The organism is Shigella dysenteriae (genome assembly GCF_022354085.1).
Classification (GTDB): Bacteria; Pseudomonadota; Gammaproteobacteria; order Enterobacterales; family Enterobacteriaceae; genus Escherichia; species Escherichia coli.
This window is the reverse complement of sequence record NZ_CP055055.1, coordinates 2,817,866-2,875,096: the sequence shown is the minus strand read 5'-3', so window position 1 is coordinate 2,875,096 and position 57,231 is coordinate 2,817,866. Positions and strand designations below refer to the sequence as shown.

Genomic DNA, 57,231 nt, shown 5'->3' with positions numbered 1-57,231 from the left:
TGCTTATGACGCGACGCTTAGTTTGTTCATCATGAATGAACTCCGTAATGGTGCCAGCAAGTACAAAACCCCACTCGGGCTGGCCTCGGATATGCAGTTGTTTGAGGCATCATTAAAGCGTACGAATACCATGGCATCTCAGGGGCAGCTCTGGCTGCAATTGTCCGGTGCAGCCATCGCGTTTCTTGAGATGTTTGCGTACATGGTTGCCCCATTTGCATTGCTCATGCTTTTGGCTCTCGGGGGAAATGGTGTGGCCGCTGCTGCAAAATATCTCCAGCTTATTCTTTTCGTAAATATGTGGCCTATTACTGCGGTTATGGTGAATGCCTACGTGAAGAAAGTGGCGACCGCAGATCTTGATACATGGAGCACATTGAATAGTCAGAGTAACGCGGTGACATGGATGGGTTTGCCAGGGCTTGCCGAAACATACAGCTCTTATTTATCAGTAGCATCAGCACTCTATGCTCTTATCCCTGTATTGACGCTGTTCCTGATGACGCAATCCATTCATCCAATGATGAACGCGATGAAAGGAGTCACACCACCAGCGCCAGTGGACTCCAGCCACCTCACGCCGAAAGTGTGGGATGCGCCAAACAGCGGAAAATCATCGTTTGGGGATGTGAATCGTACCGCGCTGACAAGCACCGGCCAAGGATTCAGTGGTGGCGGGGCCATGGACTCCAGTAATTTCCGACTCGGTACGTGGAATGCCGGTTTATGGCTGATGAGCAGCAACATGAAAAATTCGCTGGAAGATGAAAGCGCGGGAGTTGCTGGTGTTGTTTAAGGATTAAGCAGAGGACCCACAGGTTCGAGATATGAAACATAAAAGTCCGCATATGCACAAAATGGCACCCTGATGAGTCTGATAGACTGCTTTGCATTATAACCAGTAGGGAGGCGAGGTTAGGTATGTTTTTAGCATCATTGTTGAGACGTATTGCATTTAGTTACTACGATTATAAAGCTTATAATTTCAATATTGAAAAAACAGATTTTGTTGTCATCCATATTCCCGATCAGATTGGCGATGCTATGGCCATCTTTCCTGTTATTCGGGCGCTTGAATTGCATAAAATTAAGCATCTACTAATTGTTACGTCGACAATTAATTTAGAAGTCTTTAATGCGCTCAAACTTGAACAGACTAAATTAACATTAGTCACAATGACTATGCAGGATCACGCAACATTAAAAGAAATAAAAGATTTAGCGAAGAACATAACACAGCAATACGGTACGCCGGATCTTTGTATAGAGGCGATGCGTAAAAAGAACCTGAAAACGATGTTATTTATCAGTCAGTTGAAAGCAAAAACGAATTTTCAGGTTGTTGGTTTAACCATGAAGTGCTATTCCCCTGTGTGTAAGAACGCGTCCCGGATGGATCAGAATCTCCGGGCTCCCGTACCCATGACATGGGCATTTATGATGCGTGAGGCGGGTTTTCCAGCAGTCAGGCCAATATATGAATTGCCACTAAGTGAGGATGTACTCGATGAGGTGCGCGAGGAAATGCGATCGTTAGGAGCTTACATTGCGCTCAATTTAGAAGGTAGCTCGCAGGAACGTACATTTTCACTATCGATTGCAGAAAATCTAATAGAAAAAATTCAAAGTGAAACAGATATACCAATAGTGATCGTTCATGGACCAAAAGGGGAAGGTAAAGCCAGGGTATTAGTGGATTGTTATAATAATGTCTACCGTTTATCCTTATCACCCTCGATTAAACGTTCAGCAGCAATCATAAAAGATGCTTATATCGCAATAACTCCTGACACCTCAATATTACATATGGCAAGTGCCTATAATACCCCCGTTGTTGCAATTTATGCTGATTACAAAACGCGATGGCCCGCAATGGCCGATGTTTCGGAGTCAGTCGTCGTTGGGCAAAAAATTGACAATATAAGTCTGGATGAATTCGCAAAGGCATTAAAAAGTGTTTTGGCGAGAATATGAGGCAGTACTTATGAATAGTAATGCCGATCTGTTATGAACGGTGGTGTCATCAATACTCTGAGGCTGGTCAATCATCACAGAAAACCAGCCTTTAGATCAAAGCAGTACTCACCGAAAATGATCATAGTCACATCGAACGCGAATCAGGTGGAACTAAAACATTGTAATGTATTTCACCATCATAAATAAGACAACCTGAACTTAAATCCCCGTTAACAGGCATACATTATTATGAGTGGTACTGATGTAATTTGTAATATTGAAATATGAACGGATATTGTTTGTACGTCCTGACATATCTTCCTCCTTGATGTACTTAGCTAAACATTAACGTAATTTGACTACATAGCAACAATGATCGTTATCAAAATAGATCATATACTTTGTTTCCCGCTGGCGTGGAACAGGTGGTTATACCATGTGTGAAAGCGTTTATTAAAAACGAAAGGAGGCTCGACTATCTTCAGACTAACAGGGAGGTATGGGAAAATGCAGGAATATTAATGGAGCGTTTGACAGCAAACGAATGTAAAAGCAGAGCGCCCCGAATGGAGCACTCTGTAAGAAAATATAGCGAAAAATTAGCTCTTTTTATAACATGCCACATGAAAATATTCAGATGTTTGAACAGAGCCATGCGCCCCGTTTTCCAGGGAAACAATGTATTGTCGGCCTCCACCTGCGGTATTAGAAGACCAATATATTTCTGAATAAAAATCAGCGTCCATATAATGCCCCATATCTCCCCACTCACCGAACAGTGACCCTATTTCGCGTCGGTTTTCTCCACTGCTTAAAAGATTCACGCCAGGAATCGCGTAACCGTTGCCGATCTCGTTATTACAATAATTTTCAGCACGACTTAATGGTAAGATAATATTATTGTTATCTTTCCACCAGCCCTTCACCCGTACTTGCGTTTGGTAAATAGCGCCACCTGATCTTGGGGTAGCTGTGATTTCTACAGTATTGTTATCACCGTCATTTTTGAATGTCACTTTACCAGTAGCATCAACGCCTACCCAGGAGGCAGTGCTTGAAAACGCATAATCAGCCGCCGTTTTTCCTGGTGCAAAGTTGTCATTATTCAACTGATAATACGCCCCGGTAAATCCCTGCGAAGGGAATGAAGCTGTCGGTAGGTTTGCACCATTCACTGACACTGTACCGGTCATTGGTCTGGTTTCCGCGCTAATGAATTCTATCGTGGTATTCAGACCAGCCTGGTGAACACCATTCAACACGGGGATCAGCGTTGCGATACCCTCTCCGCCGCCTGTAACAGTGGCTTTATACTCACCGTATAAATTTTGAGTGTAATCAATTGTGCTGATTTGCACATAGGGCACGTTGGTACCTGATTGCACAAATTCCAGCCCTTCAGAAACATTGATCGGATGACCTGATAGATCGTGTAAAACAAGAGATAGTTCAGCACTTTCGGTAAAGTCCCCTTTCAGTGATGACCGGTTGTTTTTAAGGACGGACTGCGAGGCGTCTGCCGGGCCTGCCACCAGCGTTATATCTACTGTTTGCGCCCCACCATAGCTCGTTTCTGCGCTTACCGTGACGCTCCCCGTTATCGCTCCTCTTACGCTCGTTGTCGCGACTCCGTTTTGATCGGTCACCGCTGTTAATGACGTTAATGTGGCAAAGGCAAAGCCTCTTTTTAATGCGAAGTTCACATTGACACCTTCGACCAGGTTCCCACTGCTATCTTCAACAGTAGCCTTTAACGTGCTGATATCACTGTTGTTGGCCGTGAGAGTCGACGGATCAGCGATAAAACTAGCAACATGTGCTGTGCTTGGGTTGCCAGTAACCTTCACGGTTGTCTGTGTCTGAATAATTACGCCGCTATGGATCGATGCTGTCACCACATATGTACCGACTTTATTGCTGGTCAGAACGACTTGTGCCTCACCTGAAGTGTTGGTTGTCGCCGTTTGGCTACTTAACGTTGCACCTTCGGGCGTTACGCTAAAGGTAACGAGTTCATGGCTCAATGGAGCCCCGTTTGCATGAGTTAACCTTACAGTCAGAGTTGCTCCCGATGGGTCATTGACGCCGATAAGCGGACTTGATGACGTGAGTGTTAGTCTTAGATCGATTACCACCAGGTCCTTCTCATAAAAGGAGCCATTCGCCAGGGATGCTTTCACAGTATACGAACCGTATCTTTCGGGCGTCATGGTGACCTCAGCTATACCCTGGCTATTCGTAGAAACCGTATTCTGACTAATGACCATGTTAAAGCTTGACGGCTCTGCACTGAATGTCACAAGTTGGTCAGCAACTGGATTGCCAAACTGGTCGTCGACGTGTGCTTTAACCGCTATGGGTTCTCTGATTATTACCTGACCTTCAGGCATTTCCAGACTGGTGATCGTCGCAGAATCAACATCTGCGTTGACAGTTAACATTCGAATGGCGGCTTCGGTAGGTGCGATTGCCAAATTAGCTGTAACTACTTTCGTTCCAGCAATGGTGCTTGTCACAAGGATTTCTGCCTTACCCTGAGCATCCGTTTCGACACTGGTGTTACTCAGCGTGGTGGCGGGGCCGCGGAAATTGACCTTGATACCTTCTAGCGGGTTGCCGTAAGCGTCAGTGACGCTTGCCGTCAGGGTCGCGCCCTCGGTTGTGCTCGCGGTGAATGAGCTTGATGATGCGGTAAAACCAGCCATTTTAGCGGTACCAGCATCGGCAATCAACGTCACCTGTTTCGTATCACTGACACCGTAACTGTTCACGCTAACTGTCACGGGATAGGTGCCGGATTTTGTACCGCTCAGTGTAACTTCAGCCTTGCCGTTGATATCAGTAATGGCGGAACCGCCTTGTCCGAGAGTGAAGCTTGCGCTCACATCTGCCGGTAGTGTGAATGTTACCGCCTCATTGGCTAACGGGTTGCCGTTTCCATCAGTCACTGTTGCCTGCAGCCTGGTCATCCCGACGTTATTAGCGATAAAATTGTCCTCGGTAACGTTAAGATTAACCTGCGCAGTGAGCGTATCCGCAGTAAAGTTCACCACCAACTGCTCACTCTTACCGCCAGTTATCGATGCTGTAACAGTATGAGCGCCTGCTTTTGTACCTTTCAGCGTGACTTTCGCTTTGCCTTCAGCATCAGTAATCGCTTTACCGCCATCGCTCAGCGTGAAGTTCGCCTTCACATCTTCCGGCAGAGTAAATGTTACTTCAGTGTTGGCTATCGCATTGCCCTCTGTATCAGCGACTGTTGCTGTTAGTGTCGTGAGATCGTTATTGTCGGCAATTACCGGATCCTTCGAGGCTGCCAGCGTGATTTCAGCATTCGCGACGTTCGGCACATAGGTCACTGTTTGTTGCATCGAATCGCCATTGTCGAGGGTTGCCGTCACTTGATAAACCCCGGCTTTTGTAGCGGTAAAGCTTGCGTAAAAATAGCCGTAGTAGTTGGTAGTATATATAGCGTTATTACTGGGGGTCACGCCTTCACTTGGCGAAACACTGAGGGTCACCTGATGCTGAGGGACACCGTTGCCGTAATTATCCTTCACCTCAATATACAGACTGGTTGTCTCGCCTGCGGAGACTGTATCAAAAAGTGCATGTAGCAAGGTGAGATGTGCCGTAGACGCATCAGCGTTGACATTAATTGATGTGCTAAGCGTGGAGCTACCATTTTCCAGACTGGCCTCAACGGTATCCGGTCTCGCTCCTGATTCTATCGAGGAGCGGGTATTGGTATAAGTGACGGTAGCCTTACCCTGTTCGTTCGTCACGGCTTGACCGCCGTTCGTCATTTCGGCTGTCGCTGCGTTGCTGGTGAAGTTCACAGTCACACCTTTCACCGGAAAGCCATTATTATCAACGACTGTGGCGGTGATGACGCTGCCGGAGCTGTTCTGCGGGGTACCGGCGATTATGCTGTCTGGGACAGGCGTCAACTCGATAATTTTTGCCGCCGCTGTGTCGCCAATAAAATGCACAGTTTTGTTGTCGCTGGCACCATTATTAGCCAGTGATGCAGTGACCGTCTGCTCACCAAAGGCAACGCCTGCGAGAGTGGCCTGCGCGATGCCAGACTCATTGGTATTACTTACTCCCGGGGTCAGGGTGAGTCCTGAAGAGGCTGAGCTGAATGTTACCGGAAGATTATTCACCTCATTGTCGAACTGATCTTTAACCGTTGCAGTTAGCGTTGCGTTATCGACGCCATTACCTGTGATCTCATCTTTTGACATCTGCAGGACAACCTGAGCCGAGGTTTTGTCCGCCACAAATGTTACCGGCTGCGAATCACTGGTATTGTTATTACCCAGCGTTGCGGTAACCGTATGCGTGCCCGCTTTTTTACCTTTCAGCGTGACATGCGCTTCCCCATTGGCCTGAGTGATGGCAATGCCGTTATTTTCGAGGGTAAAGTTTGCCGCCACGTCCTGTGGCATGGTGAAGTTCACCGTTATTCCCGCTACCGGATGATTCGATGGGTCTTTCACCGTTGCCGTCAGCTGCACGCTGTCGCTGTTATTCGTCACCACCTGTTGAGCAGGGATGTTCAGGGTGACCTGCGCGTTGCTGGCATCGGGCGCAATATTGACGATTTTCGTATCTCTGTTGCCGTTAAGCAGTATGGCTTCGGCTGTATGAACACCCAAAACCGTGCCCTTAAGGGTAACTTCAGCAACACCACTGTCGTTAGTATTGCTTGTGCTCTGACTAAGTTGAGTATCTGCCGGATTGGTACTGAAGGTGACTTGTAGATCTTTTACTGCATTATCAAAAGGATCTTTCACTGTTGCTGTCAGAGTCGTCTCATCCACGCCATTCCCAATGATTTCCGCTTTCGATGTTTGCAGAACGACAACTGCGCTGTCCTTATCTGCCACGAAGGTGACCGGTTGCGCATCGCTGGCATTATTGTTACCCAGCGTTGCGGTAACCGTATGCGTACCCGCTTTTTTACCTTTGAGAGTGACATGCGCTTCGCCATTGGCCTGAGTGATGGCAATACCGTTATTTTCAAGGGTAAAGTTTGCCGCCACGTCCTGAGGCATGGTGAAGTTCACCGTTATTCCCGCCACCGGATGATTCGACGGATCTTTCACCGTCGCCGTCAGCTGCACGCTGTCGCTGTTATTCGTCACCACCTGTTGAGCAGGGATGTTCAGGGTGACCTGCGCGTTGCTGGCATCGGGCGCAATATTGACGATTTTGGTATCTCTGTTGCCGTTAAGCAGTAAGGCTTCGGCTGTATGAACACCCAAAACCGTGCCCTTAAGGGTAACTTCAGCAATACCGTTCTCATTAGTATTACGCGCGTTCAGACTCAGTTGCGTGTCTGCGGGGGAGGTGCGGAAGACTACTGACAGATTTTTAACCACGTTATCAAAAGGATCTTTAACTGTTGCTGTCAGAGTCGTCTCATCCACGCCATTCCCAATGATTTCCGCTTTCGATGTTTGCAGAACGACAACCGCTCTGTCTTTATCCGCCACAAACGTCATTGGCTGAGCATCGCTGACATTGCTGTTAGCCAGACGAGCCGTGATCATATGCGTTCCCGCTAACGTGCCGGTCAGGGAGGCGATTGCAGTCCCGTTGCTATCCGTCATGCCTTTTCCGCTGTTGCTAATCGAGAACCGACTTGCGACGTCGTTTGGCACAGAGAAGGTGATTTCTTTATCTTTTAGTGGGTTGCCATTTTTATCCTGCAAGGTTGCAGTCATATGTAGCGGAGCTGTGTTGGTGACGGTGATATCACCTGAAGGCACACTGAGGGTCAGGGCTGCAGTACTTTGATCACCGATAAAAATCACCTGTTGATTAGCCTGAGAACCAGAGCTCACAGAGGCCGTAACCGTATAATCACCATTTTTCAAACTGGTCAGCGTAGCTGTGGCGATCCCGTCGTGGCTATTCACTTCGGTTTGGCTCAGTTTCGCTGCTGCTGAATTAACATTGAAGGTGACCTTGACGTCATTGAGCAGGTTGCCTTTTGCATCCCGGACTGTCGCGGTCATTGTGGCGCTGTCATTGCCGTCAGCGACCACTTCATTTTTCGACTTCTGCAGATCAACCTGCGCGGTACTCGAGTCGCCGACAAAACTGACGATTAACGTTTGTTTCACGCCATTTTCAAGGGTGACTTCAACCGTGTTGTCTTCCTGCTTACTACTTTTCAGATCAAAAGTCGCCAGACCATTAACATCCGTTTTTGCGGTGTTTTGATTGTTAAAGGAAGTTGCCGATCCGCTTAATACCGCAAACGTGACGGTATGATCATTGATTGGGTTGCTTCCTTCATCAGCGACATTGACCGAGACGGTGTTTGCTGCATTCTCATCGGCGAGCACACCATTATTGCTGGCAGATAATGTCGCAATTTTCGCTGACTGCGGGTTGGCGTCGATGATAAATCCAGCGGTATGCAAATCTTCATTCCAGTTTTGCATTAACAGCTTCGCAGTAAGCCCACTGCCTTTGGTATAGGCGGTATAGGTTGCCTTATAGACGCCATCTGCGGTTTCTTTCCAGTCTGTAGTGACACCAGGTTTCACGTTGTCGATGCTGACTGCGGTATTCAGTTGCTGTTTTTGCTCCTTAACAGGTTTGTCATTTTCATCTCTCAGTTCTACCGTCACCTCGATAGGATTCCCGGAGAGATAACGGTCCTTATCAATCTTAATTGACGAGTGAGTCCGGGATGACGAAACAGAAATGATATTCACCACGGCGGGGGCTTTAGCCGCATCCACACCGTTCAGCTGTGGCATCAGCGTCAGCGTGCCAGACATCGCTCCTGTGGTCAGGATCTGGGTATAGCTTCCGTCACCATTATCTTTCCAGTCAGAAAGGGTGATGTCCTGAACACCTTCGTGACGCGTCGAGAGCACCAGCCCGATAACAGGATTACCTGCTGCATCATGCGCAATAAAAGTCAGTGTGGCGGTTGAATGGGAATCCGCGCTCAACGTCTGGGTACTTAACGATACCGAGGAATCTTTCTGGCTTAGCGTAGGTGCCTGAACGACTACCATGCTCTGTTCACGATTCGAAAAATTGCCTTTGACATCTTCAGCGGTGACTTCAATCGGCCAGGTGTTATCGGTTTCTGGCGTACTGGTGAACCGGTACGCCGGCAGGGTAACCAGAATATCTTTACCCGTTGTAACCACTTTACCACCGGCAGCTTCCAGAGCGGTGGCTTCGACGTTATAGCCTTTCAGGGCATATTTGGTTTGTAGCGACGAAACCAGTGATTTCACTTCTCCTGACTTCCCTGTCACGGGGTCTGTCAGGGTCAGGCGGACCAGTTCTTTTTTGCGATATTCCAGAACGATGTTGTTGTTGCGATCCACCAGATCATAACGGCTGCCTGCAAGGCTACGCCGTGCAGCGACTTCATTCGGGTCAAGCTGTTTCTGCATTGCGCTGCCAGGTTGCCAGGTAAAATCGACGGCAAAACGGGTGTCATTTTCGCCCTGTTTACCCTGACGTTGCTCCGCGCTAAAGGTCATCAGCGGGAAGGGGGTATAGTTAAGTCCAGCGGTTATGGCATGAGGATTACTTTGCCGATCGTCTTTATCGAACAGGGCCACTTCATCGCCATAATACTGTTCATAGACCAGTTTACCGCCAAGGTGCGGCCAGGCGGGTAACCAGCCTTCTGCGCGTACATCCCAGCCATTGGCCGGGCGTGCTTCATAATCGTTGTCCAGTTCAGGTGCGCTGCGCCAGTTTGTCAGTCGCAAATAGCCGTTACTGCTTAATTTTAGATAGTCGCGCCAGTACTCCGCGCCAATGCCGGCGCGGGAGTGGTAACGGCTAAGATCGTGGTCGAAAAAGAAGTTGATGCCCGACATCCATGTGGGAGTGAAATGACGCCAACCCAAGCCGTTGTTAATCTGCGTACGCTCGTCAGTACGATGGAGAGTATGCTGACTGAAAAAGAGATTATCAGGCGTTTCATACCACGGATGGAGAAAATCGAACTGGGAGTTCTTCAGGCTAAAATCTTCATCCACGCCCAGCGTGATTCTTGCGGTACCGAAGCGGCTTAACCAGTCTGTCATTGCGCCTGAAGCCTGAGAAGAGGCCCATCCACGCGCCATATTTTCCGCTTGCTCGCTGTTCATATCTTCGGCGAGCAGAGACCCGATTTGCTGTGAAGTACTGGCTATCTGTTGCTCGAGGTTGTCACTGCTATTACCCGGCGGCGGGGTTAATTTTTTTTCACTAACTTGTGCCGGGACATCCAGTTCATCACCCTGGCGGACATTATCAAAACCTCGAGCAAACGTACGAAACTGGTTGAGTTTGCGTAACTCAGCCACCGAAATACCGAAACGTTCGGCAACGCTTTGGGCCGATTCCAGCGCTCCAAGGGTGTAGGGCACCGTATTGGCATTTGCAATGGCAATTTGTGCAGGAACGGGTTGTTGGGTTGCAGCGTTTACCACACCTTGTGCTGCCGCAGCCATAGGGAACGCAAGTTGAGTTACCAGGCAGATACCCGCAGTTAAGCGGCGTAGTTTAATTCCCATCCCGCATAAGATTTGTCGGTCATTTATTTCTTCTCCACTTCTCTTCTTCGTAGCCATGCTTACCTTCCCTGAACGAGCTAACATAAATGCGCCCTTTCTAGCACAGCGAAAAAATGTAAATCCTGATAGCAATATGATTGAAAATTAATAACTTTTCGTTAGGCAGTTTTGGGTGTGAGTTGCAAGAGGGGAGACTACTGAATAACTCAAGTTTTATAATCGAGGGGAAAATGGTGATGGCATTCATAGCAAAACGCCCTCAACCATAAAGGTCGAGGGCGCATAAGATGTTAAAAACCCGCTATCCGTTAAAAAACAATGTTCAACTAAGGTCAGTGACATTGCGCTAAAAAAGCGAATTTTTAGAATTTGGCTCCTCTGACTGGACTCGAACCAGTGACATACGGATTAACAGTCCGCCGTTCTACCGACTGAACTACAGAGGAATCGTGTGAACGGGGCGCATATTACTTAGCGGTACCTTGTCTGTCAACACTAAATTTCATAAGTCATTTCAATTGGTTAATTAATCTGCAAAGTTGTTAATTAATGAACATTCGTCGCCGAAAACGAGTCTGTATCATTAGCGTGATGCAGTCTCTGCAAAGGATCTTGTTGATAAAATTGGCAGAAACGTTGCCACAATGAAGGGAAACGAGGAGCAAAAAGTTCTGGGGCGCTAAAGAAATATTCAGAAAGTACGGCAAAACATTCAGCAGGATCACTGGCAGCATAAGCATCAATGCTCGCCGCATTCTCGCCAACCAATTCGATTTCTTCCTGAATGTTGTTCATTGCAGCATGAAGATCGTGTTCCCAGCCAGCAACCTCACGCAACGGAATAAAGGGAACTCCGCTGGCACGATCGCCGTTACGGGTGTCCAGCTTATGAGCGACTTCATGAATAATCAGGTTAAAACCAGAAGCATCAAAAGAATCTTGTATATCCAACCAGTTCAAAACGATAGGCCCTTGCTGCCAGCTCTGACCTGACTGAACAATACGTTGGTTATGCACCAGACCGATATCGTCTTCCCATTCATCATCGACCACAAATGGCGCAGGATAAATTAAGACTTCATGAAAACCATCCAGCCATTCCAGTCCTAACTCCAGAACGGGTAGGCAAAATAGAAGTGCTATCCGGCAGCTTCTTAATGAATCCAGTTCAAAGCCCTGTAAAGGAACAAGCCGCTTTTGCTGTAAAAAACGTTCGGCAAGAGTGACTAATTTGCTTTGTTCCTGTTCCGTCAGACACGTTAAAAGGGGGATCGATAGTGCTTCCTGCCAGGGAAGGGCAGTTTGATGTGCTGATTCTTGTACTTTCCAGGGCCACTTAATCATCGTTTTGCTCGCAAACTCGTCACTTGAACAAAATTGCACGGACAGGGACTGTTAAAATGCCAAATTTCCTGGCATCATGGCAACCATCTGAACGGAGAGATGCCGGAGCGGCTGAACGGACCGGTCTCGAAAACCGGAGTAGGGGCAACTCTACCGGGGGTTCAAATCCCCCTCTCTCCGCCACTTTATCAATGACTTATCTCCCGACTTCCCGCCTTGCTTTTCCTAAACAGAACAATCGTAGAATATTCTTGAAGGGTTAGATCGTCACTGTTTTCTGTTCGATACTGTGACATTCAGCACTTGATTCGCTATGGATCTGACAGGAAGCTTTCGAGCGAAAATGTGCAGTTATTCAGTCGTTTTCTTATCGCTCACCATTATTCTTTTAGACATTCATCCTATGAAACTGCCGCAAAGTTGGTGGTGGGAACCGAAGTTGCGTAGAGAAGGGGTCAATAATTGAGTCAAAAAAGGAACGCGGCCGTCAGATTAAAGCCGCGGGACAAAGTCCATAATTTCCAAGAGTTGTTGAATTTCCCAGCTTTTTTGAAAGCCTTTGTATCATACTAACAAGTAAAAAAGGTTTAAATACCAAAATTAACCTGTATTTTTGATAAGTCTTACCATTGTACGATTTACACAGTTTCTGCTCCTCCTTGTTGATAGTGGAAAGGGTGCATTGTGCACTTGCGTAAACATTTATGACGCGTTGATGTCCATGGTTCACATTTCCTTGTCAGGGGATCGACTTATTTGCGGCGAGGCATCATTCGTAACAGAGTATTATCTTTCTGAATGTAGTGATGAAAGAGTGCTGCGCCAGCGTGAGCTGCGATTAAAAAGTAGCCTATATTTGCCCAGGTTTCGTGAATATTTTTTATCAGTGCTTTAATTTCGCTGTTTGGGGTAACAAAGGGAGACACATTGAAACCAAGGAAACTCCACGATTTTCCACTGTAAGCCATCAAAGCAATCCCCAGCAGAGGAAGTGCAAGGAAGGTTATATAAAGCATGATGTGCATTAGCGAAGCCGCTTTCATTTGCCAGGCAGGTGGCGGTGGCACAATAGAAGGATCACTATAACGGTGTTTTATAATCAGGCGTGAAAACATTAACACCCAAACGAATATACCCGCATTGTAATGTGTTTCTCGCATCAGCAGATAAGTACTACTACCTTTAGGAAACCAGCCACGGAGTTCCATCGCGGCATAGGTTATTGCAACGAAAAGCAGCGTTATCCAATGTAAATAAATTTGAGTTTTTGAGAATCGGTTCATTTTTGTAGCTCCTGTAATTTTCACAGTCAAGCTATCCCACGAACCTTAAAAATTCCTTATACAGATGTGGTTTTAAGAATTTGTTATTTAAAAAATTGATAGTGCACATTGTAACCAGCCAATATAAGCAATGGCGTGAGCACAGGTATCTTTCTCTGTTGGCCGTATTGTGTATGGAATCCGTTATTGATTAACTCAATGCGGGTTAGCTTATTAATATACAGACACGACATAGTGATGAGCGTGTCTGTAGCTAGCTTGCGTTCAGTGGCGTTTGTGGATGGACCAGTGGCAGTTATGATGACTTACTAAAGCGGCATCGAGGCGTTATCATGAGAATACTCAATGAGACATCATTTCCTCGACCACTTCTTCGCTACTCAACTGATATGGATAATACGTTGGCCAGTTTTCCATTTCATTTAATAAAGATTGCTGTGAATCATTACCCATAAAAATGTGAAAATGAGATGATTTTCGTGGTGCAATTATATGATCGCTAAATTGTATATATTTAGGGGCTTTGCTTTCAGGATCTTTACATTCGAATAAGTAACGAACGCCTTTCTTGCCTGATTTATAGGTGAGTATTTTGTATCCATCGTAATCATATTTACAGGATGTTGTTTCATTATTTCTATGGAATTCAACAATGCCGTCCTCAATGCCAATCATCTCGATATCTGTTGCATAACCTTTGTGATAATAATCTTTAATTTCAGCAAATGTTTTAGTTTTATCTGCATCCGCTTTCTTCTGAAAGACGGGGTCAAGTTTGCCACTTTGCAGTAAAGGATAAACGGATTGCCAGACTCCATCCCAGTCACTGAGCGTTCGGTTTTGTACATTGGCATCATCAAAAACACCATTAGCAGCTTTTTGTTCGACCTCTGTTAAGGGTTTGCCGTGTGAGTGATGACCATGCGAAAAGGCAGGAGCGCTAACAATAAAGACACCTAAAGCAACAGCCAGTTTGTAAAGACGAATCGCCAAAACAGTTTCCTCCAGAGTTAATGTATATGATGTGTAATGTTATATTGTAACATATAGCAAAATGCAACAACTCTTAGGAAACGAGAGCATGGCTTTCTCAGTTCTACTTATCTATCTTATTGAAATAAAGTAAATTATTTTGGTGATTTGAGGTTGATGACAAACGAAACATAACCTGATGCGATCTGTGTATGCCGGATAGGGCGCTCGCGCCACATCCGGCAGGGATAACGCGTACTTTGTCGGCAATATGAAGTTATACAGATAATTTGTTGTGAACCTGCTTGCGTAACCGGTTAAAAAGGGAACGCAACTTCTTATACCGTAAGGCTAAAAGCAGTACAGCCAGCCCAGCGTAGATGAGCGGCTGCGGTGAAATAATCTTCACTGACCACAGATAATGTATTGGGGCCAGGATCGCGACAAGATAGACGAAATTATGCAACTGTTGCCAGTGCTTGCCGAGTTTTCGCTGCATCGCCAGGGTTGAAGTAAACGCTAAAGCAAGCAAAATAACCCAGCTGATAATTCCTAACGTTAAATAAGGCCGGGTAATTAACTCCTTGCCTAATAACGCCAGATTATTCACGCCCAGCTCCAGCAATGCGTAACTGGTTAAATGCAGTGTCGCCCAGGCAAAGCACCATAAGCCTAACAGGCGGCGAGTGCGTATCAATAACGGCTGTTTTGCGTAGCGTGCTAGAGGTGTGATTAACAAGGTCGCCAGCAAAAATTTCAGTGCAGTGCGACCGGTAAAATGCTGAATATCTTTCACCGGATCGGCACCCAGTCCACCGTGATTGATCGCCCAGACCAGCCAGAGAAACGGCAACAATCCGGCAAGATGCAGGCAAACTTTCAGCCATGTCACCTGTTTTGCTGTCAGACGCATTCAGAAATTCTCCCGCAAATCCAGGCCACGATACAGCGATGCCACCTGGTCGGCGTAACCATTAAACAGTAGCGTTGGCTGGCGCTGTACATCGAGGATGCCGCCTGAACCAATAAATCGTTCGGTAGCCTGTGACCAGCGCGGGTGATCAACATGCGGATTAACGTTGGCGTAAAAACCGTATTCGTCAGGCGCTGCCAGATTCCAGGTGGTTGGCGGACGCTCGCGGGTCAGCTTAATACTGACTATCGATTTAATCCCTTTAAAGCCATATTTCCACGGCACAATCAGTCGCACTGGCGCGCCATTTTGTGGCGGTAACGCCTTGCCATAAACACCTACGGTCATCAGTGTGAGCGGATGCATTGCTTCGTCGAGACGCAATCCTTCGACATAAGGATATTTCAGCCCACCGCCGATAAAGCGGTCCTGCTGGCCTGGCATCTGTTCCGGTGCATAAATTGTTTCGAAAGCGACATACTTCGCATTGCTGGTGGGTTCGGCAAGCGCCAGCAATTTGTGCAGCGGAAAACCAATCCACGGCACCACCATCGACCACGCTTCCACGCAGCGCATACGATAAATACGCTCTTCCAGCGGGAAGCGACCGGTTAAGTCATCATGATCGAGGGTCAATGGTTTTGCCACTTCGCCGCTGATTTTCAGTGTCCATGGATCGGTTTTCAGGCTACCAGCATTAGCGGCGGGATCGGCTTTATCCAGCCCGAATTCATAGAAGTTGTTATAACCGGAAACTTTATCTGCTGGCGTCAGTGGCAGGTTATTTTGCCAGGCGGCAGGCTTGCTGAACTCCAGCGCTTTTCCGGCGGGGGCGGGCGGGCGATCGTTCCCTTTAAACCAGCTAAGCAGATCGGCATGCGCAGCGTGAGGCAAAGAAAGTGCAGCTGCACTGATGCCCAGTGCTTTTAACACCTGCCGACGCTTCATAAAGAATACCGACTCGGCCGTAACATCTGATTCTTTTAAAAATTGATTCTTTTTCATAAGCCATCACACTTTTTTGTCGTTAGCCAGCAAGAGCCGTTTACTGTTAATCTGTCAGGGAGTGTCCTCCCTAACAGTAGCAGAGATCTGCTTTTACATATTTATGCATTAACTGCCACGATAGGTTGAATACCCATATTGGCTAAGTAATAAAGGCACATGATAATGCTCGTTCACTTTATTAATATGAAATTCAACGGGGATCTCAGGGAAGAAACTTTCAAGATTTTGTTTCTTGAAATAGTCCCCGGTTTTAAATACGACACGGTAATCGCCCGTAGTTGCAGTTTGCTCGGGCCACAGTGCCTTAATTCGTCCATCCTTATCTGTTTTGGCGGTATTAAGTTGTAACCAGCCGTTGTCCGCTTTCTTTTCAAGAGTGACTGTCACGTCGGCAGCGGGTTTTCCTGTTTGCTGGTTCAAAATGTGCACGCTAAGAATGTTTTGTTGTGCAGCATAGACCAAAGAAGGTAATGAAAATGCAGCCGTTACTACGGAGAGTACTAAATAACGCTTTAACATGTTTATATCCTTGTCATGTGAATGAGTTTTGAGGATAGCGAAAAAGCGTCCAGGGTAACCTTACAGCAGCATTACAATTTTGTAATGAACCAGGCTGTTTCTATAACATATGATTTATGGCATATTATTTTCATGAAGATTTTACTTATTGAAGATAATCAAAGGACCCAGGAGTGGGTAACGCAGGGGCTTTCCGAAGCGGGTTATGTCATTGATGCCGTTTCTGATGGCAGAGATGGGCTTTATCTTGCGCTGAAGGATGATTATGCATTGATCATTCTGGATATTATGCTTCCGGGTATGGATGGCTGGCAGATCTTACAAACGTTAAGAACAGCAAAGCAAACCCCTGTTATTTGCCTTACTGCAAGGGATTCTGTCGATGACAGAGTCAGAGGGCTGGACAGTGGGGCAAATGATTATCTGGTAAAACCTTTTTCATTTTCTGAGTTGCTGGCAAGGGTTCGGGCACAATTAAGGCAACATCACGCTTTGAATTCAACATTAGAAATCAGCGGCTTAAGAATGGACTCTGTTAGTCAAAGTGTGAGCAGGGACGATATCAGTATTACACTGACGCGCAAGGAGTTTCAGTTACTTTGGCTACTGGCCTCCAGAGCTGGCGAAATTATACCCAGAACGGTTATTGCGAGTGAAATTTGGGGAATCAACTTTGATAGTGATACCAATACGGTGGACGTCGCCATTCGCAGGCTCCGCGCAAAAGTTGATGATCCTTTTCCTGAAAAGCTAATCGCCACAATCCGGGGGATGGGCTATTCATTCGTAGCGGTAAAAAAATAATGAAAAGATTATCTATAACCGTCCGTTTAACCTTGCTTTTTATATTGCTGCTGTCTGTTGCTGGCGCTGGAATTGTCTGGACTCTCTATAATGGCCTGGCAAGTGAGTTGAAATGGCGCGATGATACAACACTCATTAACCGGACAGCACAGATCAAGCAGTTGTTAATTGATGGGGTAAATCCAGATACGTTACCTGTATACTTTAACCGGATGATGGATGTTAGTCAGGATATCTTGATCATTCATGGTGATGGCATCAATAAAATTGTTAACCGGACAAATGTCAGTGATGGCATGTTAAATAACATACCTGCTAGTGAGACAATCAGCGCAGCTGGCATTTACAGAAGCATTATTAATGACACAGAGATAGATGCTTTACGAATTAATATTGATGAAGTTTCGCCATCATTAACGGTTACTGTGGCTAAATTGGCTTCAGCCAGACATAACATGCTTGAACAGTATAAAATCAATAGCATTATAATTTGCATTGTCGCCATTATACTGTGCTCAGTATTAAGTCCGCTGTTAATCCGAACGGGGTTACGAGAGATCAAAAAGTTGAGTGGTGTAACGGAAGCGCTGAATTATAACGATAGCCGAGAGCCTGTTGAGGTTAGCGCATTACCGAGAGAACTAAAACCTCTTGGGCAGGCGTTGAATAAAATGCATCATGCTTTAGTCAAAGATTTTGAGCGTCTAAGTCAGTTTGCTGACGATCTCGCTCATGAACTTAGAACGCCAATTAATGCATTACTGGGTCAGAATCAGGTTACGCTCAGTCAAACCAGAAGTATCGCTGAATATCAAAAAACAATTGCCGGAAACATTGAAGAGCTGGAAAATATTTCGCGGTTAACAGAGAACATACTGTTTCTTGCCAGGGCAGATAAAAACAATGTTTTGGTGAAGCTGGACTCGCTTTCTCTCAATAAGGAAGTCGAAAATTTGTTGGACTATCTTGAATATCTTTCAGACGAGAAAGAGATTTGCTTTAAGGTCGAGTGCAATCAGCAAATCTTTGCGGATAAAATTTTACTGCAACGAATGTTATCGAATCTTATTGTTAACGCTATTCGATATTCGCCAGAAAAATCGCGTATTCATATAACCAGTTTTCTTGATACCAACGGATCTCTTAATATTGATATCGCCAGCCCTGGAACGAAAATTAATGAGCCTGAAAAACTCTTCCGTAGATTTTGGCGGGGAGATAATTCGCGTCATTCCGTAGGTCAGGGACTTGGTCTTTCTTTAGTCAAAGCGATTGCCGAATTACATGGGGGAAGTGCTACGTATCACTATCTCAATAAGCATAATGTGTTCCGGATTACGTTGCCGCAAAGAAATTAACATAGGGCTTCAGTACGCCATAAATTAACCGTGAAAAAACGCAGCCACGTCGTGAGTACTAACGCGGCCGCGATTGATTATGCGCTTACATTCAAACGTAACAGGGATTAACCCGCGTAAGCTGCCAGCATTTCCTGCGCCGCCAGTTTACCCAACGCATTCGCTGCAAAAGGACTGTCGCCGGTGAGAAGTTTACGGTCCTTATGTACTCGCCCGGTGATGTCGTCATTAATGATATTCATGCCCATTTTCTTCAGTTCTTCGCCGAAGTACCAGGTGAGATGACCCGGCATATAGCCAATCTCTGGCGTTTGTTTGTCTGCGGCGTCTGGGAATGCGCAAATGGAATAACCATTCAGTGGGTTATCGCCGTGGCGAAGCGCCAGAAAAGCCGCCGGGCCGTGGCAAAGGGAGATAACAAAACGGTCATTTTTGATTGCCCACTGTAAAGCGGCAGCCACGTCCTGGCTTTCAGGTAAACCAATAAGTGCGCCATGACCACCAGGAACAAAGATTGCTGCATATTCGCTATCAGCGTTGAGGCTGGCGACGACATCCGCGAGTTTCTTCGGATTGCGGAACAACGATTTATGCTGCTCAAAGAATGGCATTACTTTTTCATCTTTGTGCGGCATAGCCCAGTATTCAAACTTGGTCATCAGACCGGAAATGGTCGCCACTTCGAATTCGAAACCTGCAGCATGGAGATGATACAACGGCAGCAACGTTTCAATCGGATGGTTACCGGTCGAGAACAGCTTTCCGTTATCGGTCGGCAAATAACGTTCGTCCGCGGCGATCACCAGAATTTTATGTTTACCGCGATACGGTTTTGGATAGTCCACGCCATCAAGATCAGAGACAGGACTGGTATATTGGCTAAGCGAATATTCTGAAGGGAAGAATGCATTATCTTCAGCAATATCGACCTGCGGATTTTTACTTGTTTGAACAGTCATAGTGTATTCCTTATTGTTGCTTAGTTAGGGTAGTCACTATATTTGCGACTGAGCTGGTCGCTATTTTTAACCAGGCTGGAAAATTGAGTCAATATATCGAAAGCGGTAGTCGGCGGGTGTAAGTATGTAATGATGATGCTGCACTGGTGTTGAATATTATTCACGCCAAATTTTCCTTATTGAGTAACGTCGTCGCAAGTGGCATCAATGATTTTAGACCATTATCAGAGGTACGGGGCGGCGGAGAGAGATTTAGTGCTGTGGAATATTGTGGTGCTGATGAATATTTATATCGCGGATTGGTAGAGAAAAAGCTTATTTCATGCACTATTTTTGCAAATATTTCTATATGGGAAGCGTGTTTGGGTAATGACTCCAACTTATTGATAGTGTTTTATGTTCAGATAATGCCCGATGACTTTGTCATGCAGCTCCACCGATTTTGAGAACGACAGCGACTTCCGTCCCAGCCGTGCCAGGTGCTGCCTCAGATTCAGGTTATGCCGCTCAATTCGCTGCGTATATCGCTTGCTGATTACGTGCAGCTTTCCCTTCAGGCGGGATTCATACAGCGGCCAGCCATCCGTCATCCATATCACCACGTCAAAGGGTGACAGCAGGCTCATAAGACGCCCCAGCGTCGCCATAGTGCGTTCACCGAATACGTGCGCAACAACCGTCTTCCGGAGCCTGTCATACGCGTAAAACAGCCAGCGCTGGCGCGATTTAGCCCCGACGTATCCCCACTGTTCGTCCATTTCCGCGCAGACGATGACGTCACTGCCCGGCTGTATGCGCGAGGTTACCGACTGCGGCCTGAGTTTTTTAAATGGCGGAAAATCGTGTTGAGGCCAACGCCCATAATGCGGGCGGTTGCCCGGCATCCAACGCCATTCATGGCCATATCAATGATTTTCTGGTGCGTACCGGGTTGAGAAGCGGTGTAAGTGAACTGCAGTTGCCATGTTTTACGGCAGTGAGAGCAGAGATAGCGCTGATGTCCGGCGGTGCTTTTGCCGTTACGCACCACCCCGTCAGTAGCTGAACAGGAGGGACAGCTGATAGAAACAGAAGCCACTGGAGCACCTCAAAAACACCATCATACACTAAATCAGTAAGTTGGCAGCATCACCGCGTGTTTGTTACGGATTAATTCATAAAGAAATGCATTTGGGTGTTAGCTTGAAGAGTAGCTGGTTGATGTTATTGTGCCAGGAGGGGCAGGCTAAGGTGCTGTATCGATATGCTTCGGCAATTGCGTGTGCCGCAGATGGAGATGAAATGCCAATAAAAAAGCCTGAGTTCGATGAGGGACGAACTCAGGCTAGTGTTCAGTTTTACAGTAACACGCCGCGGCGCGTTGGCTGATTAGAACTGGTAGACTAAGCCCACAGCCACGATATCATCGGTAGCGATGCCGTTTTCTTTGTAGAAGTCGTCGTCGTTGTCCAGCAGGTTGATTTTGTAATCAACATAAGTGGACATGTTTTTGTTGAAGTAGTAGGTCATACCAATATCAACATATTTAACCAGATCTTTGTTGGTGTAATGATGATTACCCTGGCTGTCGAAGTTATCACTATTTACACCGCCTAAATCCTTACCTTTAGATTGCAGGTAAGCGATGGACGGGCGCAGACCGAAGTCGAACTGATACTGAGCAACAACTTCAAAGTTTTGGGTTTTGTTAGCGATGGCATCAGCATCACCGTAACCAGTCATGTTACGGGTTTCAGCATACATAGCTGCTAAGTAAACGTTATTAGCGTCGTATTTAGCACCAACGGTCCATGCTTCTGCTGTTTCACCGCCAGCAGTTGCATCGAAGCGATCTCCATAACGAGTGTTATGAGTACCTTTGTGAACCTGATTGTCGGTACGGTCAGAGTTAGAGTAAGCAGCGCCCAGACTTAAACCAAAGTCAAAGTCATAGGAAGTGGACATACCGTAACCGTCGCCGTTCTCTTTAGCAAGTTTACGTCCATTACCGTTACCTGAACCTTCTTGATCAAATAATCCGCTTTTCTCGTTGTTACCCTGATACTGGAGTGCAAAGTTCAGACCATCAACTTGACCAAAGAAACCATTGTTACGATAGGTTGCTACGCTGTTAGCACGACCGTTCATGAAGTTGTCAGCGCCAGCATAGGTATCTCCACCAAATTCTGGCAGCATATCGGTCCATGCTTCTACGTCATATACGACACCGTAGTTACGACCATAGTCGAAAGTACCATTCTGACCAAAGCCGAAACCTGCAAATGCCAGACGCGTTGCGGTATTACCCTTGTCGCTTTCAGGACCGTTTGCGCCAATGTTAAATTCCCACTGACCATAACCAGTGAACTGGTCAGCGATCTGGGTTTCACCTTTGAAACCGATACGGGCATATGACATGTCGCCATCACTGCCAGAGTCATCAGAGAAGTAGTGCAGACCCGCTACTTTTCCGTACAAATCCAGTTTATTGCCATCTTTATTATAGACTTCAGCCGCATTTGCTGCGCCAGCAACTAATAACGCCGGGACCAGCATTGCCAGAACTTTTCTTTTCATTATGTATTCCCTTGTGATTATAATCTTCATGAATATATCAATAAGTGCCGTTATCCAAAAAAAAGCACATTTGGATACTATTCTATGAAGTTCATTTTATTTTAAAGATTACATGTAACAAATATATTTAAAAGATTTCAAAATGTTTCTAATCTATTTAATATAATTCAGAATTATGAATTCCAAATATAAATATTCATGAAGATTATAAATGCATATCAATAAGTTATGAGTTGAACGGAAAGATAGGGAGTATCAATGATTGTTGCGCTAAACGGCTGGTGTGATCACGAGCACATTAATGAAGGCATAAAAAAAAGCCGGCATCATGCCGGCCCAAAAAATATAAACAAGACGATAAAAGGCTAATAACGGAGGCATCATGACACAGAAAAATAAAAAGGTATAATTGTATTCAGTGCTAATATATTGATTAAATGAATTAATAAAGCCGATATCAAAGATAAATAAAATCGCTCAAAACGATTTTTCCTGTATTCACTGCCGTTGCGCATAATTTATCTATTTGTTCAAAAAATGATTGAGTCTTGACTGGCTCATTCAATGTGGAAAAATGTGACTTTTATCACATAATAGTACTAAGTCTGAATTTTCCGGGTTATCTCAAAATGGAATACGGTTCGACAAAGATGGAAGAGAGACTCTCTCGCAGCCCTGGCGGCAAACTGGCTTTGTGGGCTTTCTATACATGGTGTGGCTATTTCGTCTGGGCAATGGCGCGTTACATCTGGGTGATTAGCCGGATCCCCGATGCCCCCGTGTCGGGATTTGAAAGCGATTTAGGCTCTACCGCGGGAAAGTGGTTAGGGGCACTGGTCGGATTTTTATTTATGGCTCTGGTCGGGGCATTGTTAGGCAGCATTGCCTGGTACACCCGACCTCGTCCCGCACGTAGCAGACGCTATGAATAAAAACTGCTAAGGTGGCGACTCTTTGGCAACGGAGCGCGTATGGACTTACAACACTGGCAGGCACAGTTCGAAAACTGGTTGAAAAACCATCATCAGCACCAGGACGCGGCCCATGACGTGTGTCATTTTCGCCGCGTCTGGGCTACGGCACAGAAGCTGGCGGCAGATGACGATGTCGATATGCTGGTGATTTTAACAGCCTGTTATTTCCACGATATTGTGAGCCTGGCGAAAAATCATCCGCAACGGCAGCGTTCTTCAATCCTGGCGGCAGAAGAGACGCGTCGCCTGCTCCGTGAAGAGTTCGTGCAATTTCCGGCGGAGAAAATTGAGGCCGTTTGTCATGCCATTGCCGCTCACAGTTTCAGCGCGCAAATCGCCCCCTTAACCACGGAAGCTAAAATTGTCCAGGATGCGGATCGGCTGGAAGCCCTGGGGGCGATTGGCCTGGCACGTGTGTTTGCCGTTTCAGGGGCATTGGGCGTGGCGCTGTTTGATGCCGAAGATCCGCTCGCACAGCATCGCCCGCTTGATGATAAACGTTACGCGCTGGATCATTTCCAGACTAAGTTGCTGAAGCTACCGCAAACCATGCAAACCGTAAGAGGCAAGCAGCTGGCGCAGCACAACGCGCATTTTTTAGTCGAGTTTATGGCGAAGCTCAGTGCCGAACTGGCGGGGGAGAATGAAGGTGTCGATCACAAGGTGATAGATGCGTTTTCACCCGCGGGCTGAGCGCGTGGCCCTAAATGGCTGTAATTATGTTAACCTGTCGGCCATCTCAGATGGCCGGTTAAATCTATGCAGGAAAATATATCAGTAACCGATTCATACAGCACCGGGAATGCCGCACAGGCAATGCTGGAGAAACTGCTGCAAATTTATGATGTTAAAACGCTGGTGGCGCAGCTTAATGGTGTGGGTGAGAATCACTGGAGCGCGGCAATTTTAAAACGTGCGCTGGCGAATGACTCGGCATGGCACCGTTTAAGTGAGAAAGAGTTCGCCCATCTGCAAACGTTGTTACCCAAACCACCGGCACATCATCCGCATTATGCGTTTCGCTTTATCGATCTATTTGCCGGAATTGGCGGTATCCGTCGCGGTTTTGAATCGATTGGCGGACAGTGCGTGTTTACCAGCGAATGGAACAAACATGCGGTACGCACTTATAAAGCCAACCATTATTGCGACCCGGCGACGCATCATTTTAATGAAGATATCCGCGACATCACCCTCAGCCATAAAGAAGGCGTGAGTGATGAGGCGGCGGCGGAACATATTCGTCAACACATTCCTGAACACGATGTTTTACTGGCCGGTTTCCCATGTCAGCCATTTTCGCTGGCTGGCGTATCGAAAAAGAACTCGCTCGGGCGGGCGCACGGTTTTGCCTGCGATACTCAGGGCACGCTGTTCTTTGATGTGGTGCGCATTATCGACGCGCGTCGTCCGGCGATGTTTGTGCTCGAAAACGTCAAAAACCTGAAAAGCCACGACCAGGGTAAAACGTTCCGCATCATCATGCAGACGCTGGACGAACTGGGCTATGACGTGGCTGATGCAGAAGATAACGGGCCGGACGATCCGAAAATCATCGATGGTAAACATTTTCTGCCGCAGCACCGTGAACGCATCGTGCTGGTGGGTTTTCGTCGCGATCTTAATCTGAAAGCCGATTTTACTCTGCGTGATATCAGCGGATGTTTCCCTGCGCAGCGAGTGACGCTGGCGCAGCTGCTGGACCCGATGGTCGAGGCGAAATATATCCTGACGCCGGTACTGTGGAAGTACCTCTATCGATATGCGAAAAAACATCAGGCGCGCGGTAACGGCTTCGGTTATGGAATGGTTTATCCGAACAATCCGCAAAGCGTCACCCGTACGCTGTCTGCGCGTTATTACAAAGATGGCGCGGAAATTTTAATCGATCGCGGATGGGATATGGCCACGGGTGAGAAAGACTTTGACGATCCGCTGAATCAGCAACATCGTCCACGTCGGTTAACGCCTCGGGAATGCGCGCGCTTAATGGGTTTTGAAGCGCCGGGAGAAGCGAAATTCCGCATTCCGGTTTCGGACACTCAGGCCTATCGCCAGTTCGGTAACTCGGTGGTCGTGCCGGTCTTTGCCGCGGTGGCAAAACTGCTTGAGCCAAAAATCAAACAGGCGGTGGCGTTGCGTCAGCAAGAGGCACAACATGGCCGACGTTCACGATAAGGCCACTCGCAGCAAAAATATGCGCGCGATTGCCACGCGTGATACGGCGATTGAGAAGCGCCTCGCCAGTCTGTTAACCGGGCAGGGCCTGGCGTTTCACGTTCAGGACGCCAGTCTGCCCGGACGCCCGGATTTTGTCGTTGATGAATATCGCTGCGTGATATTTACCCATGGCTGCTTCTGGCATCATCATCACTGCTATCTGTTTAAAGTGCCTGCGACTCGAACCGAGTTCTGGCTGGAGAAGATAGGTAAAAATGTTGAGCGCGATCGCCGCGATATCAGTCGCTTGCAGGAACTCGGCTGGCGCGTATTGATTGTCTGGGAGTGCGCGTTACGTGGGCGCGAGAAGCTGACGGATGAAGCGCTTAGCGAGCGTCTGGAAGAGTGGATCTGCGGCGAAGGTGCCAGCGCGCAGATCGACACGCAGGGGATTCATTTACTCGCTTGATGCGTCCTGAATAACTGGCGCAACTACGGGTTTTGCCGGGAAGAGATATTTTCCCAACGTGACCAGTACCACCGCGAAGACAATTACGCCGAGCGCCAGCCATTCAATCTTCGACAGCGTCTCTCCACCCAGTCCCGTACCCAGCAAGACCGCGACCACCGGGTTAACGTAAGCGTAGCTGGTGGCGAGAGCCGGACTGACGTTGCGGATTAAATACATATAAGCGTTGATGGCGATAATCGAACCAAACAGCGCCAGATAGCCGACCGCAAGGAAGCCTGAAAGGGAAGGGAGCGCCGTCAGTTTTTCACCTGCAATCATCGACGCGATCATTAACACCACGCCAGCCGCCAGCATCTCAATCGCACCCGCCATCATCCCTACAGGTAAGGTAATGCGCGAGCCATAAACTGAGCCAAACGCCCAGCTAATCGAGCCGATTAAAATCAGAATCGCGCCCCACGGATTGCCGCTTAAATTTCCACCGCTATTGAGCATGATGATTCCGGCAAGCCCAATGGCAATACCCACCCATTCCAGTTTGCGCGTTTTAATGCCAAACAGGCGGCTGAAGCACAGGGTAAAGAGGGGCACGGTTGCAACCACTACGGCGGCGATGCCGGAAGGAACATTTTGATGTTCGGCAACCGTCACCATGCCATTACCGACAGCCAGCAATAACAGGCCAATCAGCGCGGCATTGAACAGCGGACGTAGCGGGGGGAGCTTGTGTCCGCGCAGTAGCAAAAATGCCAGCAATAAAATACCGGCTGCCAGGAATCGAACGCCCGCCATCATTAACGGAGGCCAGCTTTCCACGCCAATCCGAATGACAAAATAGGTTGAGCCCCAAATGATATACAACGCAAACAGCGCGCCAAAAAGCGGTAACAACTGGCGGAAACGCATAATCCCTCACGGTGGAAATAAAAAGGTGGTTCATAGTAAACGTGAAAATCATTCTGCTGGCGAGAGATATAATTGCACTTGATTGTTAAAAAAATGTTGACCTGTGAAGCAAGTATCAGAGCTGCCGTTTTTGCTTCATACTTACACCCTTCAACAATAAAAATGAGAGGGAATGCTTTTGGCCGGGAGTAGTTTACTGACGTTGCTCGATGATATCGCCACACTGCTGGACGATATCTCCGTGATGGGCAAACTGGCGGCGAAGAAAACCGCCGGTGTATTAGGGGATGACTTATCGCTCAATGCGCAACAAGTTTCAGGCGTGCGGGCCAACCGGGAACTTCCCGTGGTCTGGGGCGTGGCGAAAGGATCGCTGATCAATAAAGTGATTCTGGTGCCACTGGCGCTGATTATCAGTGCGTTTATCCCGTGGGCGATTACGCCTCTGTTGATGATTGGTGGCGCGTTTCTCTGCTTTGAAGGGGTAGAGAAAGTGCTGCATATGCTGGAGGCGCGTAAACATAGAGAAGATCCGGCGCAGAGCCAGCAGCGTCTGGAGAAGCTGGCGGCGCAGGATCCGCTGAAGTTTGAAAAGGACAAAATAAAAGGGGCGATTCGTACCGATTTTATATTGTCTGCGGAAATCGTCGCCATCACGCTGGGGATTGTGGCCGAAGCGCCGTTGCTTAATCAGGTGCTGGTGCTTTCAGGCATAGCGCTGGTAGTGACCGTGGGCGTCTACGGTCTGGTAGGGGTTATCGTTAAGATTGATGACCTGGGGTATTGGCTGGCGGAAAAATCCAGCGCGCTGATGCAGGCATTAGGTAAAGGATTATTGATTATCGCGCCCTGGCTGATGAAAGCGTTATCGATTGTCGGCACGCTGGCGATGTTCCTCGTCGGCGGCGGGATTGTGGTACATGGTATTGCGCCGCTGCATCACGCCATTGAACATTTCGCCGGGCAGCAAAGTGCAGTGGTGGCGATGATATTACCGACTGTTTTAAATCTGATTCTTGGATTTATCATCGGCGGCATCGTGGTGCTGGGAGTGAAAGCCGTAGCGAAAATGCGCGGTCAGGCACATTAATACTCGCACAGGCTATTATGCAAAATTCGCCATCTTCAACTAAGGTGAACAAGTTTCACTCGAAAAAAGGAGGCGAGTATGAGCTTTATGGTTAGTGAGGAAGTTACGGTTAAAGAGGGCGGCCCGCGGATGATTGTCACTGGATACTCCAGCGGTATGGTTGAGTGTCGTTGGTATGACGGTTACGGGGTCAAGCGGGAAGCTTTTCATGAAACCGAGCTTGTTCCGGGGGAGGGGAGTCGTCCTGCGGAAGAAGTTTGAAAGGGTATCATTAAGACCAGGCCGGATCACATCCGGCCTGGTGTGCCAATGCCTGCAATGAATGATAGTCGCGTCTTATCATGCCACCATTATAAAATTATCGCTGTTTTGCGGTACGCTATCGCCAGGTTATGCCAGAATCATAAAAAAGCAGGTGGGGAGTCGTCAGGGTGCAGCACGAGACAAAAATGGAAAACCAGAGCTGGTTGAAAAAACTCGCACGCCGCCTGGGGCCTGGTCATATCGTTAATCTCTGCTTTATCGTGGTATTGCTTTTTTCCACCTTGCTGACCTGGCGTGAAGTGGTAGTGCTGGAAGATGCCTATATCTCCAGCCAGCGTAATCATCTGGAAAACGTAGCCAACGCGCTCGATAAGCATTTGCAGTATAACGTCGACAAACTGATCTTTTTGCGTAATGGCATGCGCGAAGCTCTCGTAGCGCCACTGGATTTCACCTCTCTGCGTGATGCTGTAACCGAGTTCGAACAGCATCGCGACGAGCACGCCTGGAAAATCGAACTCAACCGACGGCGCACCCTGCCAGTCAATGGCGTGTCGGATGCATTAGTCAGCGAGGGGAATCTCCTGTCTCGCGAAAATGAAAGCCTCGACAATGAAATTACCGCTGCACTGGAAGTTGGTTACTTGCTGCGACTAGCGCACAACTCCTCGTCGATGGTTGAACAGGCGATGTATGTCTCGCGTGCCGGATTTTACGTTTCGACGCAGCCGACCTTGTTTACGCGCAATGTCCCGACGCGTTATTACGGCTATGTCACCCAACCCTGGTTTATCGGCCATTCACAACGAGAAAATCGTCACCGCGCGGTACGCTGGTTCACTTCGCAACCGGAACACGCCAGCAATACTGAACCGCAGGTTACCGTCAGTGTTCCGGTAGACAGTAATAACTACTGGTATGGCGTGCTGGGGATGAGTATTCCCGTGCGTACTATGCAGCAATTTTTAAGAAACGCCATCGATAAAAACCTCGATGGTGAGTATCAGCTCTATGACAGTAAGCTGAGATTTTTGACCTCTTCCAATCCTGACCATCCAACAGGGAATATTTTTGATCCTCGTGAACTGGCCATGCTGGCGCAGGCAATGGAACATGACACGCGGGGCGGCATTCGTATGGACAGTCGCTATGTTAGCTGGGAACGTCTGGACCATTTCGACGGTGTGCTGGTGCGCGTCCATACGTTAAGCGAAGGCGTGCGCGGCGATTTCGGCAGTATCAGCATTGCATTAACCCTGCTGTGGGCGCTCTTTACCACCATGTTACTCATCTCCTGGTATGTGATTCGCCGGATGGTCAGCAACATGTATGTTCTGCAAAGCTCGTTGCAGTGGCAGGCGTGGCACGACACCTTAACGCGTTTATATAACCGTGGCGCACTGTTCGAAAAAGCCCGTCCGCTCGCGAAATTGTGTCAGACGCACCAACATCCTTTTTCTGTCATTCAGGTCGATCTTGACCATTTTAAAGCGATTAATGACCGCTTTGGTCATCAGGCGGGCGACCGTGTTCTTTCTCATGCTGCCGGATTAATTAGCAGTTCCTTGCGTGCGCAGGACGTTGCCGGGCGGGTCGGTGGTGAGGAGTTTTGTGTGATTCTGCCAGGCGCGAGTCTGACGGAGGCTGCGGAAGTCGCAGAACGTATTCGCCTGAAGTTAAATGAAAAAGAGATGTTGATTGCTAAGAGTACGACGATACGCATCAGTGCCTCGTTGGGGGTAAGTAGCAGCGAGGAAACCGGTGATTATGATTTTGAACAACTCCAGTCACTGGCCGACCGTCGGCTTTATCTCGCTAAACAGGCCGGGCGTAATCGGGTATTCGCGAGCGATAACGCTTAACGGGCGGAGAAAAAATGGTCCAGCCCTTCACGCCATCCTTCCGGTCCTTCACGCTGCGTTCGCCAGACGCGGGCCGGATCCTCATCATGCAGATGCACCCCTTCACGGTTTAGCCCTTTCACAATCACCGCGTAATCCATTACCTCCAGTAAGGGCGCATCGTTTGGCCCATCGCCCAGGCCAAGTGTGGTTGGGCGTTTGCCTGACAATTGTTGATAGGTCGCGATAATCCAGTTGGCAGCCTGATCTTTTCCGGCAGAGGCATCCAGGACGTGCCAGAAGCGCGCACCTTGCATAAACTGTAAGCCCAGTTCGTTCAGACGAGCGGTAAATTGTGCCATACGCTCGTCACTGTCGCGCCAGATTAGCGTTACCGACGCCTCATGAAGCTGCGTCAGCGCCGCCTGGCTACGGCTTAATCCCGTCCATTCGGCGATGGTTGCATCGTCGACATCATCAAAAGTCGTGAATTTAAAATGTTCTTTCTCGCGTAGCGTATTTAAAACCTGGCTGATTTCGCCATGGCTAATACCTGAGATGATGCGTGGAAAACCGTCTATCTCCTGCCATTGCTCAGCAAGCTGGATCACTGCGCCATTTTCGGCAATCAGCGGTAAACCTTGTAGCCCCAACGTTTTTTGCAAGTACAGCATTTCCGCTGATGTTTTACTGCTACAGAGAATGACGGGAACATTTGCTTCGCGTAAACGGGTGAGCCAGGGGGCTGCCGGTTGCCAGTCATAACTATGACTGTCCAGCAGGGTGCCATCAAGATCGCTAAAAACCAGTAGTGGTTGTTGAATTGAAAACATAGTCGCGCAGTACTCCCCTTACCAGGATGATTCTCAAAACAGCACAAATTATCAAAGATGATTTTTTTCGGGAGCGATCCCGCTGACGCCAGAGCCACCAAGGGGTGACGTGCGTCACATTTCTATTCATAAGTAGCGTTAATCATTCATATGGCGAATATTTTCTTGTCAGCGAAAAAAATTGCGGATAAGGTGATGAACACATCAGATTTCCTGGTGTAACGAATTTTTTAAGTGCTTCTTGCTTAAGCAAGTTTCATCCCGACCCCCTCAGGGTCGGGATTTTTTTATTGTGCATTCAACGATTCACTTCAGAGACGCTGAAGTCATGAATATCCAGTTCGAAGGCATCCGCCAATTCACGCCATGTATGATATTCACGTCCATCGACGCTAACGTGTTCAGAATCGTTCTGGCTGCGATGAACTTCGCTTTCGCTAATTTCATTGATCGCCGCCAGCAGGGCATCGACATCGACGCTGACCTCACGTTTTGCGGTATCGCTGTACTCTTTTGCGGTTTTCATCATCTTTCCTCGCAACCGTTACTCTGTTGTTGCCGCCAGTCGTTAAGTCCGCCTGGCATCTCTTAAGTATAGACCGTCGAGAAAATCAGCACTCGCGCGCGCCTGGCGCTGCCAGAAAAACGAAATTGTTCTACACTGGCACAAAGCCACAGGAGGAAAACGATGAAGGTGAATGATCGGGTAACAGTCAAAACGGATGGCGGTCCGCGTCGTCCTGGCGTGGTACTGGCAGTTGAGGAGTTTAGTGAAGGCACAATGTACCTGGTTTCGCTGGAAGACTACCCGCTCGGCATCTGGTTCTTTAATGAAGCAGGGCATCAGGACGGTATCTTTGTGGAGAAAGCAGAGTAATCTAATTCAGCCTGACTGGTGGGAAACCACCAGTCAGAATGTGTTAGCGCATGTTGACAAAAATACCATTAGTCACATTATCCGTCAGTCGGACGACATGGTAGATAACCTGTTTATTATGCGTTTTGATCTTACGTTTAATATTACCTTTATGCGATGAAACGGTCTTGGCTTTGATATTCATTTGGTCAGAGATTTGAATGGTTCCCTGACCTGCCATCCACATTCGCAACATACTCGATTCGGTTCGGCTCAATGATAACGTCGGCATATTTAAAAAAGAGGTTATCGTTGTCTCTTTTTTCAGAATATCGCCAAGGATATCGTCGAGAGATTCCGGTTTAATCGATTTAGAACTGATCAATAAATTTTTTCTGACCAATAGATATTCATCAAAATGAACATTGGCAATTGCCATAAAAACGATAAATAACGTATTGGGATGTTGATTAATGATGTGCTTGATGCGCTGACTGTTAGAAGCATCATGGATGAAACAGTCCTCATTAATAAACACCACTGAAGGGCGCTGTGAATCACAAGCTATGGCAAGGTCATCAACGGTTTCAATGTCGTTGATTTCTCTTTTTTTAACCCCTCTACTCAACAGATACCCGGTTAAACCTAGTCGGGTGTAACTACATAAATCCATAATAATCGTTGACATGGCATACCCTCACTCAATGCGTAACGATAATTCCCCTTACCTGAATATTTCATCATGACTAAACGGAACAACATGGGTCACCTAATGCGCCACTCTCGCGATTTTTCAGGCGGACTTACTATCCCGTAAAGTGTTGTATAATTTGCCTGGAATTGTCTTAAAGTAAAGTAAATGTTGCGATATGTGAGTGAGCTTAAAACAAATATTTCGCCGCAGGAGTATCCTGGAAGATGTTCGTAGGTATTATTTTTCGGATAATCCTTAGGATAACATGATAAACGTTACGGAATTATATTAATGGCAATTCACTAATAATATCAGCCAGCAAATTAAACATCTCACTGAATAAATGTTCGCAAAAAGGCGCAATTAACGGCATTAATGCCGCCATTAAAGAGATACCGACAGTCAGAGTTAATGGAAATCCAATAACAAAAATGGATAATTGCGGGGCCATACGATTCAGTAAACCTAATGCCAGATTCAGGGTCAGCAGCAGAGTAATGAGCGGTAACGCCAGCATCAGCCCGTTAAGGAAAATCAAACTCCCTGCTTTGGTGAGTGCCAGAAACGCATTGCTGTTCAACGGTTCGCCACCAATCGGCAGGGTGTGAAAGGTATCGACCAGCAGTGAAATCAACCATAAATGACCGTTAAATGTCAGGAACAGCAGTAACGCCAGCATATCCATGATACGCGCTAAAACGGGCATATTGAGATGGCTGGCCGGATCGACAAACGTCGCAAATGACAGCCCCATTTGCAGACCGATAATTTCGCCAGCGGTTCGCACAGCGGCAAAGGCAAATTGCATGGTAAAACCAAGCGCAATGCCGATCAGGATCTGCTGCACGGCCAGCCACAGAGCAAAGAACGAAAAAACAGGAACATCGTTGGCAGGTAATGATGGGGCAATGGCGAACGTGATCATCATTGCCAGCCCCAGTTTTACCCGTTTCGGCACGCTGCGTTCGCTCAGAATAGGTGCGGTAGAAATGAGCGCCAGCACGCGCAGTAACGGCCAGAAGTACAGGCTTAACCAGGATAGCCATTGTTCGCTTGTCACCTGCATCATTGTTCGGCCTACCCGATGATATACGGCAGGTTAGTGAACAAGGTGCGGACGTAATCCAGCAACAGATTGAGCATCCACGGTCCGGCAATAATAATGGCAATAAATACGGCGATGATTTTTGGAATAAACGACAGCGTCATTTCGTTAATCTGCGTGGCGGCCTGCAAAATACTGATGATAAGGCCCGTGACCAGCGCCACCAGCAACAGCGGGGCAGCCAGTGCCAGCGCGACTTTCATCGCTTCAGTCCCCATCATCATGACCGATTCAGGTGTCATTTTGCCTCTCTAGCTGTAAAAGCTCTGCGCCAGCGAACCGACCAGCAATTGCCAGCCATCCACCAGTACAAACAGCATCAGTTTAAAGGGCAGAGCAATGGTGGCTGGGGGAACCATCATCATCCCCAATGCCATCAACACGCTGGCTATCACCAGGTCGATAATCAAAAAAGGGATGAAAATCGTGAAGCCTATCTGAAATGCGGTTTTCAACTCGCTGGTCACGTAGGCCGGGAGCAAAATGCGCATCGGCACGGCTTCAGGTCCCTGCAACGGGCCGGTATTCGCCAGTCTGGCAAACAACCCTAAATCTGCCTCACGGGTCTGACGCAGCATAAACTCACGCAGCGGCTGCGCCCCTTTTTCCAGCGCCTCCTGCATTGATATTTTCTCTTCACTGAATGGCTGGTACGCATCGACATAAATTTTGTCGATCACCGGTGACATAATAAAAAAGGTCAAAAACAGTGCCAGCCCCAGCAATACCTGGTTAGGTGGCGCGGAGGGTGTTCCCAGCGCGTTACGCAATAAACCAAAAACAATGATGATGCGGGTGAAACTGGTCATCATCAGTAAAATTGCCGGAATAAACGTCAACGAGGTGATGAACACCAGCGTCTGCACCGGGAGCGACCAGCTTTGTCCACCGCCAGGCAGCGGCTGGCTGGTGATACCCGGCAGTTGCGCGAAGGCGAGGGGCGTAATCAGCCAGAGAAGGACAGGTGCGACAGACAATAAACGACGCATCAGGATCTCCCGCTACGCTTAAGCAAATTTTTCATGACCGACTGAAAATCGGTCTGCGGTATCTCTTCCGTTGGTGCAGAAGGGGGAAGTTTATGCAGCAGATTGATTTGCCCTGCGGTAACGCCGAGCACCAGCCGTGCATCATCCACATCGACCACCACAACCCGTTCACGCGCGCCCAGCGAAGCACTGGCGCTAATTTTCAGACCGTTAACGCCTGTGCGCTTAGGGGCAAATCCCAACCGTTTTACCAGCCAGGCAGCAGCGAGGATCAGGGCAATAATGGCGATGAGTGCGCCGCTCACCTGCAGCAGTGGCGCAGCAGAAACCGGCGCGGAAGATTGCACAGTAGCGTGGTTATTCATCACTAACGGCTCAGGCGGCGCATTCGCTCAGACGGAGTAATGATATCGGTGATCCGCACGCCATATTTATCGGCAACGACCACCACTTCGCCCTGGGCGATTAAATAACCGTTGATCAGAATATCCAGTGGTTCGCCCGCCAGACCGTCCAGCGCCACGACGGACCCTTGCGTCAGACGCAACAGCTCTTTGATGGTCATCCGCGTACGGCCCAGCTCGACGGTCAGCTTGACCGGAATATCCATAATCAGGTCGATATCCTGCAACGTTCCGCTGACATCACCACCGCCAAATTGCTGGAACACCGCGTCGGCAGCGCTTTTGCTGTTGGTTGATTTTTGTTCGCTCAACGCTTCAGCCCACAGATCGTCCATTGCGCCGTTGTTGTCATCGGCCGGATTATTCATGTCACTCATTTGGGCTGTTCCTCGTTCAGAGAATTTAAAATCGGGTTAATCAAATGTTCTATCCGTAACGCATACTGACCGTTGAGGGTGCCGTACTGACTGGTCAGCACCGGGACGCCGTCAACATGGGCGATGATGCGATCGGGTTTTTCTATCGGCAGGACGTCGCCGGGTTTCAGTTTTAAAATCTGCGACAGGCGTAGCGAGATATCGGCAAAGTTGGCGACCAGCTCCAGCTGTGAATGCTGCACCTGGCGCACCAGGTTATCGCGCCAGTTCTGATCTTCATTACGCGAGTTTTCCAGCGGCGGGTTAACCAACAATTCCCGTAGCGGCTCGATCATGCTGAATGGCAGGCAGATATTAAATTCGCCGGTCAGGTTGCCAATCTCCACATGGAACGGCGTGTTAACCACAATGTCGTTCGGCGAGGTGGTGATATTGGTAAATTTCACCTGCATTTCCGAACGCACGTACTCAACTTCCAGCGGATTAATCGCCTTCCATGCGTCGCTATAGCCTTCAAGCGCCAGTTTCAACATGCGGTTGATGACGCGCTGTTCGGTATGGGTAAACTCGCGACCTTCCACTTTGGTCGGGAAGCGTCCATCGCCGCCAAACAGGTTATCCACGGCGATAAACACCAGACTCGGTGAGAACACCACCAGCCCAGTGCCGCGCAGCGGTTTCAGATGGATAAGGTTCAGGTTGGTCGGCACCGGCAGGTTGCGGGCAAATTCATGGTACGGCTGAATGCGGATGGCCCCGACGGTTATATCCGGGCTACGACGCAGCAGGTTGAACAGCCCCATACGAAAATGGCGGGCAAAGCGCTCATTAATGATTTCCAGCGCCTGCAAACGTTCGCGCACAACCCGTCGTTGGGTATTCGGATCGTACGGACGAATGTCACTTTCGCCGCTAACACTGGCTGTCGGTTCGTCTTTGACTTCGCTGTCACCATTCAACAGCGCATCAATTTCAGCTTGAGAAAGAATACTATCGCCCATGTCGTTATCGCAGAATAAAAGCGGTATACAGCACGTCGGTGACATCCTGTTTCGGTTGCCCGGCAACAAGCGGGGTGGAAAGTGTGGTTTTAATCTCGGCAATGAGGTTTTTCTTGCCTTCTTCTGTCGCCAGTACGGCAGCATCCTGACGCGAAAACAGTAACAGCAAACGGCTACGGACTTCCGGCAAATACTCACTCAGCCGCGAGCGGGTAGCTTCATCTTTCAGGCGCAGGGTTATGCCGATATAAAGCACGCGATCCGCATCGCCCAAATTGACCGTGAAGGTATCCAGCGCATAGAAGACCGGTGAGGGCACGACGCGTTGCTGCGCTTTGTCGTCAGCGGCAACCTGATGCGAATGCCAGTAGCTGTAACCTGCGCTGGCACAGGCCGCGAGGGTAATGAATACCAGAATCGGGATCCAAAGCGATCGCTTGCTTTTCTTGCTTATCGCGTAATCAGTCATGTGTTGCGGTCTTCCTGTGTCGCTACTGCTTATCGGCTAATTATCCTGCGTCTTGAGCGCAACAAAGCGGGGAAAAGACGCGGATTACGGTGCTACCTCTGACGTTAGGCGAAAATATCAACGCCGCTGTTGCCTGTTACACGCCCTTGTAAAGAGACGGGAACCGGAAGCGTATCGTCGTCTTCCCCCGCCAGAGGTTCATGGTTTGCTATGCGTTGGCTTTGCTGTTGCTGGGAAGCAGCCTGCTGCTGACCACTAAAGCTTTCGCCACTGATGTTGCTTTGCCCTAACTGAATGCCACTTTCGGCCAGCTGCGTACGCAGTACCGGCAGCGCTGCTTCCAGGGCGGCGCGTACGTGTTGATGCGGTGAAACCATCTGGATTTGCGCCTGGTTATCATCCACTTTGAGGGAGATTTGCACTTCACCTAAATCCTGCGGGTGCAGACGCAACTCTGCACTTTGTTGCCCCTGGCGGGTGAACAGCGAAATATGCTGGCTTAATGATTGTTGCCATTCGTGAGAACCCAGCGGTGCACTCAAGACAGGCGCGGCGACGGTGGGCAGTGGCTGTGTCTGGTGTGGAGTGATTAGCGGGCTGGCGGCAGCGGTCACCGGTGAAGGTGTGCTGATGACTTCCGCTTTACTCTGGGCTTCTGCTACCAGCGGTGTTAATGGCTGAGCTGGTGTGCCGGGGGCATCATCAGGCTGTGCTGTTGTGAGTTGCGCAGAAGTCAGTTTTGTGAAGAGCGTTGGTTTCTCTGCCGGTAACACGGTTGACGGCACATCAGTCACTTTGGGCGTATTGTCAAAACCCGGCAACATCGCAAAAAGGGCGCTCAGGCTTGCGGTGACGTCTTCATTCAGATCATCCGCTTTTTCGTCTTTTGTCGTATTTTTGTCAGCCACCGCAGCCAACGTCATCGTCTGAGCGGTGGTTAACGGTGTTGATGTGGATTGTTCGTCGTTGATGACAGGCGGTGTTTCATCCACAGGGATCAGTAAATCCGCTTGTTGCGCGTCGGCAAGAATCTCGCTGACCAGCGGCTCGCCTTTTGCCGAGGGCTTATCTGTTGCCACCAGCAACTGGGGGTCCGCTTTGTCGGTAGTTGTCTCGCCTGCTAATGCTTCGCTCAACAACGCGAGAAAATCTTGTGCAGCATCGCTGGCTTTGCCGCCAGGCAATGTGGTGGTGTCAACGTCGGCGGTAATCAAGGGCGCTAAGCGAATCATTCAGGTTTCCTCATGGCGGCGCGCTGGGCGAACTCATCCATCTTTTTCTGATCGAGGCGGTTTTCTGCAAGCAGTGCCGCCGTGGATTGCCGTTCCTGCAGTGTCTGCCAGGCCTGCAAACGTTGTTTCTTTTCTCGCCAGCTGTTCAGGGCAATGTCAACTTTCTGCGTCCACTGATTAAGTTGCTGGCGATGCTGAGTAATGGCTTTTTCCAGCGTCTGGATAAACTGCTGATAGTTGATCCAGCGGTTGCTGGTCATCCCGGCACTCATATCGCTGTTGAGGTTATTGCGATATTCATTCTGATAATCGATCAGCATTTTGAGCTGTTCTTCCGCCTGCTGACACCCGCGACGCATTTCACCCAGCAGGCGCGCGGCATCCTCTACCTCTTTTTCTGCCAGATCTTTCAGGGTCGCCAGCGCGCCATGTTCTGCCATCTGCCGTTATCTCCTGGGTTATGACACTGTCGGGAAAATACGCTCCAGCCCCTGGAGAGACGCTTCCCAGTCCGCGCGTTCAAAAATGCCTTGTTGCAAATAGCCCTCCAGCTGCGGCCACAGGGCGATGGCTTTGTCGAGCATCGGATCGCTGCCTTTGGCATACGCGCCGACGCTAACCAGATCGCGGTTACGCTGAAAACTCGACAACAGCTGTTTGAAGGTGCGCACTCGCGCGTAATGTTGCTCACTGATCAACGCCGTCATTGCGCGGCTGATCGACGCTTCAATATCGATAGCCGGATAGTGCCCGGCTTCCGCCAGTCGGCGAGACAGCACAATGTGACCGTCGAGGATTGCCCGCGCGGAGTCGGCAATGGGGTCCTGCTGGTCATCGCCCTCAGTGAGCACGGTATAAAACGCGGTAATCGAGCCGCCGCCGCTAATGCCATTTCCGGCACGCTCGACCAGTGCCGGTAATTTGGCGAATACTGACGGTGGGTAGCCTTTGGTGGCAGGCGGTTCGCCAATGGCTAGTGCAATCTCACGCTGGGCCATCGCGTAGCGGGTGAGGGAGTCCATAATCAGCAACACATGCTGACCACGATCGCGAAAATCTTCGGCAATGCGCGTGGCATAGGCGGCCCCCTGCATTCGCAGGAGCGGAGAAACATCCGCCGGAGCGGCAATCACAACTGATCGTGCACGCCCTTCGGCACCGAGGATATTCTCAATAAAATCTTTTACTTCGCGCCCACGTTCACCAATCAAACCCACGACAATGACATCGGCGCGGGTGTAACGCGCCATCATCCCCAGCAGCACACTTTTACCGACACCAGAACCAGCAAACAGCCCCATACGCTGCCCGCGCCCGACGGTAAGCAGGGCATTGATTGGGCGCACGCCGGTGTCCAGCACATGTTCAATCGGTGTACGTTGCAATGGGTTAAATGGTGGGGTAATCAGCGCACCGGTTTCCGTCGTATCGGGGGAGGGCAGGCCATCGAGGGGTTTACCGCTGCCGTCCAGAACGCGACCTAATAACGCCGGACCGAGCGGCAACTGCTTGCCGCTTTGTAGCCCTTCTGCCGAAATGTTTTTGGCATAAACACGCGCGCCGGGCAGGACACCTTCCACTTCCTCCAGCGGCATTAAAAACAGCCGTTGACCGTTAAAGCCAACGACTTCGCTTTCTACTTCGTGCGTTTCGCTGCCGTTCTGGCGCTCAATGACACAGGTTGCGCCGAGCGGCAATTGTAATCCGGTGGCTTCCAACACCAGCCCGGTAGCGCGAGTTAATCGCCCGTAGCGACGTACCGCAGGCAACTGCGCCATTTTGGCTTCAAAGTTATCCAGCGTGGTTAGCCAGCGAGTCAGGCGCGTGGTCATTACACCACTCCTGGTGCTGCCAGACGGCAGAGTTCTTGCCAGCGGGTGGCGACACTGGCGTCGAGATCACCTTCATCGGCGGAGACTTTGCAACCGCCAGGATGGAGGGTGGGATCGCCCCGCAAGCGCCAGCCATGCAAACTTAAGGTAGCGCCGAGCATATCATCCACACGTTGCAGATCATCCGGGTGCACGCGCAGCTGTGGTTTACCGCTGAATAACGGTTCTTGCTGCAACAGCTGTTGGATCTGTTTGATCAGTGCCGAGTTATCCACTGTTGGCGTCTGACCGATGACCTGACGTGCCGCCTCCAGCGCCATCTGCATCAGGCGCGACGCTATCACACTATCAAGTGCATCAAGGGTAGTTTGAAATTCGCTGACCAGTTGCTGCATCCGGGCATGAATTGGCGCTTGTTGAGACTTCGCCTCTGCCAGACCTTGCTCCAGCCCCTGGGCCAGTCCTTCCTGATAGCCCTGCTTATGACCTTGCTGGCGACCTTCGGCAATACCCGCCTGATAACCTTGCTCATGGGCCTGCATTTGCAGTTGCGCCAGTTGCTGCTCAAGGCTGGGTTCGGCCTCTTCAATGATGGTTTCTTCCGGCTCGACCATGGGCACAAACTCTGCCTGTGGTGGCGCGAGATCGTCCGGCGTCCAGGTTTTCCACGGCAGATTATCAGACATAGGTATCCTCGCCGCTGCCAATTACCATCTCGCCAGTTTCGGCAAGGCGGCGCACAATCAGCAGAATCGCTTTCTGTTCGTTTTCCACCTGCGACAGACGCACCGGACCACGGTTGGCGAGATCGTCGCGCAGAATATCAGCGGCACGCTGCGACATATTGCGCAGGAATTTCTCGCGCAGTGGCTGCTCGGCCCCTTTTAGCGCGATCAACAGCGATTCGGAATCCACTTCCTGCAACAGACGCTGAATGCTGCGATCGTCGACATCCACCAGATTCTCGAACAGGAACATCTCGTCGATGATTTTCTGCGCCAGCTCGCCGTCGAATTCACGCACGGCGGTAATAACGGCTTCTTCCTGCTGAGTTTTCATCAGGTTGATAATTTCGGCTGCCGTTCTCACGCCGCCCATTTTGCTGCGCTTGAGATTCTGACCGTCGAGCAAACCATTCAGTACTTCGGTCAGTTCCGCCAGCGCGGCTGGCTGCACACCGCCAAAGGTGGCGATACGCAACATCACGTCGTGGCGCAGACGTTCATCGAACAACGCCAGAATATCGGCGGCCTGGGCGCGCTTCAGATGCACCAGAATGGTGGCGATAATTTGCGGATGCTCATCACGAATCAGATCGGCGGCGCTCTGCGGCTCCATAAAGTTGAGCGTTTCAATACCGCTGGCGGTATCGCGAGTTTCGAGAATATCTTCCAGCAGGCTGGCGGCACGTTCCTCACCCAGAGCTTTGACCAATACCGAACGCAGATAATCGTTGGCGTTGATATTCAGTGCGGCAAACTGTTCAGCTTCTTGCTCAAACTCCGCCAGCACATCGGTTAGCTGCTTGTTGGAGATCTGCGTGACGTTCGCCATTGCAGCGCTCAGGGTTTGCACCTCGCGCTGGGAGAGGTGCTTGAACACCTCTGCCGCCCGGTCTTCGCCAATGGTCATCAGCAAGATGACGCTTTTATCGGTGCCTGTCAGGTTACTCATGATCGTTATTTATCCACTGGCGAATGACCAGCGCCACCACGCGCGGATCGTTATCAGACATTTCACGGATACGCTGGCTCATGACTTCTGCACCCAGTCGTTGGTTAGCGCGCCGTTGTTGTAGTTGTTCGTCTTTGCTCAGGCGGACTTCCACCGCATCTTCCACTTCCTCACGGGCCTGCGCCTGTTGCTGCACAGCTTTCACCGCCTGGGCGCGACGTGTTAGCTGCGGGCGTACCGCTTTCCGCCACAGCAGCCACGCCACTAGCAGTACCAGCAACCAGCGACCGGCAGCAAGTAACTGATCGATAAACGCTTGCTGTTGCCAGAATGGCAGTTCTCCGCCGCTTTCGTCACTGCTATTGAACGGCGAGTTGACGACATTGAGCGAGTCACCGCGTTTTTCAGAAAAGCCCATCGCCTCGCGGGTCAGATCTTCAATTTGCTTCATCTGTTCGTTGCTGAGAGGCAACGGTTTGCCATCTGGCAAGGTTTTGTAATTCACCACTACCGCGACTGACAGACGTTGCACATCGCCCACGTTCATTTTGGTATGACGAATGGTGCGATCGACTTCGTAGTTACTGGTTTCATTCCGCTGTGTGCTACGCGGCCCGCTATTGCTGGTGGTGCTCGCCTGCTGCTGGCGGTTATTTTGATTTGCCGGAGGCGTGCTGATTGGCGCGTTATTCGCAGGTGCCGGTTGATTCGACAACGCCCCCGGTACGCCGCCCGGATAACCGGAACCGCTTTGCTCGCTCTCATTAAGCTGGCGTGAACGAAGCGCCGCCTGAGATTCATCACCGTTAGGGCGATACTGTTCTTCCGTTTGTTCTTTACTGGCGAAGTCCAGCTGCGCCGTAACCTGGGCGTGAATATTACCGTTACCAACAATAGGCGACAGGATCGCTTCAATACGCCGCTGAATACGGCCTTCGACATCGCTGGCATATTTCAATTGAGCGTCATTAAGATCGCGCCCGCTGGTATTGGACTGGGTTAACAGATGTCCGCCCTGATCCACCAGCGTGACGTTTCCCGGCGGCAGACCAGCAACGGCGCTGGAAACCAGATGCACAATGGCGCTAATTTGCCCTTCATCGAGTGCGCGGCCGGGTAACAGATTTACCGTCACCGATGCAGAAGGGGATTTTTGTTCACGGACGAATAAAGACGGTTTCGGCATTGCCAGATGTACGCGCGCCCCTTTTACCGGGCCGATAGTTTCGATGGTACGAGAAAGCTCGCCTTCCAGCGCCCGCTGATAATTCACCTGTTCGCTGAACTGGCTGATACCAAACTTTTCCTGATCGAGCAGTTCGAAACCGACCGCGCCGCCTTTGGGCAAACCTTGTTGCGCCAGGCGCAGACGCAGCTCGTGAACTTTATCTGCCGGAACTTCAATAGCGCCGCTGGCTTCGCTGAAGCGGTAAGGAATATTCATTTGCGTCAGTTGGCTGACGATTGCGCCACCATCCTGATCGGAAAGATTGCTGAATAATGTGCGGTAGTCGGGGGCTTTCGCCCACAGGATCAGTGCGACCATGACCGCCACTGCCGCGGAACCGGCAACAATCAATGGAATTTTCGGATTCGCACGCAGGCGATTAAGCCACTCAAGAGATTTTGTCTGGGCTGCAGTCGCATTCATCGCGCACCTCGTGGCTGATTATGGACGGCGTTATTGGCAAAGTGGAACAAGACTCACTCCCGGGTCAGCAAACTCGAAAAATTGACGCTCCCATTATTTGTGCTTTCGTTTTTTTCTATCCGCCAATAAACCCGTTTTTTTGTTGCTATTTAGCGCCTTTGTCTTATTGACTTACTGGTAGGCTTTGCTACCAGAAATTATCCAGGAGATGAAAATGTCAGCGATACAGGGGATTGAAGGGGTTATCAGCCAGTTACAGGCTACGGCGATGAGTGCGCGTGCGCAGGAATCACTGCCGCAACCGACCATTAGTTTTGCCGGGCAGCTGCACGCCGCGCTCGATCGCATAAGCGATACACAAACAGCCGCCCGCACGCAGGCAGAAAAATTCACTCTCGGTGAACCCGGCGTGGCGTTAAACGATGTGATGACCGATATGCAAAAAGCCTCAGTTTCAATGCAAATGGGGATTCAGGTGCGTAATAAGCTGGTGGCGGCATATCAGGAAGTAATGAGCATGCAGGTATAGGTTGTGTAACCTGTTGTTAATGACATCCGATCTCACCGCGTGGGGCATGGATGGGGCAAACTTACTCATTATCTGGTTTGAAATGGATACCTGATCCTGAAAGTTTTCTGCCATCCACGATCCGTATACACGATAAACCCTCTGATCATCAGAATGTCTCATTTGACACACATCACCACGTCGGATGTTGTTACGACCACAGACGCAACAGTAACCTCTGGATAATTTAATCTTTGTTGATGTTTTTATTCATATTCCGGGCTATGGATATGAGCGATTTTTGATAGTGGTAATTTTATTGTGTTTTAGAATGCGCCCTGGGCAATATAATTTATTAAACAGGAGTGTAAATGTTTCCATTAAATGATCTGTCGTTAAAAACTCAGTCGGTTCAATTAAATAAAATCACATCTAATACTGAGTCTACGATAAAACAACAAGAGTTAGTATCTGATGATGCAATCATAAATGAATTATCAAGTGAGTTAGTCAGTTGTCTTGGAAATGTTAAGTTTACACCAATTAGTGAAGACAGCAAATTATTGAATATGCTGTCAGAATTTAAGTTATTGAGAGAGCAATGTTTCAGGTGGGGTAATTATACTCTATTGTTTGAAAATTATGGGGGTTATGATAAGACGGGGTCTATCACGATAGAAAAAAGTCAGGGGGAGGGGACTTTACCCATTCGACATAAATTAGAGTTTATATCGACCAATATTGCAGAGTTGCTGGACAAGTTAACCAAAATTACAGATGCCAGACTTTGCAAAGGTTTCAGTGACTGGGCTAGTTCAGTCAAAGAAGGCGCATCGAATGACCTCAAAGAAAATGTGGATAGAGCATTGGTGAGAATGTTTAAATGTGTTAAGCTTCACAGTAATGAACTTAACTTATCATACCTTTTTTTGGGTTCTGTGCCGCCTCTTCCAGAGTGGATTGAAATGCTTAGCCTTATTCATAATAAACTTGATTCAATACAGGTGCCCGAATCCTGCAAAGAATTAGAAGTCGATTTCAATAACCTTACAGAATTTCCACAAGTACCTGATGGAATTACCCTGATCTCCGTAAATAATAACCTGATATCGCATATTGACTCATTTCCGCCAAAGGTTAAGAAAATTTTTATTGGTCACAATAAGCTATCGGAAATACCAGCAATACCAGACACCGCTAAGGTTTTTGATTGTAGTGAGAATAATATAAAAGAAATTAGGTGGTTCCCCAAAAATCTGAAAGAAGTGCATATTGAATATAATAAGATTGAGGTTATTCCTGCGATACCTGGCAATTTAAAATTACTTTTTATGGAATGTAATCCTATTAAAGAGGCATTTTTAATGCCATGGACTCTTACAGGGATTTGCTATGAAATATCGCAGCGGAAATATATTGTTACGAACCCCGATGATTATGATAAATATTCCGATATGGTTAAAAGGATAGTAATAGATGGTCAGAATTAAATAATTTATGTAATTAATTAGGCGAAATTGTGTCACTGGAATAGAGGTTTCTTGTGACGCATGTGGAAGGGGCGTCTATGGACAAGGCGTTTCCTGCTGGTGATAAATAAAGGCGCAGCACGTCGAATGCAAGAATGTGCTGCGTCTGGCTCATGGCAATTCATTATTTTCGCATAGCGTCAATGATAAAAATCGACTGTGTGGATCAAATCGATAATCAGCAAACGGTTCGCAATCAACGAATCCATGTTTCAAATAAAGTTGATGGCAGGCCGTAAATCCAGCCTGTGTACCCGTTTCTAAGCTCAGGCGATGAAGGCATCTGTCCTGGGCGACCTGCAAAATGTGGCGTAAAATCAGACTGGCGACACCACGACGTAAATAATTTGGCGCGGTACGCATTGATTTTAGCTCGCCATGTTTATCATCCAGCAACTTCAGCGCACCAATTCCTGCGAGTTGTTCGCCTTCCCATACTGACCAGAATGTCACTGTCGGGTTACGTAATTTTTGCACATCTAAAGCATGACTGCTTTCGGGGGGAGACTGCTGCAGCATGCCGGAAATATGGTAAGCCACTAATGCTTGCACTGCTGGATGGGTGAGATCATCTGTTTTAATCGTGAACATGACGATTCCGTATTGGTGTTATTTTTGCAATATGCCAACAGGTAATGAAATCTTTGTCTAATAGAGATTACTTATGACGCAGTATTGTTGATCAATAATCTCCAGGCTTATCAAACAGGTTGAATTAACTCCGCACCCTGGTTTTTAACATTACCCACCGCGCGCGATACCGGGTGCCAGGTGAACTGGTTTGCTGGCACACAACCACTGGCCGCGATTTCTGAGGCTTCTTTACCGCCAATATCTTGCCGCATCCATTCTCGTGCAGCTTCTGGCGACAGAACCAGCGGGCGGCGGTCATGAATATCTACCAGACCCTGGTCTGCTGCTGCAGTGACAATCAAAAATCCTTCGGCTTCGTCACCGCGCTCGAACGGTGTGCTGCCTATTGCGGCCAGAAAAACAGGTTGTCCATCAGCACGATAGATAAAATAAGGCTGCTTTTTGTCGCCTTCTTTTTTCCACTCAAACCAGCCATCGGCAAAACAGATTGCCCGACCATGTTGCCAGAGCGGTTTAAACATGCGACTCGTTGCGGCAGTTTCTACGCGGGCGTTAATCAGTGGCGGTTTATCCCACCATCCGGGAGCATATCCCCAGAAAACCGGATCCAGATGAAGGTGTTCGTCACGTTCACTGAGCAGAAGGACTTTGGTTCCCGGTGCGACGTTGTATCTGCCAATGGGTTCGGGATCATAGGGAATATCGCGTTCAATATCTTCCGCGAGAAGCGCAAGGTAATCTTCACGCGTTTGGGATTGGGCAAAGCGTCCACACATAGAAACCTCCTGAGATCATACTGAAAAGAATAGGAGAGGGGGCGGGTAAAATCTATGTGATACAAAGGTAACGATGTTCCCGCTGTGGGCCACAGCGGGAATGAGGGATTACTTCTGAATTAAATAACGAATGGTCGGCCCGTCTTGCTGAATATCCAGCACCGTATAGCCGTGATTACGCGCATCCAGTGGTATATTATTGATCGACTGCGGACAGTCGCTCACCACTTCCAGGATTTCCCCTTTTTTTAACTGCGGCATCGCCTCAAGAGTTGCGACTGCCGGATAAGGGCAGGGTTCACCCACCATATCAAGACGGTAATCAGGAACGATATTTTTCATGCGATCTCCTTAGCAGTCTGCGGTGCCGCACGGCGGAAGAAGCGTTTTTCCCAGCCGATAATCAACATCAGCGCAGCAAACAACAGCAAATATGTCACCAGCAGGCCACCCATCGGGCCAAAGGTTTTCAGCAGGTTGATTTTGTCCCAGTCGGTGGCCAGCGCCGGAGCGAAATCATCCCAGTAGTACGCCAGAATCGTTGAGCCGATCACGTTGCCCAGACCGACCCACCAGTAGTGCACCTGGCCTTCTACCGCGCGGTACATCCAGCCGGTTTCGCAGCCGCCTGCCAGCACGATGCCAAAACCAAACAGTAAACCACCAATTACCGCGTTTGGTCCCGCCCACATGATTTTGGGTTCAACGCCTAACTGTACGTAACTGAAGATCCCGATGGCACTTACCGCCATACCGATAATGATTGCTTTCGCCATATGGGTACGTCCGGTGATCCACATATCGCGGAACGCCGAAGTAAAGCAGATTTGCGCACGTTCAATCAGTAAACCAAAGCCGACGCCAAACAGCATTGCCAGCCCCAGTTTGGGTTGGTTCATCGCAGTGAGCAGCGCCCAGCCCAGCATGCCGAAAAAGACCAGCATCCCGAGACGAAAACGACGCCGCGCCTGATCAGGTTTTTGCGTCAGCGGTGAGGCGGCAGAAACTTTCTGCATTTTCACGGGAATACGGAAGATGGGCAGCAGGGTAAAGCGCGCGCCAAACCATGAACCAATGGCAGTGGCGATGGCAAAGAACCAGGCATGCAGCGAGAACTGAGGAATACCGGTAAAGAACGCCGCCAGGTTACAGCCCATTGCCAGACGCGCGCCAAAACCGGCGATAATGCCGCCAATGATGGCCTGCATAATGCGGATACGGCTGCGCGGCATGCGCAGTTTGACATTGTTGGCCCACAGCGCTGCGGCAAAGCAGCCGCCAAACATACCGAGGATCATCATCCCGTCGATGCGGGTTAATGGCGATCCTTCCAGATGGATAATTTTAAAGTAACCCCACTCTTCAGCATGGACGCCGAACAGTTGCAGGAGCTGGCCGCCCCAACGGGTAAATTCACCCGTGACAGCCCAAAAGGTGCCAGTAATGCCAAAATAGTAAGTGGAGAGAATACCCGCCGCGATGACCGCGGGGATGGGCGCCCAGAATTTAATCAACCAGGCGTGTTTGAATTGCTGCCATGACATGAATGTAGCCTCTGAACTCAGAAGGTTTGAAACAAGAGTCGCGAATCATACACCATGCAAATTTATTTTCGGGGTAATAATTCACAAAAATAATAGTTAGATCAAATTTCTCTCTGAACCTGGAAAGGCTGGCGACATCAGGGCTTTAATGCCACAATCCTCTTTTCTTCTCATGCAGGACGAATGATGAAAAAACTCGCAATTGCAGGCGCGCTCATGTTGCTGGCGGGCTGTGCCGAAGTCGAAAACTATAACAATGTCGTGAAAACCCCCGCGCCGGACTGGCTGGCGGGCTACTGGCAGACCAAAGGGCCGCAACGTGCGCTGGTCAGTCCGGAAGCGATAGGCAGCCTGATTGTCACTAAAGAGGGCGATACTCTTGATTGCCGTCAGTGGCAGCGGGTGATTGCTGTGCCGGGCAAGTTGACATTGATGTCTGATGATCTCACTAACGTTACCGTAAAACGTGAGCTGTACGAGGTTGAGCGTGACGGTAACACCATTGAGTACGATGGTATGACGATGGAGCGTGTGGATCGCCCGACGGCAGAGTGTGCCGCTACGCTGGATAAAGCGCCGTTACCGACGCCATTGCCGTAATGAAATCTCCCCGGCTTGCCGCCGGGGATGAATTTAAATCACCTCTTCGATAACCCACACGCTGACGCTGCCGCCGTTGCAAAAGAAGGTTGCTTCGCCGTTTTCGTCGGTCACTATGCTCTCTTGCCGGTTCCCCAGAAAATCACGCCAGGTTTTATTGCCGTAATTCTCTCCCAGATGAATGGTTTTTTCGCCATCATCCCCGTTCGACATGACCACCACGCAGCCGGGATATTCGTCAGTGCCACTGCGGCTAAAGGCAATGCAGTTCGGATGGTCGAAAAATAACGTCTGTACACCGTGGGCGAAACGCTGACGGGCGAGAATTAACTCATCAAGCTGTTCGATTATTGGCATATCTATCGGATAGGTTTGCCCGTCACCACCGACATCTTCGTAATGCGCACCGTAGAGGTCCGGATAGAATACCGAAGGAACGCCATTTTCCCGCAACAAAATTAGAGCATACGCCAGCGGTTTAAACCACGGTTCGACTGGCGCTTCGAGGGCTTGCAACGGTTGGGTGTCATGGTTGGCAACGAGGGTTACGGCGTGAAAAGGATCGGCTTCCACCAGCGTCCCAGTGAAAATCTGCGTCATGTCGTAGTCGCGTCCCATGCGCGATGCTTCATGGAATTTCATCTGCAGCGGCGCATCGAACAGCATGGTTTTGCCTTCCACCTGATCAATATACGTTTGCAGCTTATCAACTTCATGCGACCAGTACTCCGCCACAATAAACAGCGGCTTTGGCGCAACTTCCTGTACGTGTTCGATCCACTCTTTATAAAACCACGCCGGAATATGTTTGACCGCATCAAGACGAAAACCGTCGCATTGCGTTTGTTCCATCACCCAGCGCGCCCAGTATTTAATCTCTTCCGTCACGGCATGATTGCGAAAATCGATATTCTCGCCCATCAGATAATCGAAATTACCTAATTCATCATCAACCTGATCGTTCCAGCCTTCGCCGGTGTAGTCGTTAACAATTTTAAATATGCCATCTTCATCAGGGTTTTCGATATGGTCGATACCGCTAAAACATTTGAAATCCCAGATAAACTGTGAGTATTGCCCGGCACGGGCGGGGAAGGTGTAACGCGTCCAGCCTTCGCACTCAATGATTTCTTCATCAATTTGCGTACGGTCGTCAGCATTTACACGCTGCACGCGAATAGCTTCTTTTTCATCCGCGCCCATTTTATGGTTGACTACCACGTCCAACAGCACCGCAATGTCATTACGTTTCAGGGCGTCAATGGCGGCCAGCAGTTGTACTTTATCGCCATATTTAGTAGGGATGCTGCCTTTCTGATCAAACTCACCTAAATCAAATAAATCATAGGAGTCGTAGCCGACCGAATACCCGCCCGATGCGCCTTTATAGGCGGGCGGCAACCAGACCATATTGATACCAATATCATTAAAACCGTCGGCGCGCTCGGCCAATTCAGGCCAGAGCTTACCGCCTTCCGGGTAATACCAGTGAAAACATTGTAACAGCGTGGGATTACGCATTCTTCGACTCCATTCAAGGGGAACATTAGAAGCGTAGTCGTAATCGGATTATTCGCGAGCCATCGACTCATTCAGATTCAAAAGAGGTTATCCTGCGGAGCCAGCACAAAGCCGCCCTGATCGCCATAGGCACTTAACACCGATTTTTGCACCGATGACTGACCGACCAGTTTCGCCAGTTCATCCATCCGAATCTGTAATAACTGCTTTACCTTGCTTTCGTTGTCGAGAATCAGGCGCAGCATCGGGCGGAGCTGCTCCTGCATCGTGGTGGACGGGTCAACCTCTTCAGTCAAATGTGCAATCTCCTGCACCGCATTAACATACGCCATTTCGCTGGCGATGAGTTCGTCCCATTGTTCTTCCGTTGCCAGGCGTAACATGAGCTGGCTTTTTTCGACGAGTTGTTGCCAGGCGAAATATAAATGCGGTGCATGGTTCATCAGACTGGGTCCTGAATCAAAGAAGTGGAGAGTAACGACTCTTTCCAGGCATCGGCAATATTACGCATTAATGCTTCCACTTCTTCGACTGCGGAGACATCGTTGCGTAAATTGGCTTGCAGCAAGCGCCTGACCATATAGCTATAAAGAGCAATCAAGTTTTGGGTTAATTCGTCTTTGCTATCTTCATCAAGACTCACCCGCAGTCCGTTCTCAATGATGTTGATCGCTTTTGACAAAGAGACGCCTTTGCCTTGCTGATTGTTGTCCTGCATAAACAGGCGCGCTCTAACCAGTGCGCTCAGCACTCCATCAAATAGCATGGTGACCAGCTGCTGCTGGCTGGCGCTCATTACGGCGCTTTCGACGCCAATTTGTGCATAGGCCTGGGTGCCTTTTGCCGCGTACATGACCTGTCTCCCGATGAATATTGCTTACTTGGAATTACTGTTGTTTTCGAACTGCTGCGTTAAGTAGCTGCTTGTGCTGTTTAACGAGGTCATTAAAACGTCCAGTTGGGTAAATTGTTCTTTGTAGCGCGCGACCTGCGCATCAATGCGATCGCTGGCGGCGTTGTAGTCTTTAGTTAATTTATTCAGGGTCTTACTAACGCCATCGGTAGCGGCTTTAATAATGCCCGTTGTCGAAAGCCAACTGGTCAGGTTGCTGCCGATGGTGGTCGTGATGCCGGTTTTTTTACCATCGCCAACAATCAATGCACCTACGCCGCTGGCATCTTTTTTCAGTGCAGCGGTGAGTTTGTCGGCATCCAGTTCCAGTTTGCCATCGCTGGGATCGGTCGTGATACCAATCTGCGCCAGCGTTTTATAGTTGGAAGAACTGACGGTATTACTCAGCATCGATTTCAACTGCGTCTGAATCGTCCGCAGCGTGGAGTCGCCGAGCAGTGCGCCATTGCTAGAACTCTGGCTATCAGCTCCCGCATCTACGGCGGTGTATTTGGTCAGGCTGCTGAAGGTATCTATTAGCGAGTTATAGGCATTCACCCAATCTTTAATCGCCGTTTGCGCTTTGGAGGTGTCCTGAGTGATGGTTAGCGTCTGGTTGCCCGTGGTGACATCGTTCAGGTTCAGGGTGATGTTTTCCAGCGCGTCGCTGATGGTGTTGCTGCTGTTCTCAATGGCGACGTTGTTGACCGTCAGCTGCGCATTCTGGGCGGCGACCGAAACTTCCATACCGTTGCTGCTGGCACTGGCGTCATAGCCCATAAAACTTTGTAGCGCATCATCACCGCTGACCGAGAGTGTCATCGCATTGTCAAGGCCGGTGTCATTTGATGTGACTGACAGACGATATTCACCGTTACCCACGTTAATGATGCTCGCACTTACGCCCGCTTTTGCGTTGTTGATGGCATCACGGATCCCGCTTAACGACGAGTTAGCCGCGCTGATATCAATAGTAATCGGATCTTTGTCGCCGCCTTGTTGAATGGTGAGTTTACTGTCGCTGGTGGCGATCGCCGTTTTCGTATCGTCTCTGGTGGTGCGCGTGGTCAGGGTTTGCGCCTGCGCCAGATGGGTGACGCTGATGGTGTATTTCCCGGCGATGGCGTTACCCGCGGTGGTGGCACTGAACGCGGTGGTGCTGCTGGTGGTGCTGGTGGCGGAAAAAAGATCGGCTTTAGACAATGCAGTATTGGCGGTCTGGAAAGTCGTCAACGCGCTTTTCAGCGTACCGTAGGCGCTAAGTTTAGCGGTAAACGACGATTGCTGATTTGAAATAGGGGTTAGCGTCGCTTTTTGCGCGGCGGTGAGGCTATCAAGGATTGAACTTAAATCCAGACCTGACCCGACTCCCAGCGATGAAATACTTGCCATGCGATTTCCTTTTATCTTTCGACACGTAAAACGAATACCGGGGTTATCGGCCTGAATTGCGCAAAGTTTACGTTTAATTGTTTTTTTTAATAGCGGGAATAAGGGGCAGAGAAAAGAGTATTTCGGCGACTAACAAAAAATGGCTGTTTGTGAAAAAAATTCTAAAGGTTGTTTTACGACAGACGATAACAGGGTTGACGGCGATTGAGCCGACGGGTGGAAACCCAATACGTAATCAACGACTTGCAATATAGGATAACGAATCATGGCACAAGTCATTAATACCAACAGCCTCTCGCTGATCACTCAAAATAATATCAACAAGAACCAGTCTGCGCTGTCGAGTTCTATCGAGCGTCTGTCTTCTGGCTTGCGTATTAACAGCGCGAAGGATGACGCCGCAGGTCAGGCGATTGCTAACCGTTTTACTTCTAACATTAAAGGCCTGACTCAGGCTGCACGTAACGCCAACGATGGTATTTCTGTTGCACAGACCACTGAAGGCGCGCTGTCCGAAATCAACAACAACTTACAGCGTATCCGTGAACTGACGGTTCAGGCTTCTACCGGGACTAACTCCGATTCGGATCTGGACTCCATTCAGGACGAAATCAAATCCCGTCTGGACGAAATTGACCGCGTATCTGGCCAGACCCAGTTCAACGGCGTGAACGTACTGGCGAAAGACGGTTCAATGAAAATTCAGGTTGGTGCGAATGACGGCCAGACTATCACGATTGATCTGAAGAAAATTGACTCTGATACGCTGGGGCTGAGTGGGTTTAATGTGAATGGTAGCGGGGCTGTGGCTAATACTGCAGCGACTAAATCTGATTTGGCAGCAGCTCAACTCTTGGCTCCAGGTACTGCTGATGCTAATGGTACAGTTACCTATACTGTTGGCGCAGGCCTGAAAACATCTACAGCTGCAGATGTAATTGCGAGTTTGGCTAATAACGCAAAAGTTAATGCCACAATTGCAAATGGTTTTGGATCGCCAACAGCTACAGATTATACATACAACAGCGCTACAGGCGATTTTACATATAGTGCAACTATTGCAGCTGGTACAAATTCTGGTGATAGTAACAGTGCTCAGTTACAATCCTTCCTGACACCAAAAGCGGGCGATACTGCTAACTTAAACGTTAAAATTGGTTCTACGTCAATTGACGTTGTATTGGCTAGCGACGGTAAAATTACCGCGAAAGATGGTTCAGAACTATTTATTGACGTAGATGGTAACCTCACTCAAAACAATGCTGGGACTGTCAAAGCAGCCACTCTTGATGCACTGACTAAAAACTGGCATACAACAGGCACACCGGGTGCCGTATCTACGGTAATTACAACTGAAGATGAAACAACCTTCACTCTGGCTGGCGGTACTGATGCTACTACTTCTGGTGCAATCACTGTAGCAAATGCAAGAATGAGTGCTGAGTCTCTTCAATCGGCAACTAAGTCCACAGGATTCACAGTTGATGTTGGAGCTACTGGTAACAGCGCAGGCGATATTAAAGTTGATAGTAAAGGTATAGTACAACAATACACAGGTACAGTTTTTGAAGACGCTTACACCAAAGCTGATGGTTCACTGACTACCGATAATACAACCAATCTGTTTTTGCAAAAAGACGGAACTGTGACCAATGGTTCAGGTAAAGCAGTCTATGTTTCAGCGGATGGTAATTTTACTACTGACGCTGAAACTAAAGCTGCAACCACCGCCGATCCACTGAAAGCTCTGGACGAAGCGATCAGCTCCATCGACAAATTCCGCTCCTCCCTCGGTGCGGTGCAGAACCGTCTGGATTCCGCGGTCACCAACCTGAACAACACCACTACCAACCTGTCTGAAGCGCAGTCCCGTATTCAGGACGCTGACTATGCGACCGAAGTATCCAACATGTCGAAAGCGCAGATCATCCAGCAGGCCGGTAACTCCGTGCTGGCAAAAGCTAACCAGGTACCACAGCAGGTTCTGTCTCTGCTGCAGGGTTAATCGTCGTAACCTGATTAACTGAGACTGACGGCAACGCCAAATTGCCTGATGCGCTGCGCTTATCAGGCCTACAAGGTGAATTGCAATTTATTGAATTTGCACATTTTTGTAGGCCGGATAAGGCGTTTACGCCGCATCCGGCAACATAAAGCGCAATTTGTCAGCAACGTGCTCCCCCGCCACCGGCGGGGGTTTTTCTGTCCGCAATTTACCGGTAACCCCCAAATAACCCCTCATTTCACCCACTAATCGTCCGATTAAAAACCCTGCAGAAACGGATAATCATGCCGATAACTCATATAACGCAGGGCTGTTTATCGTGAATTCACTCTATACCGCTGAAGGTGTAATGGATAAACACTCGCTGTGGCAGCGTTATGTCCCGCTGGTGCGTCACGAAGCATTGCGCCTGCAGGTTCGACTGCCCGCGAGCGTGGAACTTGACGATCTGCTACAGGCGGGCGGCATTGGGTTACTTAATGCCGTCGAACGCTATGACGCCCTACAAGGAACGGCATTTACAACTTACGCAGTGCAGCGTATCCGTGGCGCTATGCTGGATGAACTTCGCAGCCGTGACTGGGTGCCGCGCAGCGTGCGACGCAACGCGCGTGAAGTGGCACAGGCAATAGGGCAACTGGAGCAGGAACTTGGCCGCAACGCCACGGAAACTGAGGTAGCGGAACGTTTAGGGATCGATATTGCCGATTATCGCCAAATGTTGCTCGACACCAATAACAGCCAGCTCTTCTCCTACGATGAGTGGCGCGAAGAGCACGGCGATAGCATCGAACTGGTTACTGATGATCATCAGCGAGAAAACCCGCTACAACAACTGCTGGACAGTAATCTGCGCCAGCGGGTGATGGAAGCCATCGAAACGTTGCCGGAGCGCGAAAAACTGGTATTAACCCTCTATTACCAGGAAGAGCTGAATCTCAAAGAGATTGGCGCGGTGCTGGAGGTCGGGGAATCGCGGGTCAGTCAGTTACACAGCCAGGCCATTAAACGGTTACGCACTAAACTGGGTAAGTTATAACGTCAGTAAATGCCGCACTTTAATTTTGACTACCAGGAGTTCTTAATGATGGTGCAGCACCTGAAAAGACGGCCATTAAGCCGCTATCTTAAAGACTTTAAACACAGCCAGACCCATTGCGCGCATTGCCGTAAATTACTCGACCGCATTACCCTCGTTCGCGACGGCAAAATAGTGAATAAAATCGAGATTTCCCGCCTGGACATGCTGCTTGATGAAAATGGCTGGCAAACGGAACAAAAATCATGGGCGGCATTGTGCCGATTCTGCGGTGATTTACATTGCAAAACGCAGAGTGATTTTTTCGATATTATCGGCTTTAAGCAATTTCTTTTTGAGCAAACTGAAATGAGCCCTGGTACGGTGCGTGAATATGTCGTTCGTCTGCGCCGTTTGGGGAATCATCTACACGAGCAAAATATTTCCCTCGATCCGCTGCAGGACGGTTTCCTTGATGAAATCCTCGCCCCGTGGCTGCCCACCACCAGCACCAACAATTACCGCATCGCATTACGGAAGTATCAACACTATCAGCGTCAAACGTGTACCGGACTTGTGCAGAAATCCTCCAGCCTGCCTGCTTCTGATATATATTAAATAAGAATAAGATGTAGCGGAGTTGTTTTTGTGTTTACAAACAATGGCTCTACACTGCAAACAGACATAACAACATTCGGGGTAAATATGAAATTAGCACATCTGGGACGTCAGGCATTGATGGGTGTGATGGCCGTAGCGCTGGTTGCGGGCATGAGCGTTAAAAGTTTTGCAGATGAAGGTCTGCTTAATAAAGTTAAAGAGCGCGGCACGCTGCTGGTAGGGCTGGAAGGCACTTATCCGCCGTTCAGTTTTCAGGGAGATGACGGCAAATTAACCGGTTTTGAAGTGGAATTTGCCCAACAGCTGGCAAAACATCTTGGCGTTGAGGCGTCACTAAAACCGACCAAATGGGACGGTATGCTGGCGTCGCTGGACTCTAAACGCATTGATGTGGTGATTAATCAGGTCACCATTTCTGACGAGCGCAAGAAAAAATACGATTTCTCTACCCCTTACACCATTTCCGGTATTCAGGCGCTGGTGAAAAAAGGTAACGAAGGCACCATTAAAACGGCTGCTGATCTGAAAGGCAAAAAAGTGGGTGTCGGTCTGGGTACCAACTATGAAGAGTGGCTGCGGCAGAATGTTCAGGGCGTCGATGTGCGTACCTATGATGATGACCCGACCAAATATCAGGATCTGCGCGTAGGCCGTATCGATGCGATCCTCGTTGATCGTCTGGCGGCGCTGGATCTGGTGAAGAAAACCAACGATACGCTGGCAGTAACCGGTGAAGCATTCTCCCGTCAGGAGTCTGGCGTGGCGCTGCGTAAAGGAAATGAAGACCTGCTGAAAGCGGTGAATGATGCAATTGCGGAAATGCAAAAAGACGGCACTCTGCAAGCTCTTTCCGAAAAATGGTTTGGTGCTGATGTGACCAAATAATCAGCATAATGACAAAAAAGGGCGCTTTCACTAGCGCCTTTTTTATTTACGCGTTTTCAGCGTGCATAATAAGAAAATCACAACAACACACATCGGAGGCTGTTATGCCACTGCATAATTTAACCCGTTTTCCACGGTTGGAGTTTATCGGCGCGCCAACGCCGCTCGAATATCTGCCGCGCTTTTCTGATTATCTTGGACGGGAAATTTTCATCAAACGGGATGACGTCACACCCATGGCAATGGGCGGCAATAAATTACGTAAGCTGGAATTTCTCGCGGCAGATGCCCTGCGCGAAGG

At 49.0% G+C, this 57,231-nt stretch carries 55 protein-coding genes, 2 tRNA genes and 1 pseudogene (2 of these 58 only partly in view); 21 read left to right on the top strand and 37 right to left on the bottom strand.

Translation table 11 applies throughout. The annotated features are described in order from the left end of the window. Together HUZ68_RS13885 and HUZ68_RS13880 are read left to right on the top strand one after the other, a co-directional pair. Positions 1 to 796 carry the final stretch of a conjugal transfer protein TraG N-terminal domain-containing protein gene (locus tag HUZ68_RS13885; RefSeq protein WP_239593899.1) on the top strand. It extends 926 nt beyond the left edge of the window, so the window shows 796 of its 1,722 coding nt (coding positions 927-1,722); its start codon lies off the left edge, out of view; it ends in the stop codon at positions 794 to 796. A 125-nt stretch (positions 797 to 921) separates the two neighbouring features. After that, a complete protein-coding gene (locus tag HUZ68_RS13880) occupies positions 922 to 1,974 on the top strand; it encodes a glycosyltransferase family 9 protein (protein ID WP_094318077.1) in 1,053 nt (350 codons plus the stop codon). A gap of 581 nt (positions 1,975 to 2,555) precedes the next feature. Here the strand turns inward: HUZ68_RS13880 and HUZ68_RS13875 are convergent. The 3 genes from HUZ68_RS13875 to mtfA all read right to left on the bottom strand — a co-directional run bounded on the left by HUZ68_RS13875 (position 2,556) and on the right by mtfA (position 11,849). Beyond that, a complete protein-coding gene (locus tag HUZ68_RS13875) occupies positions 2,556 to 10,562 on the bottom strand; it encodes an Ig-like domain-containing protein (RefSeq protein ID WP_162722142.1) in 8,007 nt (2,668 codons plus the stop codon). A 313-nt stretch (positions 10,563 to 10,875) separates the two neighbouring features. Then, a tRNA-Asn gene (locus tag HUZ68_RS13870) sits at positions 10,876 to 10,951 on the bottom strand. Positions 10,952 to 11,051: 100 nt separating this feature from the next. Beyond that, a complete protein-coding gene (gene mtfA, locus HUZ68_RS13865) occupies positions 11,052 to 11,849 on the bottom strand; it encodes a DgsA anti-repressor MtfA (protein ID WP_001302302.1) in 798 nt (265 codons plus the stop codon). A gap of 93 nt (positions 11,850 to 11,942) precedes the next feature. On the opposite strand from mtfA, the gene HUZ68_RS13860 reads away from it, so the two are divergent. Further along, positions 11,943 to 12,032, top strand: a tRNA-Ser gene (locus HUZ68_RS13860). A gap of 569 nt (positions 12,033 to 12,601) precedes the next feature. Here HUZ68_RS13860 and HUZ68_RS13855 read toward each other — a convergent pair. From HUZ68_RS13855 to hiuH, 5 genes are all read right to left on the bottom strand, one after another. Then, positions 12,602 to 13,132, bottom strand: coding sequence for a cytochrome b (locus tag HUZ68_RS13855; RefSeq protein ID WP_001079074.1), 531 nt, complete (start codon positions 13,130 to 13,132; stop codon positions 12,602 to 12,604). A gap of 342 nt (positions 13,133 to 13,474) precedes the next feature. Further along, complete coding sequence (gene zinT, locus HUZ68_RS13850; RefSeq protein WP_001007805.1) at positions 13,475 to 14,125, bottom strand: metal-binding protein ZinT; 651 nt, start codon at positions 14,123 to 14,125, stop codon at positions 13,475 to 13,477. Between the two features lie 256 nt (positions 14,126 to 14,381). Then, positions 14,382 to 15,017 (bottom strand): protein-methionine-sulfoxide reductase heme-binding subunit MsrQ, encoded by a 636-nt coding sequence (msrQ, locus tag HUZ68_RS13845; RefSeq protein WP_033814605.1) that lies wholly within the window; start codon positions 15,015 to 15,017, stop codon positions 14,382 to 14,384. Continuing rightward, positions 15,018 to 16,022, bottom strand: coding sequence for a protein-methionine-sulfoxide reductase catalytic subunit MsrP (gene msrP, locus HUZ68_RS13840; RefSeq protein ID WP_112925010.1), 1,005 nt, complete (start codon positions 16,020 to 16,022; stop codon positions 15,018 to 15,020). It lies immediately after the preceding gene. 108 nt (positions 16,023 to 16,130) lie between these two features. Further along, positions 16,131 to 16,544 carry a hydroxyisourate hydrolase gene (gene hiuH, locus HUZ68_RS13835; RefSeq protein WP_000920132.1) on the bottom strand — a complete coding sequence of 138 codons (414 nt, stop codon included), beginning with the start codon at positions 16,542 to 16,544 and terminating at the stop codon, positions 16,131 to 16,133. Positions 16,545 to 16,676: 132 nt separating this feature from the next. Between hiuH and hprR the strand changes: the two genes are divergently transcribed. Next, entirely contained in the window at positions 16,677 to 17,348 is a 672-nt protein-coding gene (gene hprR / locus HUZ68_RS13830; RefSeq protein WP_239594232.1) for a response regulator transcription factor HprR, read from the top strand. Beyond that, positions 17,348 to 18,706 carry a two-component system sensor histidine kinase HprS gene (gene hprS / locus HUZ68_RS13825; RefSeq protein ID WP_033810931.1) on the top strand — a complete coding sequence of 453 codons (1,359 nt, stop codon included), beginning with the start codon at positions 17,348 to 17,350 and terminating at the stop codon, positions 18,704 to 18,706. The genes hprR and hprS overlap by 1 nt, the downstream gene beginning before the upstream one ends. Before the next feature lie 107 nt (positions 18,707 to 18,813). Here the strand turns inward: hprS and hchA are convergent, their stop codons facing one another. From hchA to ompC, 3 genes are all read right to left on the bottom strand, one after another. Then, the gene (gene hchA / locus HUZ68_RS13820) at positions 18,814 to 19,665 is read right to left on the bottom strand and encodes a glyoxalase III HchA (RefSeq protein WP_000218212.1); all 852 of its coding nucleotides are present in this window, start codon (positions 19,663 to 19,665) and stop codon (positions 18,814 to 18,816) included. A 380-nt stretch (positions 19,666 to 20,045) separates the two neighbouring features. Further along, a protein-coding gene (locus HUZ68_RS13815; RefSeq protein WP_095033700.1) for an IS1-like element IS1B family transposase occupies positions 20,046 to 20,743 on the bottom strand; the annotation gives its coding sequence in 2 pieces (ribosomal slippage) (positions 20,046 to 20,494 and positions 20,494 to 20,743; 699 coding nt in all). A 290-nt stretch (positions 20,744 to 21,033) separates the two neighbouring features. Next, a complete protein-coding gene (gene ompC, locus HUZ68_RS13810; RefSeq protein WP_000824414.1) occupies positions 21,034 to 22,221 on the bottom strand; it encodes a porin OmpC in 1,188 nt (395 codons plus the stop codon). 650 nt (positions 22,222 to 22,871) lie between these two features. Here ompC and drpB point away from each other — a divergent pair. The 4 genes from drpB to vsr all read left to right on the top strand — a co-directional run bounded on the left by drpB (position 22,872) and on the right by vsr (position 25,824). Next, positions 22,872 to 23,153: a cell division protein DrpB gene (drpB, locus tag HUZ68_RS13805; RefSeq protein WP_243044669.1), complete on the top strand. Its 282-nt coding sequence runs from the start codon at positions 22,872 to 22,874 to the stop codon at positions 23,151 to 23,153. Between the two features lie 39 nt (positions 23,154 to 23,192). Next, a complete protein-coding gene (locus HUZ68_RS13800; RefSeq protein WP_032281083.1) occupies positions 23,193 to 23,888 on the top strand; it encodes a phosphohydrolase in 696 nt (231 codons plus the stop codon). Between the two features lie 66 nt (positions 23,889 to 23,954). After that, positions 23,955 to 25,373, top strand: coding sequence for a DNA-cytosine methyltransferase (gene dcm, locus HUZ68_RS13795; protein ID WP_001157247.1), 1,419 nt, complete (start codon positions 23,955 to 23,957; stop codon positions 25,371 to 25,373). Further along, complete coding sequence (gene vsr / locus HUZ68_RS13790) at positions 25,354 to 25,824, top strand: VSPR family DNA mismatch endonuclease (RefSeq protein WP_016236726.1); 471 nt, start codon at positions 25,354 to 25,356, stop codon at positions 25,822 to 25,824. Before dcm ends, vsr begins: the two co-directional genes overlap by 20 nt. Here the strand turns inward: vsr and yedA are convergent. After that, positions 25,813 to 26,733: a drug/metabolite exporter YedA gene (gene yedA / locus HUZ68_RS13785; protein WP_033814607.1), complete on the bottom strand. Its 921-nt coding sequence runs from the start codon at positions 26,731 to 26,733 to the stop codon at positions 25,813 to 25,815. The genes vsr and yedA overlap by 12 nt on opposite strands. Positions 26,734 to 26,905: 172 nt before the next feature. Here yedA and HUZ68_RS13780 point away from each other — a divergent pair, with 172 nt between their 5' ends. The 3 genes from HUZ68_RS13780 to dgcQ all read left to right on the top strand — a co-directional run bounded on the left by HUZ68_RS13780 (position 26,906) and on the right by dgcQ (position 29,949). After that, on the top strand, positions 26,906 to 27,823 hold the full coding sequence (locus HUZ68_RS13780; RefSeq protein ID WP_029392990.1) for a DUF808 domain-containing protein: 918 nt from the start codon (positions 26,906 to 26,908) through the stop codon (positions 27,821 to 27,823). A gap of 78 nt (positions 27,824 to 27,901) precedes the next feature. Beyond that, on the top strand, positions 27,902 to 28,084 hold the full coding sequence (locus HUZ68_RS13775) for a YodC family protein (protein WP_000009306.1): 183 nt from the start codon (positions 27,902 to 27,904) through the stop codon (positions 28,082 to 28,084). Positions 28,085 to 28,254: 170 nt separating this feature from the next. Then, entirely contained in the window at positions 28,255 to 29,949 is a 1,695-nt protein-coding gene (gene dgcQ, locus HUZ68_RS13770; protein WP_077696296.1) for a cellulose biosynthesis regulator diguanylate cyclase DgcQ, read from the top strand. On the opposite strand, the gene HUZ68_RS13765 is transcribed toward dgcQ, so the two are convergent. Then, positions 29,946 to 30,761, bottom strand: coding sequence for a mannosyl-3-phosphoglycerate phosphatase-related protein (locus HUZ68_RS13765; protein WP_000491522.1), 816 nt, complete (start codon positions 30,759 to 30,761; stop codon positions 29,946 to 29,948). The genes dgcQ and HUZ68_RS13765 overlap by 4 nt on opposite strands. 298 nt (positions 30,762 to 31,059) lie before the next feature. Next, on the bottom strand, positions 31,060 to 31,287 hold the full coding sequence (gene yodD / locus HUZ68_RS13760; protein WP_000844800.1) for a peroxide/acid resistance protein YodD: 228 nt from the start codon (positions 31,285 to 31,287) through the stop codon (positions 31,060 to 31,062). A 162-nt stretch (positions 31,288 to 31,449) separates the two neighbouring features. Here yodD and dsrB point away from each other — a divergent pair, with 162 nt between their 5' ends. After that, a complete protein-coding gene (gene dsrB, locus HUZ68_RS13755; RefSeq protein WP_000867217.1) occupies positions 31,450 to 31,638 on the top strand; it encodes a protein DsrB in 189 nt (62 codons plus the stop codon). Positions 31,639 to 31,681: 43 nt separating this feature from the next. Here dsrB and rcsA read toward each other — a convergent pair whose 3' ends face one another. The 14 genes from rcsA to fliF all read right to left on the bottom strand — a co-directional run bounded on the left by rcsA (position 31,682) and on the right by fliF (position 43,045). Further along, positions 31,682 to 32,305: a transcriptional regulator RcsA gene (gene rcsA / locus HUZ68_RS13750; protein WP_000103994.1), complete on the bottom strand. Its 624-nt coding sequence runs from the start codon at positions 32,303 to 32,305 to the stop codon at positions 31,682 to 31,684. 289 nt (positions 32,306 to 32,594) lie between these two features. Then, a complete protein-coding gene (gene fliR, locus HUZ68_RS13745) occupies positions 32,595 to 33,380 on the bottom strand; it encodes a flagellar biosynthetic protein FliR (RefSeq protein ID WP_000983999.1) in 786 nt (261 codons plus the stop codon). Positions 33,381 to 33,388: 8 nt separating this feature from the next. Next, positions 33,389 to 33,658, bottom strand: a complete 270-nt coding sequence (fliQ, locus tag HUZ68_RS13740) for a flagellar biosynthesis protein FliQ (protein ID WP_000187358.1) — start codon at positions 33,656 to 33,658, stop codon at positions 33,389 to 33,391. 9 nt (positions 33,659 to 33,667) lie between these two features. Continuing rightward, the gene (gene fliP / locus HUZ68_RS13735; RefSeq protein ID WP_001253441.1) at positions 33,668 to 34,405 is read right to left on the bottom strand and encodes a flagellar type III secretion system pore protein FliP; all 738 of its coding nucleotides are present in this window, start codon (positions 34,403 to 34,405) and stop codon (positions 33,668 to 33,670) included. After that, positions 34,405 to 34,770 carry a flagellar biosynthetic protein FliO gene (gene fliO / locus HUZ68_RS13730; RefSeq protein WP_001537198.1) on the bottom strand — a complete coding sequence of 122 codons (366 nt, stop codon included), beginning with the start codon at positions 34,768 to 34,770 and terminating at the stop codon, positions 34,405 to 34,407. Before fliO ends, fliP begins: the two co-directional genes overlap by 1 nt. A gap of 2 nt (positions 34,771 to 34,772) precedes the next feature. Next, the gene (gene fliN / locus HUZ68_RS13725; RefSeq protein ID WP_001282085.1) at positions 34,773 to 35,186 is read right to left on the bottom strand and encodes a flagellar motor switch protein FliN; all 414 of its coding nucleotides are present in this window, start codon (positions 35,184 to 35,186) and stop codon (positions 34,773 to 34,775) included. Next, positions 35,183 to 36,187 carry a flagellar motor switch protein FliM gene (gene fliM / locus HUZ68_RS13720; RefSeq protein WP_001295641.1) on the bottom strand — a complete coding sequence of 335 codons (1,005 nt, stop codon included), beginning with the start codon at positions 36,185 to 36,187 and terminating at the stop codon, positions 35,183 to 35,185. Before fliM ends, fliN begins: the two co-directional genes overlap by 4 nt. A 4-nt stretch (positions 36,188 to 36,191) precedes the next feature. Then, positions 36,192 to 36,656, bottom strand: a complete 465-nt coding sequence (gene fliL, locus HUZ68_RS13715) for a flagellar basal body-associated protein FliL (protein WP_000133106.1) — start codon at positions 36,654 to 36,656, stop codon at positions 36,192 to 36,194. 104 nt (positions 36,657 to 36,760) lie between these two features. Beyond that, positions 36,761 to 37,888, bottom strand: a complete 1,128-nt coding sequence (locus HUZ68_RS13710) for a flagellar hook-length control protein FliK (protein ID WP_021513108.1) — start codon at positions 37,886 to 37,888, stop codon at positions 36,761 to 36,763. Further along, complete coding sequence (gene fliJ / locus HUZ68_RS13705; protein ID WP_000807584.1) at positions 37,885 to 38,328, bottom strand: flagellar export protein FliJ; 444 nt, start codon at positions 38,326 to 38,328, stop codon at positions 37,885 to 37,887. The genes HUZ68_RS13710 and fliJ overlap by 4 nt, the downstream gene beginning before the upstream one ends. Before the next feature lie 18 nt (positions 38,329 to 38,346). Next, entirely contained in the window at positions 38,347 to 39,720 is a 1,374-nt protein-coding gene (fliI, locus tag HUZ68_RS13700) for a flagellar protein export ATPase FliI (RefSeq protein ID WP_000213294.1), read from the bottom strand. Continuing rightward, positions 39,720 to 40,406 carry a flagellar assembly protein FliH gene (fliH, locus tag HUZ68_RS13695; RefSeq protein ID WP_001282709.1) on the bottom strand — a complete coding sequence of 229 codons (687 nt, stop codon included), beginning with the start codon at positions 40,404 to 40,406 and terminating at the stop codon, positions 39,720 to 39,722. The genes fliI and fliH overlap by 1 nt, the downstream gene beginning before the upstream one ends. Continuing rightward, complete coding sequence (gene fliG / locus HUZ68_RS13690) at positions 40,399 to 41,394, bottom strand: flagellar motor switch protein FliG (RefSeq protein ID WP_000067950.1); 996 nt, start codon at positions 41,392 to 41,394, stop codon at positions 40,399 to 40,401. The genes fliH and fliG overlap by 8 nt, the downstream gene beginning before the upstream one ends. Then, on the bottom strand, positions 41,387 to 43,045 hold the full coding sequence (gene fliF, locus HUZ68_RS13685; protein ID WP_033814608.1) for a flagellar basal-body MS-ring/collar protein FliF: 1,659 nt from the start codon (positions 43,043 to 43,045) through the stop codon (positions 41,387 to 41,389). Before fliF ends, fliG begins: the two co-directional genes overlap by 8 nt. A 214-nt stretch (positions 43,046 to 43,259) precedes the next feature. On the opposite strand from fliF, the gene fliE reads away from it, so the two are divergent. After that, positions 43,260 to 43,574, top strand: a complete 315-nt coding sequence (gene fliE, locus HUZ68_RS13680; protein WP_001274299.1) for a flagellar hook-basal body complex protein FliE — start codon at positions 43,260 to 43,262, stop codon at positions 43,572 to 43,574. Between the two features lie 24 nt (positions 43,575 to 43,598). On the opposite strand, the pseudogene HUZ68_RS25030 reads toward fliE, so the two are convergent. After that, positions 43,599 to 43,739: pseudogene (locus HUZ68_RS25030) on the bottom strand (integrase); the annotation flags it as partial. Between the two features lie 185 nt (positions 43,740 to 43,924). On the opposite strand from HUZ68_RS25030, the gene HUZ68_RS13675 reads away from it, so the two are divergent. Beyond that, positions 43,925 to 45,043: a leucine-rich repeat domain-containing protein gene (locus tag HUZ68_RS13675; RefSeq protein WP_033814609.1), complete on the top strand. Its 1,119-nt coding sequence runs from the start codon at positions 43,925 to 43,927 to the stop codon at positions 45,041 to 45,043. A gap of 150 nt (positions 45,044 to 45,193) precedes the next feature. On the opposite strand, the gene HUZ68_RS13670 is transcribed toward HUZ68_RS13675, so the two are convergent. The 4 genes from HUZ68_RS13670 to yedE form a co-directional block, all read right to left on the bottom strand. Then, positions 45,194 to 45,673, bottom strand: a complete 480-nt coding sequence (locus HUZ68_RS13670) for a GNAT family N-acetyltransferase (protein WP_021513103.1) — start codon at positions 45,671 to 45,673, stop codon at positions 45,194 to 45,196. Between the two features lie 110 nt (positions 45,674 to 45,783). Further along, the gene (locus HUZ68_RS13665) at positions 45,784 to 46,452 is read right to left on the bottom strand and encodes an SOS response-associated peptidase (RefSeq protein ID WP_021513102.1); all 669 of its coding nucleotides are present in this window, start codon (positions 46,450 to 46,452) and stop codon (positions 45,784 to 45,786) included. 108 nt (positions 46,453 to 46,560) lie between these two features. Continuing rightward, positions 46,561 to 46,794 (bottom strand): sulfurtransferase-like selenium metabolism protein YedF, encoded by a 234-nt coding sequence (yedF, locus tag HUZ68_RS13660; protein ID WP_000790504.1) that lies wholly within the window; start codon positions 46,792 to 46,794, stop codon positions 46,561 to 46,563. Beyond that, on the bottom strand, positions 46,791 to 47,996 hold the full coding sequence (gene yedE / locus HUZ68_RS13655) for a selenium metabolism membrane protein YedE/FdhT (protein ID WP_000118897.1): 1,206 nt from the start codon (positions 47,994 to 47,996) through the stop codon (positions 46,791 to 46,793). The genes yedF and yedE overlap by 4 nt, the downstream gene beginning before the upstream one ends. A 186-nt stretch (positions 47,997 to 48,182) precedes the next feature. On the opposite strand from yedE, the gene yedD reads away from it, so the two are divergent. Then, a complete protein-coding gene (gene yedD / locus HUZ68_RS13650) occupies positions 48,183 to 48,596 on the top strand; it encodes a lipoprotein YedD (protein ID WP_021513101.1) in 414 nt (137 codons plus the stop codon). A 33-nt stretch (positions 48,597 to 48,629) separates the two neighbouring features. Here the strand turns inward: yedD and amyA are convergent, their stop codons facing one another. The 4 genes from amyA to fliD all read right to left on the bottom strand — a co-directional run bounded on the left by amyA (position 48,630) and on the right by fliD (position 52,401). Beyond that, positions 48,630 to 50,117 carry an alpha-amylase gene (gene amyA, locus HUZ68_RS13645; protein WP_021513100.1) on the bottom strand — a complete coding sequence of 496 codons (1,488 nt, stop codon included), beginning with the start codon at positions 50,115 to 50,117 and terminating at the stop codon, positions 48,630 to 48,632. Between the two features lie 77 nt (positions 50,118 to 50,194). Then, positions 50,195 to 50,560 (bottom strand): flagella biosynthesis regulatory protein FliT, encoded by a 366-nt coding sequence (gene fliT / locus HUZ68_RS13640; RefSeq protein WP_001015033.1) that lies wholly within the window; start codon positions 50,558 to 50,560, stop codon positions 50,195 to 50,197. After that, entirely contained in the window at positions 50,560 to 50,970 is a 411-nt protein-coding gene (gene fliS / locus HUZ68_RS13635; RefSeq protein ID WP_021513099.1) for a flagellar export chaperone FliS, read from the bottom strand. The genes fliT and fliS overlap by 1 nt, the downstream gene beginning before the upstream one ends. A 24-nt stretch (positions 50,971 to 50,994) precedes the next feature. Beyond that, positions 50,995 to 52,401, bottom strand: coding sequence for a flagellar filament capping protein FliD (gene fliD / locus HUZ68_RS13630; RefSeq protein WP_000146781.1), 1,407 nt, complete (start codon positions 52,399 to 52,401; stop codon positions 50,995 to 50,997). 265 nt (positions 52,402 to 52,666) lie between these two features. Between fliD and HUZ68_RS13625 the strand changes: the two genes are divergently transcribed. The 5 genes from HUZ68_RS13625 to dcyD form a co-directional block, all read left to right on the top strand. Beyond that, positions 52,667 to 54,406, top strand: coding sequence for a FliC/FljB family flagellin (locus HUZ68_RS13625; protein WP_239593898.1), 1,740 nt, complete (start codon positions 52,667 to 52,669; stop codon positions 54,404 to 54,406). 319 nt (positions 54,407 to 54,725) lie between these two features. Next, the gene (gene fliA / locus HUZ68_RS13620; protein ID WP_001087467.1) at positions 54,726 to 55,445 is read left to right on the top strand and encodes an RNA polymerase sigma factor FliA; all 720 of its coding nucleotides are present in this window, start codon (positions 54,726 to 54,728) and stop codon (positions 55,443 to 55,445) included. Between the two features lie 45 nt (positions 55,446 to 55,490). Next, positions 55,491 to 56,042, top strand: coding sequence for a flagella biosynthesis regulatory protein FliZ (gene fliZ, locus HUZ68_RS13615; protein ID WP_001297467.1), 552 nt, complete (start codon positions 55,491 to 55,493; stop codon positions 56,040 to 56,042). Positions 56,043 to 56,129: 87 nt separating this feature from the next. Then, positions 56,130 to 56,930, top strand: a complete 801-nt coding sequence (gene tcyJ / locus HUZ68_RS13610; protein WP_001295643.1) for a cystine ABC transporter substrate-binding protein — start codon at positions 56,130 to 56,132, stop codon at positions 56,928 to 56,930. 104 nt (positions 56,931 to 57,034) lie between these two features. Beyond that, a protein-coding gene (dcyD, locus tag HUZ68_RS13605; protein WP_001128215.1) for a D-cysteine desulfhydrase crosses the window boundary here: on the top strand, positions 57,035 to 57,231 show its start. The gene runs 790 nt beyond the window's last position; 197 of the gene's 987 nt are visible here — the first part of the coding sequence; its start codon is at positions 57,035 to 57,037; its stop codon lies off the right edge, out of view.

What these genes read in the sequence shown, in the direction of transcription:
- fliF (WP_033814608.1), bottom strand. Translation starts at nt 43,045, where the DNA reads ATGAATGCGACTGCAGCCCAGACAAAATCTCTTGAGTGGCTTAATCGC.
- HUZ68_RS13625 (WP_239593898.1), top strand. Translation starts at nt 52,667, where the DNA reads ATGGCACAAGTCATTAATACCAACAGCCTCTCGCTGATCACTCAAAAT.
- hprS (WP_033810931.1), top strand. Translation starts at nt 17,348, where the DNA reads ATGAAAAGATTATCTATAACCGTCCGTTTAACCTTGCTTTTTATATTG.
- yodD (WP_000844800.1), bottom strand. Translation starts at nt 31,287, where the DNA reads ATGAAAACCGCAAAAGAGTACAGCGATACCGCAAAACGTGAGGTCAGC.
- yedA (WP_033814607.1), bottom strand. Translation starts at nt 26,733, where the DNA reads ATGCGTTTCCGCCAGTTGTTACCGCTTTTTGGCGCGCTGTTTGCGTTG.
- mtfA (WP_001302302.1), bottom strand. Translation starts at nt 11,849, where the DNA reads ATGATTAAGTGGCCCTGGAAAGTACAAGAATCAGCACATCAAACTGCC.
- fliZ (WP_001297467.1), top strand. Translation starts at nt 55,491, where the DNA reads ATGATGGTGCAGCACCTGAAAAGACGGCCATTAAGCCGCTATCTTAAA.
- HUZ68_RS13775 (WP_000009306.1), top strand. Translation starts at nt 27,902, where the DNA reads ATGAGCTTTATGGTTAGTGAGGAAGTTACGGTTAAAGAGGGCGGCCCG.
- ompC (WP_000824414.1), bottom strand. Translation starts at nt 22,221, where the DNA reads ATGAAAAGAAAAGTTCTGGCAATGCTGGTCCCGGCGTTATTAGTTGCT.
- fliT (WP_001015033.1), bottom strand. Translation starts at nt 50,560, where the DNA reads ATGAACCATGCACCGCATTTATATTTCGCCTGGCAACAACTCGTCGAA.
- hiuH (WP_000920132.1), bottom strand. Translation starts at nt 16,544, where the DNA reads ATGTTAAAGCGTTATTTAGTACTCTCCGTAGTAACGGCTGCATTTTCA.
- HUZ68_RS13875 (WP_162722142.1), bottom strand. Translation starts at nt 10,562, where the DNA reads ATGGCTACGAAGAAGAGAAGTGGAGAAGAAATAAATGACCGACAAATC.
- fliE (WP_001274299.1), top strand. Translation starts at nt 43,260, where the DNA reads ATGTCAGCGATACAGGGGATTGAAGGGGTTATCAGCCAGTTACAGGCT.
- hchA (WP_000218212.1), bottom strand. Translation starts at nt 19,665, where the DNA reads ATGACTGTTCAAACAAGTAAAAATCCGCAGGTCGATATTGCTGAAGAT.
- fliO (WP_001537198.1), bottom strand. Translation starts at nt 34,770, where the DNA reads ATGAATAACCACGCTACTGTGCAATCTTCCGCGCCGGTTTCTGCTGCG.
- yedF (WP_000790504.1), bottom strand. Translation starts at nt 46,794, where the DNA reads ATGAAAAATATCGTTCCTGATTACCGTCTTGATATGGTGGGTGAACCC.
- vsr (WP_016236726.1), top strand. Translation starts at nt 25,354, where the DNA reads ATGGCCGACGTTCACGATAAGGCCACTCGCAGCAAAAATATGCGCGCG.
- rcsA (WP_000103994.1), bottom strand. Translation starts at nt 32,305, where the DNA reads ATGTCAACGATTATTATGGATTTATGTAGTTACACCCGACTAGGTTTA.
- yedD (WP_021513101.1), top strand. Translation starts at nt 48,183, where the DNA reads ATGAAAAAACTCGCAATTGCAGGCGCGCTCATGTTGCTGGCGGGCTGT.
- drpB (WP_243044669.1), top strand. Translation starts at nt 22,872, where the DNA reads ATGGAAGAGAGACTCTCTCGCAGCCCTGGCGGCAAACTGGCTTTGTGG.
- fliN (WP_001282085.1), bottom strand. Translation starts at nt 35,186, where the DNA reads ATGAGTGACATGAATAATCCGGCCGATGACAACAACGGCGCAATGGAC.
- HUZ68_RS13880 (WP_094318077.1), top strand. Translation starts at nt 922, where the DNA reads ATGTTTTTAGCATCATTGTTGAGACGTATTGCATTTAGTTACTACGAT.
- fliI (WP_000213294.1), bottom strand. Translation starts at nt 39,720, where the DNA reads ATGACCACGCGCCTGACTCGCTGGCTAACCACGCTGGATAACTTTGAA.
- msrQ (WP_033814605.1), bottom strand. Translation starts at nt 15,017, where the DNA reads ATGCGTCTGACAGCAAAACAGGTGACATGGCTGAAAGTTTGCCTGCAT.
- fliQ (WP_000187358.1), bottom strand. Translation starts at nt 33,658, where the DNA reads ATGACACCTGAATCGGTCATGATGATGGGGACTGAAGCGATGAAAGTC.
- fliR (WP_000983999.1), bottom strand. Translation starts at nt 33,380, where the DNA reads ATGATGCAGGTGACAAGCGAACAATGGCTATCCTGGTTAAGCCTGTAC.
- fliG (WP_000067950.1), bottom strand. Translation starts at nt 41,394, where the DNA reads ATGAGTAACCTGACAGGCACCGATAAAAGCGTCATCTTGCTGATGACC.
- fliM (WP_001295641.1), bottom strand. Translation starts at nt 36,187, where the DNA reads ATGGGCGATAGTATTCTTTCTCAAGCTGAAATTGATGCGCTGTTGAAT.
- yedE (WP_000118897.1), bottom strand. Translation starts at nt 47,996, where the DNA reads ATGTCATGGCAGCAATTCAAACACGCCTGGTTGATTAAATTCTGGGCG.
- HUZ68_RS13855 (WP_001079074.1), bottom strand. Translation starts at nt 13,132, where the DNA reads ATGAACCGATTCTCAAAAACTCAAATTTATTTACATTGGATAACGCTG.
- msrP (WP_112925010.1), bottom strand. Translation starts at nt 16,022, where the DNA reads ATGAAAAAGAATCAATTTTTAAAAGAATCAGATGTTACGGCCGAGTCG.
- dsrB (WP_000867217.1), top strand. Translation starts at nt 31,450, where the DNA reads ATGAAGGTGAATGATCGGGTAACAGTCAAAACGGATGGCGGTCCGCGT.
- tcyJ (WP_001295643.1), top strand. Translation starts at nt 56,130, where the DNA reads ATGAAATTAGCACATCTGGGACGTCAGGCATTGATGGGTGTGATGGCC.
- HUZ68_RS13780 (WP_029392990.1), top strand. Translation starts at nt 26,906, where the DNA reads ATGCTTTTGGCCGGGAGTAGTTTACTGACGTTGCTCGATGATATCGCC.
- HUZ68_RS13765 (WP_000491522.1), bottom strand. Translation starts at nt 30,761, where the DNA reads ATGTTTTCAATTCAACAACCACTACTGGTTTTTAGCGATCTTGATGGC.
- fliP (WP_001253441.1), bottom strand. Translation starts at nt 34,405, where the DNA reads ATGCGTCGTTTATTGTCTGTCGCACCTGTCCTTCTCTGGCTGATTACG.
- hprR (WP_239594232.1), top strand. Translation starts at nt 16,677, where the DNA reads ATGAAGATTTTACTTATTGAAGATAATCAAAGGACCCAGGAGTGGGTA.
- dcm (WP_001157247.1), top strand. Translation starts at nt 23,955, where the DNA reads ATGCAGGAAAATATATCAGTAACCGATTCATACAGCACCGGGAATGCC.
- HUZ68_RS13675 (WP_033814609.1), top strand. Translation starts at nt 43,925, where the DNA reads ATGTTTCCATTAAATGATCTGTCGTTAAAAACTCAGTCGGTTCAATTA.
- amyA (WP_021513100.1), bottom strand. Translation starts at nt 50,117, where the DNA reads ATGCGTAATCCCACGCTGTTACAATGTTTTCACTGGTATTACCCGGAA.
- HUZ68_RS13670 (WP_021513103.1), bottom strand. Translation starts at nt 45,673, where the DNA reads ATGTTCACGATTAAAACAGATGATCTCACCCATCCAGCAGTGCAAGCA.
- HUZ68_RS13665 (WP_021513102.1), bottom strand. Translation starts at nt 46,452, where the DNA reads ATGTGTGGACGCTTTGCCCAATCCCAAACGCGTGAAGATTACCTTGCG.
- fliJ (WP_000807584.1), bottom strand. Translation starts at nt 38,328, where the DNA reads ATGGCAGAACATGGCGCGCTGGCGACCCTGAAAGATCTGGCAGAAAAA.
- fliH (WP_001282709.1), bottom strand. Translation starts at nt 40,406, where the DNA reads ATGTCTGATAATCTGCCGTGGAAAACCTGGACGCCGGACGATCTCGCG.
- fliD (WP_000146781.1), bottom strand. Translation starts at nt 52,401, where the DNA reads ATGGCAAGTATTTCATCGCTGGGAGTCGGGTCAGGTCTGGATTTAAGT.
- HUZ68_RS13800 (WP_032281083.1), top strand. Translation starts at nt 23,193, where the DNA reads ATGGACTTACAACACTGGCAGGCACAGTTCGAAAACTGGTTGAAAAAC.
- fliS (WP_021513099.1), bottom strand. Translation starts at nt 50,970, where the DNA reads ATGTACGCGGCAAAAGGCACCCAGGCCTATGCACAAATTGGCGTCGAA.
- HUZ68_RS13710 (WP_021513108.1), bottom strand. Translation starts at nt 37,888, where the DNA reads ATGATTCGCTTAGCGCCCTTGATTACCGCCGACGTTGACACCACCACA.
- fliL (WP_000133106.1), bottom strand. Translation starts at nt 36,656, where the DNA reads ATGACTGATTACGCGATAAGCAAGAAAAGCAAGCGATCGCTTTGGATC.